The following is a 55,975-nucleotide window of genomic DNA, read 5'->3' on the forward strand; positions in this document are numbered from 1 at the left end:
AGTCGCTGCTCGATGCGTCAGACGCGGAGCTGGCGGCGGCCGAGGCAGCCGCCGCCACGGAGCTTGCTCGCGGGGTGGCGACGCTGCAGGATCCCGACGCACGCGCCGACCCCCGTGGCGCCGAGTTGGCGGCGTGGTCGCTGGTGCACGGATTTGCGACGCTGTGGCTCAACGACGCCGTCAACGATCAGATCAGGGCTACCGACCCAATGGAAACGGTGCGACGGATCGCGACGATGCTGTTCGCCGGGTGACGCGCTATTCGCCGGCCGGCTGGCTCGGCGCCTTCTTCGGCAAGAACGATGCCGGGATTATGGTGAATGCCACGAGCACGACGGCCAGCACGAACACCGCGGTATAGGCGTGCGCCAGGTGGTGCGACACGTGGCTGGCCAGGTCGGGGGCAAGCGGCTGTCGCGGGACGGCGGACGGATCCGGCAGGCTGTGCTTACCGGCGCCCGGGCGCGCCCCGCCCATCTCGTTCGCCGCCATCAGGGCCTCGTTGCGGTTGAACTGATTGGTCAGGATCACCGCCATGAGCGCGGCCCCAATCGACCCGCCAACCTGCTGATTCACGCTGATCAGCGTCGTCCCGCGGGCGACCTGATGCGGGGCCAGAGCCTGCATGAGTGCCGCGGAGAGCGGCGTGGTGGTGAGGCCGATGCCCAGCCCCATGATCGCCAGCCCCGTCACCAGGACCGGTGAATAGGCGGCCTGCCTGGCGACGCCGTAGGTGAAGACACCCAGCCCCACCGCCATGAGCGGCAGCCCGATCAGCACGATGTTGCCGGGCCCGCGCTTGTCCATGAAGGCTCCGCCGAGCGGCATGGTCAGCACCGCGCCGATCCCGATCGGCAGCATGTGCAGACCGGACTGCATCGGCGTCTCGTGGCCGACGATCTGGAAGAAACTCGGCACCAGCAGGCCGGTGCCGACCGAGGCGGCGCCGAACACCAGCAGCGTCACGTTGACTTGGGTGACCACCGGGTTCCGGAACAATCGCAGGTCGATCAGCGGGTGATCGGTGCGATACCAGGCGTGCAGGATGAACGCGGCGATCAGAACCAGGCCGAGGAGGGCTGGGACCAGCACGTAGCGGTCGGCGATCGTGTGTCGACCCGGGATCGAACACACCCCGCACAAGAAGATCGCAACGCCGGGCGACAGGAGCAGCGCGCCGGTGATGTCGAGCGCCTCCGACGGGGCCGAGCGATCCTTCGGGAACATGATCGCCGCGAGGGCGAAGGCCGTCAGCCCGATCGGCAGGTTGACCAGGAAGATCCACTTCCAGCCGTAGGCGCCGATCAGCCAGCCACCCAGGATGGGCCCGCCGATGGGGCCGAGCAGAATCGGGATTCCGCCCACCGCCATCAGGCGGCCGACCCGCTTCGGTCCCGCCTCGCGCGTCAGGATCACGAAGCTCAGCGGCAACAGCATGCCGCCGCCGATGCCCTGGACTATCCGAAACAGGATGAGTAACAGTATGTTTGGTGCGATCGCGCACAGTAGCGATCCCAGTGTGAAGATCAGCACCGAGCCCATGAACAGGCGTTTGGTGCCGAACCGATCCGCCGCCCATCCGGTAATCGGGATCACGGTGGCGAACGCGAGCATGTAGCCGGCGATCGTCCACGAGACGATGGCCTGGGTGGACCCGAACTGCGCGATGAAGGTGCGCTGCGCGACGGCGACGACGGTGCTGTCCAGCACCGCCATGATGCAGGCCAGGCCGCACACCCCGGCGATCCTGAACAGCGCGGCGTCCAGCTTCTCGGGGTATTCGTCGGTGCGCAGCGGCGATCCCGGGCCGGCGGGCGACGGGACACTGAAAGCTGCGGAGCGGGTCTTCTGCATGGCGCCGCTGAGCATATCCACAGGGTTGCCCCGGCAGAAGGTTTTTACCCGTATCCGCTTATTCGCACGCGTGTAATTTGCACCGCGGATATTGCGTCCTGCACTGTCGCTTAACCGACAAAGGGCCTGGTCGCGCGGTTATCGGGAGATTGTATTATTCGCCGGCCGTTTCGGATGCCGGCTTTTTCGGCAAAAACGACGCCGGAATGAAGGTGCACACCACCAGCACGACGGCGATCACAAATACCGCGGTATAGGCGTGCGAAAGATCGTGCACCACATTGCTCCAAAACCCGGGGGCAAGCGACTGCGCGGGTATCGCCGACGGATCGACCGGCACTCCGTTGGCCGCCGCCTTCTGGTGCAGGGCGGCGAGCTTGTTTGCTGCGACGATGTCGGGGCTCCGATTGAACTGGTTCGTCAGGATCACCGCCATCAGCGCGGTTCCCATCGAGCCGCCCACTTGGTGGCTGACGCTCATCAGCGTCGTTCCCCGGGCGATCTGATGGGGCGCCAGCGCCTGCACGGAGGCGACCGACAGCGGCATCATCGTGCAGCCCATGCCCAGGCCCATGATCGCCAGCCCGACCAGCAGGATGGGCAGGTAGTGGGCTTGGGTGGCCACCCCGAAGGCGAAGGCGCTGAGGCCGGCGGTGATCAGCGCGATCCCGACCAGCACGATCTTGCCCGGGCCCTGCCTGTCCACCAGCGGTCCGGTGAGCCGCATGGTCAGCATGGCGCCCAGCCCCTGGGGAATCATGTGCACGCCGGCCTGCATCGGCGTCTGGTGCAGCACCTGCTGGAAATAACTCGGGAGCAGCAGGCCCGCGCCGAAAAATGCGCCGGCGAACACCAGCATCGTCACGTTGGCGTGTGTGAGCACGGGGTTGCGGAAGAGCCGCAGGTCTATCAGCGGGTGGTCGGCGTGATGCCACGCGTGCGCGACGAAGCCCGCGATCAATGCCAGCCCGATCACCGCCGGTATCGCCACGTGGCGGTCGGCCACGGTGCCGCGGCCCGGGATGGAGGACACCGCGAACAAGAACATCGCCAGACCCGGCGAGAGCAGCAGCACGCCGACGGCGTCGAAGGTCTCCGACCGGGCCGGGTGATCCCGCGGGAAGATGACGGCGGCCAGCGCGATGGTGAGAAACCCGATCGGCACATTGATCAGAAAGATCCACCGCCAGCTCGAGGTGTCGATCAGCCAGCCGCCCAGGATCGGCCCGCCGATCGGGGCGAGCAGCATCGGGATGCTCAGGATCGACATCAGGCGCCCGAGCCGTCCCGGGCCCGCTTCGCGGGTCAAGATCATGAATCCCAACGGCAGCAGCATGCCACCGCCGATTCCCTGCACCACGCGAAAGACGATGAGCTGCACGATGTTTGCGGCAACCGCACACAGCAGCGAGCCCAGTATGAACGCCACCACGGAACCGATGAAGAGCCGTTTGGTGCCGAACCGGTCCGCCGCCCACCCGGTTATCGGGATCACGGTCGCCAGGGCGAGGGTGTAGCCGGTCATCGTCCAGGCCACGACGGCCTGTGAGGACGCGAATTGGTCGATGAAGGTGCGCTGCGCGACGCTGACGACCGTGACGTCCAGGATCGCCATCACGGTGGCCAAGATGCACACACCGGAGATCCGCAACAGCGCGGCATCGAGCTTGTCGGGATATTCCCGTTCCTCGACACCCGGCTGCCCGGTGGGGGCGTGGGGCAGCGGCGTTTTGGCCGCTGCGTACGAGGCCTCATCCATGGCGTTGCTTAGCATATCGAACTGATCACATCGGCTGACGCTCGCGGCGGATGTGGCCCGCCCAGGCCTGACAGCCGCCGAAATCAGTTATCGCGCTTGGGCGCGTGCATATACGCCTGCTGTCTGCGTGTCCTTCACCATTCCGACACTTGGGATCGGCAAACTGCTGGTGTGTCTGGAAAATTGATCGTCTCGGTCTCGGGGATCGGTGAACGCACCCTTCCCGACGTCGAGGCGTTCTGCGCGAAAATGGACGCCCGCAAGGTACCGGTGTCGTTGCTGGTGGCTCCCCGCCTGTCCGGTGACTACCGGCTCGACCGCGACCCACAAACCGTCGACTGGCTGACCACCCGTCGCGCCGGCGGCGACGCCATCGTGTTGCACGGCTACGACGACGCCGCCACCAAGAAGCGCCGCGGCGAATTCGCGATTCTGCGGGCGCACGAGGCAAATCTGCGATTGATGGCCGCCGACCGGGTGCTCGAGCACCTCGGGCTGCGTACCCGGCTATTCGCCGCGCCCGGCTGGGTGGTGTCACCCGGCGTTGTGAAAGCATTGCCGGACAACGGATTCCGCTTGCTGGCCGATCTGCATGGGATCACCGACCTGGTCCGCCACAACACCGTGCGCGCACGCGTCCTCGGCATCGGCGAAGGCTTCCTCACCGAGCCGTGGTGGTGCCGAATGGTGGTGCTGTCCGCCGAGCGGATCGCTCGCCGCGGCGGCATTGTGCGGGTTGCGGTGGCGGCTCGTCACCTGCGCAAGCCCGGGCCGCTCCAGGCCATGGTGGACGCGGTCGACCTGGCCTTGATGCACGCCTGCACACCCACCGTGTATCGCTGGGAGGCGGCCAAAGCGGTGCTCGACGCCGCCTGACGAAGCGACTGTCTGACCTGCTCGTCGGAGCACTACCCTGGTCCGACATGAGCGATTCTTCGGTTGCGGGGTTCGACGCTGATGCCATCGTCGTCGGGGCGGGCCTGGCCGGCCTGGTCGCCGCCTGCGAACTGGTGGATCGCGGCTTACGGGTACTCATCGTCGATCAGGAGAACAGCGCCAACCTGGGCGGGCAGGCCTTCTGGTCCTTCGGCGGCCTGTTCTTCGTCGACAGTCCCGAGCAGCGCCGGTTGGGTATCCGCGACAGCCATGAACTCGCGTTGCAGGACTGGCTCGGCTCGGCGGCCTTCGACCGTCCCGAGGACTACTGGCCACGCCAATGGGCGCACGCCTACGTCGATTTCGCCGCCGGGGAGAAACGCAGCTGGCTGCGCTCGCGCGGGCTCAAGCTCTTCCCGCTGGTGGGCTGGGCCGAGCGTGGCGGCTATGACGCACAGGGACACGGCAATTCGGTTCCCCGGTTCCACATCACCTGGGGCACCGGGCCCGCGCTGGTCGAGATCTTCGCCCGCCAACTGCGCGACCGCGCGTCGGTCCGGTTCGCGCACCGCCATCAGGTCGACGAGCTGATCGTCGAGGGCGAGGCGGTGACCGGCGTCCGGGGCACCGTGCTGGAGCCCTCGGCCACGCCAAGGGGCGTCGCGTCGTCGCGAGAACCGATAGGGCAGTTTGAATTTCGCGCCGACGCGGTGATCGTGACGAGCGGCGGCATCGGCGCCAATCATGAACTGGTGCGCAAGAATTGGCCGAAACGCATGGGCCGCGTTCCCGAGCAACTGCTGAGCGGGGTGCCGGCGCACGTCGACGGCCGGATGATCGCCATCTCGCAGCGGGCCGGCGCGCGGGTGATCAACCCCGACCGGATGTGGCACTACACCGAGGGCATCACCAACTACGACCCGATCTGGCCGCTGCACGGGATCCGGATCATTCCGGGTCCGTCTTCGCTCTGGCTGGATGCGAGCGGCAGGCGGCTGCCGGTCCCGCTCTACCCCGGTTTCGACACGCTGGGCACCTTGGAGCACATCACCAAATCCGGGTTCGACTACACCTGGTTTGTGTTGAACGCCAAGATCATTGAGAAAGAGTTCGCGCTGTCCGGCCAGGAGCAGAATCCCGACCTGACCGGACAGAGCGTCCGCGAGCTGCTGCGAAACCGGGCGCGTTCCGGGCCGCCGGGGCCGGTGCAGGCGTTTGTCGACCGCGGTGTGGACTTCGTCAGCGCGAACTCGTTGCGCGACCTGGTGACCGCGATGAACAAGCTGCCCGACGTGCAGCCGCTGGACTACGCCACGGTGGAGGCCGAGGTCACCGCCCGAGATCGGGAGGTGGCCAACAAGTTCAGCAAGGACGGGCAGATCACGGCGATCCACGCGGCGCGCAAGTATCTGGGCGACCGGCTGGGCCGGGTGGTGGCGCCGCATCGGCTGACCGATCCGAAGGCGGGACCGCTGATCGCGGTCAAGCTGCACATCCTGACCAGAAAAACGTTGGGCGGCATCGAAACCGACCTTGCCTCACGGGTGTTGAAGGACGACGGCACGCCACTGAGCGGTCTGTACGCCGCCGGCGAGGTGGCCGGGTTCGGCGGTGGCGGCGTGCATGGCTACCGCGCCCTGGAGGGCACCTTTCTGGGCGGCTGCATCTTCTCCGGCCGCGCCGCCGGTCGCGGCGCCGCCGACGACATCACCTAGCCGCGGACGGGGGCCAACCGGCCGCTAGAACGTGACGGCGTCTTCCTCGGGCAACACCTGGAAGTCGGTGCTGGTCATCTCCGTCAGGCGTCCGTAGTAGATGCCCCGCGCATCCGGGGCGATGATCCCCTGGTGAATGGGAACGGCGCGCTCCGGAGCCACGGCACGCAGGTAATCGACCGCCTCGGACACCTTCATCCACGGCGCGGCCGCCGGGGTGGCCAAGACGTCCACCGGCTCGCCGGGCACGAAGAGCGCGTCACCGGGATGCATCAGCCGGGCACGATGGCCGGCATCGCCCACCAGAAACGAAATGTTCTCTATCACAGGGATTTCCGGGTGAATGACCGCGTGTTTGCCGCCGACCGCGCGAACCGTCAGCTCACCGATGTGCAGCTCGTCGCCGACGTGGACCTCGCGGCAGGGCGCGCCCAGTTGCGCGGTGGTCTGCGGATCGGCGTAAAGCGCCGCATCCGGGTTACCCTCCAGCAATGCCGGCAGCCGTTTGGCGTCGACATGGTCGGGATGCTGATGGGTGATCAAGATGGCGGTCAAGCCGGTGATTCCCTCGAATCCGTGCGCGAAGGTACCGGGGTCAAAGAGCACGCGGGTGTGGTCGAACTCGGCAAGTAGGCACGAATGGCCGAAATGCGTCAGTTGCATATCTACGATTGTGCCTTGATGGACAAGCTGCCGATGCGCGTGATCCTGGCCACGATGCTGGTCGCCGGCAGTTTCGCAGTTGCTCTGATCGTCGTCGTTCCTGCGCACGCCGACCCGGAGACTTGCCCGGGACTGTGCGACCGGATCCCGAACACCGCGTGGATCGATCAGCACGCCGTCCCGCTGGACGGCGTGTACCACTGGCCCGCGCTGGCCGGCCAGGCCGCGCAGACCACCGGTTCGGCGCCCGGTCCGCGGTTCCGGTTCGAGGAGCTGTGCGCCGCGCCGGCGATTCCCCAGGATCCCCGCGACTCGGCCGTGGCGGCCCGCGCGACGGCGCAGCATCCGGACGGGCAATGGCAGCTGCAGGCCCAGGTCCTGCACTGGCGCGGTGACACCTCGCGCGGTGGCGCGATCGCGACCACGGCGTTCAGCAACGCCGTCGCCGCGCTGCGGGCCTGCCAGCAGCGTGCACCGCAGGAGTCTCCGTCGCTGACCACCGACGAATCGAATCGGATGGCCGCCGTGATCAGCGGCCCGGTGGTGATGCACATCTATCTGTTCGCCAACCCGGCCAGCAGCACGATCAGCGAGGTCGCGCTCTGGTCGACCGCCCCGCCGCAGACGGCCTGGCCGGCGATGGCGGACGATCCGGTGCTCAATGCCATGAGCGCACCCCTGTGCGAGGCCTACATAGCCTCGTGCCCGTGACCCCGAGCTGCGCTTTCGCCGGTAGAGTTGGCGCCGACAACGCCAACTGAGGAGGAGCGCCGGTGGCCCGGGTGATCGTGAGCGTGATGCCCAAAGCGGAGATTCTCGACCCGCAAGGACAAGCGATTGTGGGCGCGCTGGGTCGCCTCGGACATCCGGGAATCTCAGAAGTGCGGCAAGGCAAGCGGTTTGAGCTCGAAGTGGACGACAGCGTCGACGATTCGGCGCTCGCCGAGATCGCGGAATCGCTGTTGGCGAACACCGTGATCGAAGACTGGACGATCAGCCGGGAGACGCCGTGACGGCACGCATCGGGATCATCACCTTCCCCGGCACACTCGACGACGTGGACGCCGCCCGCGCCGCGCGGCGGGTCGGCGCCGAGGCGGTCAACCTGTGGCATGCCGACGCCGATCTGCGGAGTGTGGACGCCGTGGTGGTGCCCGGCGGCTTCTCCTACGGCGACTACCTGCGGGCCGGCGCGATCGCCAGGTTCGCCCCGGTCATGGCCGAGGTGGTGGAGGCCGCCCGGCGCGGCATGCCAGTGTTGGGCATCTGCAACGGTTTTCAGGTGCTCTGCGAGGCCGGACTGCTGCCCGGGGCGCTGACCCGCAACGTGGGCCTGCACTTCATCTGCCGCGACGTGTGGCTGCGGGTGGCCTCGACCTCGACGGCCTGGACGTCGCGCTTCGAGCCCGACGCCGATCTGCTGGTCCCGCTGAAGTCCGGCGAGGGACGCTACGTGGCACCGGCCGAGGTGATCGAGGAGCTCGAGGGCGAGGGGCGGGTGGTGTTCCGCTACCACGAGAACGCCAACGGGTCGTTGCACAACATTGCCGGGGTCAGTTCCGCCAACGGCCGCGTGGTGGGCCTGATGCCGCATCCCGAGCACGCCATCGAGGCACTGACCGGGCCTTCCGACGACGGCCTGGGCCTGTTCTATTCCGTGCTGGACGGCGTGCTCGCCGGCTGAGCGGAAACGCCTGCGGCATCGCGCAATTCGGCGAATGACGCGGCAATGGCATCCGTCGCCTCGTGCGGGTCGTTGAACGTCCGGTCGTCGGTGAGCACCGCGACGCCGAGTCGGTCCACGTAACTCCACACGGTGATGTTGACCGGCGCGCCCGGTGACAGCACGCCGGTTGAATAGATCTCGCTGACGGCCGCGCCGCCGAAGTGGCCGCGCTCGCGCGGCCCCACCACGCTGGACACCGCGACGTTCATCAGCTTGTTCGGCGCGTCACGCAGGCCCAGCCACCGAAATGCGGCGGGCGCGAATGCGGCCGGGAGGTAGGCCATCATTTTTCCGTACAGCTCCGGGCCGAGGACCTCGTGGTCTTCCTTGGCGATCTTGGTGGCCAGGGCGACCAGCCGGGCCCGCTCCATCGGGTCGCCGACATGGACCGGCAGCGAGATCATCAGACCGCTGATCTCGTTGCCGCTGATCCGGTCCGACTTGTCGGTGGCCGTCGGCACCGAGGCGATGATCGGGCGCTCGGCCGCGCCGTCGTAAGCCAGCAACAGCGTCCGCAGCCCGCCGGCCACCATCGCCAGCACCACATCGTTCACCGTGATGCCCAACGCCTTTGCCGTCGCTATGACCTCCCGCAGCGACAACGACGTGCTGGCGAACCAGCGCCGCGGCGAGACGAGATGGTTGAGGAACGTCGGCGGTGCGTCGAACGCGTCGGCCAGGTCGGGGTGATCCCCGCGCTCTCTGGACCGGCGGCGCACCCGCATCATCCCGACGGCCGCGTCCCTGAGCAGCCTGGGCAGTTCACCGATCTGCCGGACGTGGTCGCGCGCCGCCGCACGCAACAGGTCGGCATTGGACGTGCTGACGCCGGCCTCGTCGTTGTCGCGCTCTTCGGTGCGCCCGTCGCGCAGATCCATCGCGCGAGCCAGCAGGTTGACCGAGGCGACACCGTCGGCCAGCGCATGGTGAACCTTGCCGATCAAGGCGAATCGGCCACCGGCCAGCCCCTCGGCGAAATGGAACTCCCACAGCGGGCGACTACGGTCCAGGGGAGTGGACGCCACTTCGCCGATCACCTGATCGAGCTCGCGCCGGCCACCCGGCGCGGGCACCTGCACCCGCCGCAGGTGATAGTCCAGGTCGACGTCGCAGTTCTCCTGCCACATGGGGTGATGTAGATGCCAGGGAATGTCAACAAGCTTGTAGCGCAACGGTTCTAGTAGATGGAGTCGGCGACGCACATGGCGACGGAACTCCTCGAAACCGAATTCGCCGTCTGAGTCGGCGGGGTCGATGACGGCCACCTTCAGTGTGTGCGTGTGCAGGTTGGGCGTCTCGCTGTAGAGCAGCATCGCGTCCATACCGTTGAGTCTTTTCACACGCCACCTCCAGCGGCCCCGGACGCCGTCAGCCCAGGATCGGGAACCGGCGCTGGCCGGCGAGCCGCTGCAGCGCGGCTTCCATGACGCCGCGTATGTGGGCGTCGACCTCGTCGACGTCGGGGTCATTGCCGAATTCGGCGGTGATATCGATCGGCTCGAGCACCTCGGTGACGACCTTTGCCGGCAGGGGCACGTTGGGCGGGAAGATCACGCTCAGCCCGAAGGGGAATCCGACGCTGATCGGCAGGATGTCCATCCGCGCCTTGGTTAGCCCCAGCTTGCGGGCCAGCCAGTTGCCCCGGGTCAGGAACAGCTGCGTCTCCTGGGCGCCGATGGACACCGCCGGCACGATGGGCACCCCGGCTTCGATGGCGGTCCGCACGTAGCCGGTGCGGCCATTGAAGTCGATGGTGTTCGCGCTGAAGGTCGGCCGGTAGGAGTCGTAGTCGCCGCCGGGGAACACCAGCACCACCGCGCCGGAATGCAGGGCCGTGGCGGCGTTTTCGCGGCTGGCCTCGATGACGCCGAGGCGGCGCAGCCAGCCGTCCAACGGCCCCATGAACAGTCCGTAATGGGCCAATGTGTAGACCGGGCGGTCGTAGCCGAACCTGTTGTAGAAGGCGGGGGAGAAGATCAGCACGTCCGGGGTCAGCATGCCACCCGAGTGGTTGGAAACCACCAGGGCTCCGCCCGAGGACGGGACGTTGTCGATGTTTCGCACCTCGGCCCGGTAATACCGCTTGATGGGCGGTCCGAGCACTTTCGCCACCTGTTCGGTGAAGGCCGGATCCCATTTGGCAGTTTCGTGATTGTCCGCCGCGTCCACACCGTTGCCCTTCATGGCTCCCCGCCGTCCGTTCTGCTCTTTGCTAGTTGTTGCCGGTGTGACGCCCGTCTCAAACCTCAGCCCCCGGTTGACATATGTTACTCTCCATTAAAGAGAATGTCATAATCGTTTGCTGGAGGAAGCCGCGCAATTGGGGGAGCATGTCCGAAAAGGTTCTGGTTACTGGGGGTTTCGGGCTCGTCGGCTCGCAAACGGTACGCCGGTTGGTTGCCGACGGCTATCGCGTCGTCGCGACCGACCTGGGCACTGCCGCCCAGCGCAAAGCGGCGGGAGCGCTGCCGGCCGGCGCCGAGGCGCATTGGGCGGATCTGACCGATCCGGGCCAGGTTGATCGGCTACTGGCCGAGGTGTCGCCCACCGCCATTGTTCACCTGGCCGCGGTGATCCCGCCGGTCATCTACCGCCAGGCCGCGCTGGGGCGCCGCGTCAACGTCGACGCGACCGTCACGCTGCTACGCGCGGCGCAGTCGAGGCCCCGTCCGATGCGGTTCATTCAGGCGTCGAGCAACGCCGTGTACGGCGCGCGCAACCCGCACCGGCATCACGAGCTGTTGCGCCCGGACTCCCCGATGAAGCCGGCCGATCTGTACGGCGCACACAAGGCCGAAGCGGAACAGCACCTCCGATCTTCGGATCTCGAGTGGGTGATCTTGCGCCTGGCCGGGGTGATAAGCGTCGAACCGGACGCGATGCCGTTCAGTGCCGATGCGTTGTTCTTCGAAAGCGCCCTGCCAGCCGATGGCCGCATTCACACCGTCGACGTCCGCGATGTCGCGCGCGCGTTCGCCGCTGCGGTCACCGCCGACGTCGCCGGTGAGACGCTGCTGATCGCCGGTGACGAGTCGCACCTGCTTCGGCAGGGGGACGTCGGTAAGGCGCTGGCCGCCGCGCGCGGTCTGGTCGACGTTTTGCCCGTTGGCCGGCCTGGCGATCCGGACAGCGACGACGACTGGTTTGTCACGGACTGGATGGATACGGTTCGTGCCCAGCAGGCTCTTCAGTTCCAGCGCCACTCGTGGCCGGACATGGTCGCCGAGATGCGAGCCGCCGCCGGATGGCGGCGTTACCCGATGCGGCTGATCTCGCCGCTGGCGCGACGGTTCCTCAAAAGTCGTGCGGCCTATCGGGATACGCCCGGACGCTACGCGGACCCGTGGGGCGCGATCCGGACCAAGTTGGGTGAGCCGCGCCCGGATGCTCCGTGGAGTAGGTAGCCCGCCCGGACTTCAGCCGGCGTCGCGCAGCAACGGCCGTTCCGTGGAAGGCAATTCTGCAGTGGGGCCCAGCTCACCGAACAGCTCGGTGGCATCCGCGACGGTCCGGTCGACGAAGGAAGCGAAATCGTTGAAGGAGACGTCGTTTCGGATCCATTGCGACTTTCGGGCCGTCACGCCGATGCGCTGCGGGTCCGACGAACCGTGCACGATCGCGGTGACCTCGCGGTCGAGGCGGTTCCACCGGTCGCTGAAGTACGTCAGCCACGGGCGGTCGGCCGCCGGGAAATAGCATCCGGGAGTGACACGGATGATCAACACGTCGTCGTGCGCGGGCGAGATCTCGAAGTGAACGTGCAAGCGCCGCGGAGCGTTGGTGACGAAGAAGTATTCGCCGTCATGGTGGCCGCGAAAATATCGCCGCCCGCGGGTGCGCAGGTAACGTTCGACCAGGTTCGCGCACAGCTGCTCATTCGTCATGAGTTCGATGGTGCGCCCCGTGGCTTTGGGAATGCTTGGAGACGAGCGAAGCGGCACCGAAGAATCTGTTGAGAATCGGCTGAGTGAGCGCCGGCTGGCAGGGGTTTTGCCGCGGTCAGCAGGGCTCGCGCCGTTCCACGATGCCGGCGCCGGGGCTGGGCACGATGCGCGGCAGCGTGACCGAAAACCTGTACCTCTCGGGGCGGTAGTGGAATTCCACGACCTCGAGGGGCTTGTCGTCATGGCCGTAGCTGGTGCGTTCGAGCACCAGGACGGGAGACCCCAGCGGCAGGTTCAGAGCGCCGGCCACTTCCAGCGTTGCGCCGGCCGCATGGATCTCATAGTTGGCTCGGGAGATCGGTACTTCCAGCCGGCGCTCCCACATCGTGTAGGTGCTTTCCATCGCCTGCGCGGTCTGCTCGTCGGTTGCGGATTTCAGCAGTGGTTCTACGGCCGTGCCCAAGCCCGGTGGCAGGTAGGCGATCATCAGGGCGAGCGGCTGGTCGCCGTCGCGAAAACGCCGGTGCACGCACAGGACTTTGGGCAGGCCCAGTACTTCGGCAACCCGTTGCGGAGCGTCTTCGACGCGATGCGACAGGACGTCGACGTTCGGCGTGATGCCGGAGCCGGCCAGTACCTCGGTGATGGTGCGCACGCCGGGCCCGAGTTCTTGTTTGACCGGGTTGGCCACGAACGTGCCCAGGCCCTGCTTTCGGACCAGCCATCCCTGGCGCTCGAGTAGCCCGACCGCCGCGCGCACGGTCACCCGGCTCACGCGAGTGCGATCGATGAGCTCTCGCTCGGTGGGCAATCGCGCGCCGCGGGGCAGACGCTGTTTGACGATGGCCGCCTTGAGGGCTTCGGCGAGTTGGGTGCTGGCCGGCACGCTGCCACGGGATATCCGGAGGTCGGCGACGTCAAGGTCCAGCTGATCGGGAGCCACGAGATGTATTAAAACGTTCTATGCGCGGGGCGTAAAGCAATGCGTCCCCGTGCCGGCGGCCCGACGGCCGGATTAGTCTGGTAGCGAATGCTTTTCGCGCGTTTACAGACGGGTGGACCGTTTGCGCGGGTCAGGAGGACCGAAGGTGGCGTTCACCGTGGAACGGTTCGACCACATTGTCCTGAATTGTCGCGACGTCGAGGCCACCGCCGCGTGGTACGAGCGGGTGTTGGGCACGCGGCGCGAGACGTTCGGGCCGTCGCAGCGAACGGCGCTGTGCTTCGGGGATCAGAAGATCAATCTGCGACCGGTGGGCGCTCTCGCCGACGATCCCGACTGGTCCACCGGGGCAGTCGAGGCCGCCGGTTCCGCAGACCTGTGCTTCGTCACCCGCGCCAGTCCGGATGACGTTCGCGCCCACCTCGCCGCGTGTGGCGTGGACGTGATCTCCGGACCGGTCACCAAGATTGGGGCGCTGGGTGCGATGACCTCGCACTACTGCCGTGACATCGACGGCAACCTGATCGAGATCGCCGTCTACTGAGGGTCGGCCAGCGGATACAGGGCCGGAAGATTGATCACGATGGCCTCCTGGCTGCTGCGTGCGATCACCACCTCGGCGGTGGTGTCGGGGTCGGGGTTTTCCTCCCGGTGCGGCAGGAACGGCGGGATGAAGACGTAATCGCCGGGCGCGGCGGCGATGCGGACCTCTTCGGTGCCGTCATGGAAGACGAATTCCGGGTTGCCACTTCGCACATAGATGGCGGTCTCCGAGTCACCGTGATGGTGGTTGTCCGAAGCCGATCGCGGCGACGCGTGCGTCTCGCCCATCCAGATCTTCTCCGCGCCGACCGAGCTGCCGGACAGGGCGGCGAAGCGCCGTAGCCCCTCCGATTGTGCTGTGTCGGAGCTGATTTCCGACGCCTTGATGTGGCGTACCCGGTTGCGCGCGGCGGGCGCTGCCGCGTCGTCGAAGTCTGGATGGAATCCGTCTGTGGTGGCCATGGGTCAATTATCGCGGGATCCGAGGCGCTCGGCGAGCTCGCGCAGATCCCTGGCGACAATGTCGGGCTGCGGCAGGCCGTCCACCGGCAGCGGCGCGTTGCCGCGCCGGGTGATCAGAGCCCCACTGAATCCGACACTCTGCGCACCGATGGTGTCCCACACGTGTGCGGCGACCATCTTGCAGTCCGCGGGAGCCACCCCGAGCGTCTCGCACGCATATCGGTAGACGGCGGCCGAGGGCTTGAAGACGCCGCGGGCGTCGACGCTGAGTTGGTGTTCGAAGAAGCCCGCCAGCCCGGAATGCTGCAGTGCCGTCGGGCCGTCCGGATTGGGCGGGGAGTTGCTCAGGGTCACCAGCCGAAATCCGTTGTCACGCAGCGCGGCAAGCCCGTCGACGGCGTCCGGGTGTGCCGGCATGGTGAGCAGCGCGGTCTTCAGGCGGTCCGCGTCGTTCTCGGTGACGTTCACCTGGTGGATGTCACCCAGCATCCGCAGCACGCCCTGGGCGAGCACCGGAAACGTCACGTAGTTGCCGGCCAACGTGATGGACATCGAGTACATGACGAGCTGCGCGAACCATTCGCGCAGCATCCGCTCGTCACCGAACAGCTCGCCGAAAAGCGGTGCGATGGACTCGATGTCGAGCAACGTCTCGTTGACGTCGAAGACGAGGACGGACGGTGTTGCCATGGCTAGTGCTCGACATTCTTTCGTTGCGGAATATCCGGTCGGAGATACCCCACGAGGCACAACACAATCAACACCATTGCCGCCACCGGCCACCACAAGGCGACCAGCGCCGCCGTCACGAACACGCCTAGCGTGATGAACGACCTCATCTGCAGCAGCTTTCGCATCCGCGCTGACACGTCTTCGTGGGTGGGCCGATCGACCGCTTCCCAGCACAGGGCGAGGTAGGTGATGTTGACCAGGACGAAGACCGCGGCGTACAGCGACACCGGCGCCGCGGCCAGCCTGCTGTCGGCGATCCACTCGGTGGTGAACGGGATCAGCGACACCGAGAACAGGTGCGCAAAGTTCGACCACACCAACCGCGGCGTCGCGACCTGGGCGTAGTTCAACAGGTGATGGTGGTTGACCCAGACGATCGCGATGAACAGATAACTGACCACATAGCTCAGCCCGGTGGGCCACAGCGGCAACAGGGCGCGGAACCCGTGGGCGCTCGGCGGCCTGAGCTCCAGCACCAGGATCGTGATGAGCACGGCGAACACGCCGTCCGAGAACCCCCGCACCCGCTCAGGAGTGGTGTCTCCTTCCGCCACCGCTACCTCCCATCTGCCGCGATGCGCCTGAGCCATTTTCAGGCCGGCTTATAGTTCCGCTCCTGCACCACCCAAGCATTGCCGTCAGGATCGCGGAAGTCGGCAAAGCTCGCGTAGTCACCGCGATCCGGGTCGGTTCCTGGGAGGAACCTGCCGCTCCACCCGCCGTCGGTGTCCTTGTGGCGTATCTCGCTGACGGTTATGCCGTGACCGGTCAGCTCTGCGCGACAGGCCTCGATGTCGGAGACCACCAGGTATAGGCCCCGCACCGAGCCGCTCGGCGCATCGGTCATGCCCACACCGAATTGGATCGAGGTGCCCGAGCCCTCTGGCGTCAACTGGATGACCCGGAACTCGGGGGTGGGGGCGTAATCGACGTCGTGGGTGAAGCCAGCCTGGTCACGGTAGAACCGGAGCGAGCGATCGGGATCCGCGACGGGCAGGATGATAACTTCGACGGACGCCCTCACGAGGCGCTCCGGCTCTGCCCTAACACCTCGTCTGTGTCGAGCCCGCGGTCGACTCCGTGTGGAATGACAGTTTGGCCGGGCTCGAGCTGAAGTTGCTTGCCGTCAAGGCTCACATCGATTTTGTCGGGTTCGAAGGACACCAGATTGCGGACCCGTGCTACCTCCGTCCAAGCGTCGACGTAAGACCAGGCCGCGCGCTGGTGGCTGCCGATGTCATAGTAGGAGCAGATTCCCTTGTATGGGCAAAACGTCTGGATATCAATGAGTTTGAGCGCCGACTCGTTGATATCTTCGCGCGGAACGTACCATCTGGGCGCAAAGCCGGACTCATACAGCGCCAACGGGCGATGCGTGTCGACGATCACCTGGTCGCCGGCCCGGACAACGAGATGCCGTGCGGTAGAACGAATATCGATGCGATGGTAGGCATCGGCGGCGTGCCCGACAATCCGTTCTTCTTCTTCGTAGAAGGCATCCATGGCACGCCAGGCAAACGCGACCCGGCCACCAAGCACCGCCGCATGGGCGGGCAAGCCAGCGTGTTCCCAGGCGCTGTGGTTGGTCTCGCGTCCCGATGCCCTGACGGTGAACCACTGGGTGGCCCCGAGGTCGCGGTGCTGCGTCACCCGATCCTCGGCGAGCAACGTTCCCTCTTCAATATCACCGCGGGGGAAATAGGCGACCGGGTAGCGGCCTGGTTCGTGTAAGAGAATCACGTCGCCGCTGTCGGCGATCCACCGATCCGCGAAGCGCACCCGCATCCGGCGACGCAACGGTTCGGCGAACAACAGCCGCGGTGGCATCGGCTGTTCGGTGAGAAAGTGTCCGAGTGATCCCGTCGCCAGCGGGCCTTGTTGCCATGCCAAACCCATGTGGAGCCCGTCCTTTTCTGCAACTCGTTCGCGCAGTGGTGTTCAGGGCCCGGCATCACTCCATGACGACGACGAGCTTTCCTGCGGCTTCACCCGTCTCGGCGACACGGTGCGCTTCGCGGATGTCGTCGAAGGAGAAGACCCGCGCCGGTGTCGCGTGGAGCTTGCCATCGGCGATCTGCTGGGCGATTTCACCAAAAGGCACATCCGATACCGGGAATCCGGGATTGCCGAACACGGGGCTGGCAAAGAAGCTGAAGTTCACGCCGCTGGCCATTCGCGCGAGTGGGTTGAAGTCGCCGATGGGTGCCAGGCCCCCCAGCCATCCGGCGAGGCAGGCGGTGCCACCGCGGCGCAGCATGTCCAGGGAGTCGAGGATGGTGCTGTTACCGACAAGGTCGAGGACGGCGTCGATGCGGTTGGCTTCCGCGATGTGGGCGGCGAGGTCGCCGCGCTCCACCTCGACACGGGTCGCGCCCAGTTCTTTTAGCATGCCGAAGCGTTCACGGCTGCGGGCCGTGGCAACGACATTGGCGCCGGTGATCACCGCCATCTTCAGTGCGGCCTGACCCAATGCCGACGTCGCGCCGCGGATCACCAACGTTTGTCCCGCGGTCAAATTCAGGTTGCGGTACAGGCACGTCCACGCCGTCGCATAGGTTTCCGGCAGCGCCGCCAGCTGCGACCACGGCAGGTCGGATTCGATGGGCGCGACATTGGCCGCGCGGACGCGGGTGTATTCGGCGTAGCTCCCGTTGATGGTGCGCCCGAGACCGCCCATCAGCGCCGCGACCTTGGCCCCGACCGGGAACTCGCCGCCCGGGCACGAGTCGACGACGCCCACACATTCGATCCCGCTGACCTCGGCCGCCTCCGCCCATTCCCCGCGACGCATGTGGATCTCGGCGTGATTGATGCCGAAACCCTTGACCGCGATTACGACTTCGCCGTCTTTGGGCAGCGGCTTGGGGATGACGGTGTAGACCAGGCTGTCCAGACCGCCGAACTTCTCCAAGACGATCGCCCGCATGGTTGGCCCACCGGATTGCTCCCGTACGACCGCCGGCGCGGTTGGCAACTGAGGTGACTCGATTGTGGACATCGATGCCTCTTTCATAACCGTTGGCTGGCGACGACGCCGGCTGGCGACGGCCCATAATAATGGGCCAACTGACCCATTATTATGGGCGGCCAGATCCACCATGTCCAGCGAAAGGTCACTACTTCAGGCTTTGCGCTGATCGCGAGACGACGCGGATCGACCCTTAAGCGGGGGTTGGGCCGCGAAGGAGCGCACGTAGTCGACGGCAGCATTGACGGCGGCCCGCAACGGTTGCGGATCGCCGGTGACGTGGGTGAGCATCGCGCCGCCCTGATGTGCGGTGACCAGCGACACGGCCAGATGCCGCGGGTCGGCGTCGGGGCGCAGGTCGCCGCGATCGCGCATCGACTCGAGGCCGGCCCGAAACAGCTCAATCCATTGGTCGTATCCCGCGGCGAGGTCGTTGTGTATTTCGCGGTCGGCCTCGATCAGCTCGCCGGCCAAGGACCCATAGACACAACCTCCGATGCGGTACACGCTGTCGATGTCGCACACGCAGGCATCGGCCCATGCCTGCAGCGCTTCGAAGCTGTCGAGTTCGGCGAATTGCGGCCGAGTGTGGAAGGCCTGCACATCATTACGGCGCGCCTCGACGACGTGCCGGGTCAGGTCGCGCTTGTCGGTGAAGTAGTGCGAGATCTGGGATCCGCCCACCCCGGCCGTGCGCCGCACCTGGTCGACACTCGTGTTGGCGACGCCACGCTCGAACATCAGCCGGGCGGCCACCTCGATGATCCGCGCGCGCGTAGCCAGTCCCTTGCGGGTGAACCGCGATGCGGGCCGTTCAGTCACGTCGTCACCTCTGAGAGCCTCAGCTTGCTCGTCGCGCCGGCCGGCGCCCCCGCGACCGGCGCGGTGGACGGGGTACTCGTTCGGCGCTGTCGGTGGCGAACAGGCGCAGGTAGTTCACCGCGAAGCGGATCGCATCGGCGTGCGGCCACTCCTCTTGATAGGTGAACGTCAGCACGCCACCTCCTTGGTGCGCGGCGACGATCACCATGGCGAGCCGGCGCGGATCGGCATCGCGAACCAGCAGCCCGCCATCCTTCATTCGCTGAATTGCCCGCTCTAACAACTCGATCCACTGCCAGTAGCCGGTGGCCAGGGCGTCGCGCGTGGCGTCGTCGGACTTCGCCAGCTGGGCGGTGAGTGCGTGATAGGTGGGGGTCCCGAAATAGCCGATGCGGCGCAGGTAGCGCATGTTGAGATCGATCCACCGCTCGAAGTCGTCGAGCGAACCCAGGTCCCGAAGGGTGGGCTGGCGGTGAAAGTCCAAGACCACGCCGATCTGGCGCCGGATCACCGCGCGTATCAGCGCCGCCTTGTCGGCGAAATAGTGTGCAAGCTGTGAGCCGCTGACCGACGCCGCGCGGCGCACGTTGTCCATGTTCGACGCGGACAGACCCTCGGTGACGATCAGCTGGGCCGCCGCCTGCACGATCCGGTCGCGGGTGGCGCGCCCCTTGGCGGTCAACCGTTGTTCGTCGTGAACATCGGGATGGGCCATCGCGCCAGGCTAACCCGGGAGCGCCCCCATTTTTGGGATCTCCAGCCCATACATCAGGTCAGGCCGTGACTCGCTTGGCGAGGAAGCCACGGATGAGCTGGGCGACGTCGTCGCACGCGGACTCCAAGAGGAAGTGGCCGCCGTCGAGCAGGTGGATCTCGGCGTCCGGGAGGTCGTCGGCGAACGCCTCGGCGCCGGCCGGCCCGAAGATCTCGTCGCCACGGCCCCACACCGCGAGCAGCGGCACCCGGCTGGCGCGGAAGTATTCGTGCAGGCGCCGATACAGGGGAGCGTTGGTGGCGTAATCGCGAAACAGCTTGAGCTGCACCAGATCATTGCCGGGCCGGGAGAGCAACGCGTAGTCGTGATGCCAGGAGTCGGGATCGATCAGTGTCTCGTCGGCCACGCCGGTGACATACTGCCAGCGGGTGGCATCGAGCGTGAGAAACCGGCGCACCGGCGCCTCGGTGGCCGGCGTCTGCTCCTGTTGGTACGCCTGCACGACCTTCCAGAAGCTCTCGACGAATCCCGCGTCATAGCCATTGCCGTTCTGGCTGATGATCGCGGTAATGGCGGCCGGCTCGCGCAGCGCGAGCCGCCAGCCGATCGGTGCGCCGTAGTCCTGGACGTACATGGCGTACCGGTCGACGCCCAGGGTCCCCAGCAGACCCGCCGTCAGGTCGGTCAGCGCGTCGAAGGTGTAGTCGAACTCGTCGACCGGTGGAGCGTCGGACAGCCCGAAGCCGAGGTGATCCGGCGCGATGACGTGGTATTTGTCGGCGAGGGCCGGGATCAGGTGGCGGAACATGTACGAGCTGGTGGGAAACCCGTGCAGGAGAACCACCGCGGGAGCGGCGGGATCCCCGGCCTCCCGGTAGAAGATCCGATGGCCGTCGACGGTGGCGTAGCGATGATGAACCGCAGGCATGGCATTCCTCCTGACTCAATGCATTTCAGCATCGTGCGCCGCGGCGGCGTCCGATGGAGGTGCGCGGAACCCAGACCCCAGTTTTATGGGTTGTATGACCCAGTATGCACCAAACGGGCGGCTCGCGACAGCCCGTGAAGCCGATGTATTGCCGTGCGGACCGGCCTGCCATATTCTGGGCGAACCATCCCAGTTGGGGCTCGGTACGAATACAAGCTGGTTCGAGGTGACACAGTGGGCAGGCTTGTTTCGGTGAACGTGGGCATGCCCAAGAACGTCCAATGGCGGGACAAAACCGTCTACACCGGGATCTGGAAGGCCCCGATCGAGGGGCCAGCGATGGTGCGCCGGCTGAACGTCGACGGCGACGGCCAGGGGGACCTCGCCGGTCATGGTGGGGAGCAACGCGCCGTCATGGTGTACCAGACCGAGGCCTACGAGTTCTGGAAGGCCTACCTGGGTCGCGACGACCTGCAACCCGGACACTTCGGCGAGAACTTCACCGTTACCGGGCTCGCCGACGATGACGTCTGCATCGGGGATCGCTATCGGATCGGCGATGCCGAGTTCGAGGTCACCCAGCCACGTGTCACCTGTTTTCGGGTCGGCATCCGCCTCGACGAGCCCGACATGCCCAATCTGCTCGTCTCTCAACATCGCCCGGGCTTCTACCTCCGGGTGATCACCGAGGGCCATGTGCGGGCCGGCGACGACATCGTGCGCAGCCGCCGTGGCCGTCACGAACTCAGCGTCGCCGACGTCGACGCCCTGCTCTATCTGCCCGACCGCAGCGTCGAAACGCTGCGCAAGGCCATCGACGTTCCGGCGCTCAGCCCGGGCTGGCAGCAGTCTTTTCACGAGCTGCTGGCCGCACACGATGACGGGGGACCCGCGGTAGCGCCACCAATCGGGGTCGAACCGGGGCGGAAGGGCTTTCGTGATTTGCGGGTCACCCAAACACGTTGGGAGAGTGCCCAAGTTCTTTCGATCCGGCTCGACGCCGTTGACCGCAGTCCGCTGCCACCGGCGCTTCCCGGCCAGTACTTGACGGTCAAGGTCACCGGCGCCGGCGAGCCCGCGCCGCTGCGCAGCTACTCCCTGTCGGACGATTCCAACGCCGGCTATTACCGAATCAGTGTCAAGCGCGAGGACCACGGCGTGGTGAGCCGGTGGCTGCATGCCCACATCCAGCCGGGATCGGTGATAGCGGCGGCCGCCCCACGCGGCGACTTCTACCTCGCCGAAGACAGCGGTCCGGTTGTCCTGTTCTCCGCCGGAATCGGCGCGACGCCCGTCCTGGCAATGCTGCATGCGCTGTCGGTGGCCCGGAGTGGGCGTGACATCTGGTGGCTGCACACCACCCGCAACCGCGAAACCCAAGTCTTTGCAGCCGAAGTCGCGAAACTCATCGATTCGTTACCGCACGCCAGGCAGCAGGTCTTCTACACCGAAACGCAGGGTCGGCTGCGCCGAGAGTCCATCGCGAAATTGGGCCTGCCCGCCAGCGCCACCGTCTACCTTTGCGGTCCAACGCAGTTCATGGCGGACATGCGCGACGCTCTGACCGGCATGGGTTTCGACCCGGCCCGCATCCACAGCGAGTTGTTCGGTGCGCTACCCGCGATCAACCCGGGAGTTGTCGACACAGGCGAGCGCAGGCCACCCCACCCACCCGTCGGGCCACCGGGAACCGGGCCCGCGATCACCTTCACGCGCAGCGGATTAACCGTCGACTGGTCACCCGCATACCGGAGTATCCTCGATCTCGCCGAAGCCTGCGACGTGCCGACCCGATTCTCCTGTCGAAGCGGGGTGTGTCACGTGTGCGTGACCGGAATCGTTGCCGGGACGACCACTTACGTTCAGCAGCCGTTGGAGCCGCCCGGTGACGGGTCGGTCCTCATCTGCTCCGCTGCCCCCGAGACCGACGTGGTGCTCGATCTCTAGTCCTCAGGCGACGATTGCTTGCTGCCCTCCGGTTGCGTGCAAGATAGCGCCGTTGACATAACTGGCCTCCGGAGAGGCGAGAAAGACCACTGCACTGGCGATTTCACTCGCATCGGCCACCCGCTTCAGGGCGGTGATCGCCGCAATGGTGTCGAGGACACCCGGAAGTGCCGCGGCCCCGGGCGTGTCGGTCGGCCCCGCGGCCACCGCGTTCACCCGCACGCCCGCCTCGCCGAATTCATCGGCCCAGACACGCGTCAGCTGCTCTACGCCGGCTTTGGTGGCTCCGTAGATCCCCGCCCCGCGTGTTGCCACCGACGCGGCGAGGGTGCTCACGCTGACCACGGCGCCGTTGCCCCGAGCGGCCATGGCCGGCACCAACTGCTGCACCAGGATGTACGGCGCACGCAGGTTGACGTTGACGTGTTCGTCGAAGGTCGCGTCGTCGGTGTCCGCCGTGGGGCCGAACTCGTAGATGCCGGCGTTGTTGATCAGGATGTCCACCGGCCCCGCCTCGGCGGCCAACCGCCGGACATCGGCGGCGACGTTGAGGTCGGCCGCGACGAAACGCGCCTTGCCACCGGCATTTTCAATGTCTCGAACGGTTTTGGCGCCGCGTTCGGCATTGCGGCCCTGCACCACGACCTCGGCGCCGCGAGTTGCAAGCTGCAATGCGATTTCGCGGCCGATCCCCGATGTCGCGCCGGTCACCAATGCGGTCGAGCCGGCCAAAGTTGTTGCCATCGAAACCCTGCCTCCAAGAGAGAAGTTCGTTTTCTCTCCGGGTAAGCAGTGGCTCGCCGGTAATTATTCCTACGGGCTGAGCGGGACGGCCGCCTCCGCGGTGTAGCACAGGAAGGTGAGCGTCTCCTGGAGATACAGCTGCACGGTGTCCGCGTCATGGCTGGTGTACCCGATGGACACGTCGTGCCCGAGCTGCAGGTCGAAGTCGCCGCCGCGGGTGGTCAGCACGAAGGCACCGTCGATGGCCGGCGCCCAGATGATGTCTCCGGGGACCAGCCGGTCGATGTGCTCGAGGATCGGATAGCCGTGTTCGGTCGTCTCGCTGACCCGCGTGTAGACGTCGGCGGACAGCAGCACCGAGTAGGGGCCGTCGACACCGGCGAGCCGGAGTTCCGAGATCGCCTGGGTGATGACGTCGGGAATCTCGCGCGGATCCGCCGGCAGGGTCAGCGACTTGTTCGAGCTGGCGGAGCGGATGCCCTCGATGGATGCCGCGGCGTAGCCCTCGAAGATGGCCCGGTCTTCGACGAACGCCAGCTTCTTGGCGGCATCCTTGACCGGGTCCCAGTCGGAGTCGTTGGCGCCGCGCTCGACGTTGTCGATCTCGTAACGCGACAGGGTGAACGGAACCCGCAGTCGGACAAGGGGTTTGCTTTCCCGCAGGTGAGCCTCCACCCCGTCGGTGGGGGACGCCACGTTCGCCAGCCGGCCGGTGCTCACCGCGGCGGTCACCGGTCCGCCGGGCTCGCTGACGTCGACCACCCGGCGCCCGGCGATGTGGCGTTTGAAGGTGCGGGTCGCCTCCAATTCGATTTCGTCCCAGGCGGCTTCGGTGACCGGTGCCAGATCGCGGTAGAGGTTGTTCATGACGTGGTTCCTTTCAGGCTGCCGATCGAAAGTGAGCCGTTCTGTGCAACAGTCGTTTCCGCCGCCGGCGCTTCGGGCAGCGGCGGCGGATCGTCGAGAAAGTCGAGGGTGGGGGAGAAGAACAATCCGCCGGTGACGGCCGTGGAGAAGTCCAGGATGCGGTCGGTGTTGCCGGGCGGATCCCCGAGGAACATGTTGCGCAGCATCCGTTCGGTGACTTGCGGTGTGCGCGAATAGCCGATGAAGTACGTGCCGTATTCGCTCTTGCCGAGCTCGCCGAACGGCATGTTGTGCCGCACGATCTTCAGCTCGGTGCCGTCATCGTCGGTGATCACGTTGAGGGCGATGTGGGCGTTGGCCGGCTTGACGTCGTCGTCGAGCTCGATGTCGTCCAGCTTGGTGCGGCCGATCACGCGCTCCTGCTCGGTGACCGGGATCGCATTCCACGACGACATGTCGTGTACGTACTTCTGCACGTGCACATAGCAAGAGCCGGCGAAGTCGGGGTCCTCGTCGCCGACCGCGGTGGCGCTGGTGGCCAGTGCGCCGTCCGGGTTCTCGGTGCCGTCGACGAATCCGAGCAAGTCGCGGTTGTCGAAGTAGCGGAAACCGTGCACCTCGTCGACCACGGTGACCGCACCGGCCATCGATTTGAGGATCCGGTCGGCCAGCTCGAAGCAGACGTCCAAGCTCTCGGCCCTGATGTGAAACAACAGATCCCCCGGTGTGGCGGGCGCGGTGTGCCGCGGTCCGTTCAGCTCGGGAAACCGATGCAGTTCGGCGGGCCGCGGTCCGGAGAACAGGCGATCCCACGCGTCGGAGCCGATCGAGGCGATCGCCGACAACCGTTTCTGCGGTTCGCGGAAACCGATCGCGCGCACCAGCCCGGGAATGTCGGGCAGCGCGTCGTGCACCGCCGCCTCGCCGCCGTCGTCGACGGTCACCACCAGGAAGATCGCCGCAGGCGTCAACGGCGCGAGGACGGGCTGCGGCTGAACCGGAGGCACATGGGCGACCTTAGCAAGGAGCCGCGCAATCAGGCCCAGCGTGAACTGCGCCGTCACCGGCAGCCATGATGGTGAACATGTCGGCCAGCGCCGCAGGCCTCTGCGAATTCATCGACGCCTCCCCGTCGCCGTTCCATGTCTGCGCCACCGTGGCGGGCCGGCTGCTTGCCTCCGGGTACACCGAACTCCGCGAATCCGACCCGTGGCCCGCTCAACCGGGCCGCTACTTCACCGTTCGCGCCGGCTCGCTGGTCGCATGGAACAGCGTCGAGTCCAGCGGGCCGTTCCGGATTGTCGGCGCGCACACTGACAGTCCCAATCTGCGAGTCAAGCAGCATCCCGACCGGGCCGTCGCGGGCTGGCAGGTGGTCGCGCTGGAGCCGTACGGGGGAGCCTGGCTCAATTCGTGGCTGGACCGCGACCTCGGGATCAGCGGCAGGTTGTCGGTACGTGATGGCAGCGGTGTCGACCATCGACTGGTCCGGATCGACGACCCGATCCTGCGCGTGCCGCAGCTGGCCATCCATCTGGCCGAGGATCGCAAATCGCTGACGCTGGATCCGCAGCGACATGTCAACGCGGTGTGGGGCGTTGGCGACCAAGCGCGATCGTTCGTGGGCTATGTCGCCGAGCGGGCCGGGGTGGCGCCGGCCGACGTGCTGGCCGCGGATCTGATGACGCACGACCTGACTCCCGCCAGGGTGATCGGCGCCGACACCGACCTACTGAGCGCGCCCCGGCTGGACAACCAGGCGAGTTGCTATGCGGGGCTGGAGGCGCTGCTGGCCGTGGAGCGGGCCGGCGCCTATCTGCCCGTGGTGGTGCTTTTCGATCACGAGGAGGTTGGTTCGTCGTCGGATCACGGCGCGCAGTCCGACCTGCTGGGCACCGTGCTGGAGCGCATCGTGCTCGCCGCGGGCGGCAGCCGCGAGGACTACCTGCGGCGCCTGTCGGCCTCCTTGCTCGCCTCGGCCGATATGGCACACGCCACCCACCCCAACTACCCGGAGCGGCACGAGCCGGGTCATCCGATCGCGATCAACGCCGGGCCGGTGCTCAAGGTGCACCCGAATCTGCGCTACGCCACCGACGGCCGGACGGCGGCGGCCTTCGCGCTGGCGTGCGAGCGGGCCGGAGTTGGGCTGCAGCGCTACGAGCATCGTGCCGACCTGCCGTGCGGGTCGACGATCGGGCCGCTGGCCTCGGCCCGGACCGGCATTCCCACCGTCGACGTCGGCGCCGCGCAGCTGGCGATGCACTCCGCGCGCGAGCTGATGGGCGCGCATGACGTGGCCGCCTACTCGGCCGCGATGCGGGCTTTTCTAGCAGCCGAGTGACGGCCTAACGTCGGGCGGTATGGCGCTCAACGTGGAAATGGTCACCTTCGATTGTGGCGATCCGGCGACGTTGGCCGGATGGTGGGCCGCGCAGTTTGGCGGTACTACGCAAGAACTCCTTCCCGATGAATTCGTCGCGGTGACGCGGCCGGAAGGTCCCCGGCTCGGATTCCAGAAAGTGCCCGAACCGACTCCGGGCAAGAATCGCGTACACCTCGATTTCAGCGCGGCGGACGTCGACGCCGAAGTATCGCGGCTGACTGCGGCCGGGGCCACCAAGGTGGGCGGACGCAAAATCAGCGATGAGTTCCGCTGGGTGGTGCTGGCCGACCCGGAGGGCAACGTGTTCTGCGTCGCAGGTCAGTGATCGACCGATACGCCGTTCAGCAGTGCGTCGAGCAGACCGTCGAATCGTCGCGTGCTGCGATCGCCCGGATGCGTCAGCGCGTCGAAGAGCAGCGTTCCGATGAGGGCATCCGCCACGGCATCGAGGTCGGCGTCGGCGCGCAGTTCGCCGTCCGCAACGGCACGCCGTAGCCGGGTCATCAATCCCTCGAGCTGCGGCGCGCTGAGCTGTCGGTAGAGATCGGCGCCGTCGGCCGGGCGCGCGGCCGACGCGGCGACCAACGCCCTGACCAACGCGGCGTTCGGCGGCTCGGCTAAGAATTCCGCGTGCTCATCAAGCCAACGCTGCAGATCGGCGTGCACGTCCCCGGTCTCGGCGACGGGGAAGGACCCCGATCCTCCGTACGCTTCCAACACCGCCTCGGCGACCAACGGGGCTTTCGACGACCAGCGCCGGTAGAGGGTCTTCTTTCCGACGCCGGCCCGGGTGGCGACGCTTTCCATCGACAGCTCGGCGTAACTGCCGGTGGTGAGGAGTTCGCGGGTGGCCGTGAGGATCGTCTGATTCAGCCGGGTGTCCCGCGGCCGGCCCACCCGTTCGTCGGGCAGTGGCGGCGGGCGGTCGGATTGGGCTACCTTCATCCCGACAGTGTAGGAAACGATACGTGTCGTTTCTAGGAAGGGGCTCGCGGGTGAGCGCTATTTCGTTGTCGGTGCCCAGGACCTGGGACGACATCACCCCCGAATGGATGTCGGCGGCGCTGGCCGCGCACTTCCCGGGCGCGCAGGTCGACACGGTAGGCGTCGAACTTCGCGATGACGGCACCAACCGACGTGCCCGGTTGCGTGTCACCTACCGCGATGGCGCGGGTCCCGCGACCGTCTTCGTCAAGGCCGCCGATCCCGCGCACAAGGCCCTGATTCGCTTGACCAGCGGCATGTTCCACGAGCCGCGACTGTTCACCTGCGGAGTGGATTTGCCGCTCGAGCATCCCGCGGTCTACACCGCGCTGATCGACGAGGCCGACTACGACTTCGTTCTGGTGATGGAAGATCTGCGCGCCCGCGGCGCCGATCCCCGCGACGGCACGCGGCCGATGACCGTCGACGAGGTCGCCACCGGCGTGCGGGGCCTGGGCCGGATGCACGGCAAGTATTGGGGAGAGCGCGTGCGGCGCGAGCCCGCGCTGCAGTGGCTCGAACCCTTCGTCACCTGGGAGGGCATGCAGGCGGCACCATTGCCAGTCGCGCTGGAACGCCTCGGCGCCGACGCGCCGCGCGAGGTCATGTCGTTGACCATCGACGGGCTGATCGAGTCGATCTGGAAGCCCTACATCCGGACGCTGACGACCTCGCCGCAGACCCTGCTGCACGGCGATCCGCACATCGGCAACACCTATCTGCTGCCGAGCGGCGAGGTCGGGTTCCTCGACTGGCAGGTGGCCCGCCGGGGCAACTGGTCGCTGGATCTCGGCTACTTCCTGCAGGGCGCCCTGACCGTCGAGGATCGCCGGCGCAGCGAGCGCGCGCTACTCGAGGAGTATCGCGACGCGCTCGCCCTGCCGGTCGACGAGATGCCCAGCGCTGATGAGATCTGGTTGCGTTACCGGGCATCGGTGGCACACGGACTGACGCTGTGGCTGGTGACCGCCAGCGCCGGGGAGTGGCAGCGCACCGACGTCTCGGTCGCTCTGGCACAACGGTATTCGTTCGCCTACGCCGACCTCGAGGCGGCGGCCGCGCTGGCCGAGATCGCCTAGCGGTCTCAGCCCTGGTCGAGGAAGAGCGGGTCGTAGCGGATGACGTTCTCCACCACGATCCCGTTGCGGGTGCGCACGCGGTCGATGCCCCGGATCCGGAAAGGTCCGTCCGGGCCGGTGCCCCGACCGACGTAGTGCAAGAACACCAGTTCCTCACCTTCGGCGGCGGCGGGGACGGTAGCGCTGTCGATCACCTCGAGCCGCAAATCCGGTGCGGCCTCGAGCAATTCGGCGATTTTCGCCGTGTATGCCTCGATCCCCCGCACCGGCTCCGGATCGCCGGGCCAGTAGCCGACGATGTCCTCGGCGAGGATGTCGAAGCCGCGCGACATGGTCGGTGCGGCCCAGTATGCCGCGAAAACCTCGGCGCTGAACTTGGGCGCGGATTGGACGTCTGTCATGGTTCCTCCTTGGATCGGGCGCTCCGATCGAGCGCGTACAGCAAGCGTGTCGCCGCGTTGTGCGGCCCCGCAATTACCTCCGAGGTCATCGCCGTGAGTGCGCCGGCGTGGTTACCGTTGCCTGGTGGGCCATGCGGCGGTTGGTGAGTTGTTGCGCGAATGGCGGACGCGCCGACGGGTGAGTCAGCTCGATCTGTCGCTGAGTGTCGGTGTGTCGGCGCGGCATCTGAGCTTCATCGAGACGGGACGCTCGCGCCCCAGTCCGGAAATGGTGCTCACCCTGGCCGACGGCCTCGATATACCGCTGCGGGAACGCAACACGCTGCTCCTCGCCGCCGGTTTCGCGCCGCGCTACCAATCGCGCCCGTTGGAGGATGCCGCACTCTCCCCGGCTCGGGACGCGGTGCAGCGCCTGCTCGATGCGCACCATCCCTACCCGGGCATCGTCATCGACCGGTGCTGGAACATCGTGGGGACCAACGCGGCAGCCTCCGCACTGACCACCGGCCTACCCGAGAAGCTGCTGGGCCCGCCGGCCAACGTCTACCGGTTGTGCTTGCACCCCGACGGCCTGGCCGGGCGAACCCTGAATTTCCCGGACTGGGCCGGCTACCTGCTGCATCAGTTGCGGCGCACCATCGCGCTCACCGACGACCCAGAATTGGCGGCACTCGACGAGGAGGTACGCGACTACCCAGGGGTCGCGGCCGCGGCCGACGCGCGGCGCGCACCCCCGGATAGCGCGTCGTTGCTGATCCCGTTCGTCCTCGACGTCGGTGGGGGTCGACGGTTGTCGATGTTCACGACGCTCACCACGTTCGGGACCCCGCTCGACGTCACCCTCGCCGAACTGGCCGTCGAGTTGTTCTACCCCGCCGACACCGAAAGCGCAGACCTGCTTCGCGGCGGATAGGTACCGCCTGACTGAAGGGCGGCGAAAGCGCCTGCACGCCGCCCAGCCCTAGACTGTCTGGCGTGACTGTCTCCGGGACGAGTGCGCGCACCCAGGCCATCGACACCGTCGAGCACGCCGCCACCACTCCCGACGAACCGCAGCCCTTCGCCGAGCTGGGCCTCAAAGACGACGAATATCAGCGCATCCGCGAGATCCTCGGCCGTCGCCCCACCGACACCGAGCTGGCGATGTACTCGGTGATGTGGAGCGAGCACTGCTCCTACAAGTCGTCCAAGGTGCACCTGCGCTACTTCGGCGAGACCACCACCGACGAGATGCGCACCGGGATGCTGGCCGGCATCGGCGAGAACGCCGGCGTCGTCGACATCGGCGACGGCTGGGCGGTCACCTTCAAAGTCGAGTCGCACAACCACCCGTCCTACGTCGAGCCCTATCAGGGTGCGGCCACCGGAGTCGGCGGGATCGTCCGCGACATCATGGCGATGGGCGCGCGGCCGGTCGCGGTGATGGACCAGCTTCGGTTCGGCGCCGCGGACGCGCCGGATACGCGCCGCGTGGTCGACGGCGTGGTCCGCGGTATCGGCGGATACGGCAACTCGTTGGGCCTGCCCAACATCGGCGGCGAGACCGTCTTCGATGCGTGCTACGCCGGCAACCCGTTGGTGAACGCCATGTGCGTCGGTGTATTGCGCCAGGAGGACCTGCATCTGGCCTTCGCCTCCGGCACCGGCAACAAGATCATCCTGTTCGGTGCCCGCACCGGGCTGGACGGCATCGGCGGGGTGTCGGTGCTGGCGTCCGAAACCTTCGACAGCGCGGGTTCCCGCAAGAAGCTGCCTTCGGTTCAGGTCGGCGACCCGTTCATGGAGAAGGTGCTCATCGAGTGCTGCCTCGAGCTGTACGCCGGTCACCTGGTGGTCGGCATCCAGGACCTGGGTGGCGCCGGATTATCATGCGCCACTTCAGAATTGGCGTCCGCAGGCGACGGCGGGATGGCGATCCAGCTCGAGACCGTGCCGCTGCGCACCAACCAGATGACGCCCGCGGAGATCCTGTGCAGCGAGTCCCAGGAGCGGATGTGTGCCGTCGTCACCCCGGAAAACGTCGACGCCTTCATGGCGGTCTGCCGCAAGTGGGACGTGCTGGCCACAGTGATCGGCGAGGTCACCGACGGCGACCGGTTGCGGATCACCTGGCAGGGCCAGACGGTCGTCGACGTGCCGCCGCGCACCGTCGCCCACGAAGGCCCGGTTTACCAGCGCCCGGTAGCCCGTCCCGACACGCAGGACGCGCTGAACGCCGACAGCTCGAGGCGGCTGCCACGGCCGGCCACCGGTGACGAACTGCGCGCGACTTTGCTTGCGCTGCTGGGCAGTCCGCACCTGTGCAGCCGGGCATTCATCACCGAGCAGTACGACCGCTACGTGCGCGGCAACACCGTGCTGGCCGAGCACCCCGACGGCGGCGTGCTGCGCGTCGACGAAACCACCGGCCGCGGCATCGCCCTGTCGACCGACGCGTCCGGCCGCTACACGAAGCTGGATCCCTACACCGGCGCCCAGCTCGCCCTCGCCGAGGCCTACCGCAACGTCGCCGTCACCGGGGCGGCCCCGGTCGCGGTGACCAACTGCCTGAATTTCGGTTCGCCCGAAGACCCCGGAGTGATGTGGCAGTTCTCGCAGGCGGTACGCGGCCTGGCGGACGGCTGTGTGGCCCTGGGCATTCCGGTGACGGGCGGCAACGTCAGCTTCTACAACCAGACCGGATCGACGGCGATCCTGCCCACCCCGGTGGTAGGGGTGCTCGGCGTCATCGACGACGTCGGCCGGCGCATCCCCACCGGTCTGGGCACCGAGCCCGGGGAAACCCTGATGCTGCTTGGGGATACGGCCGACGAGTTCGACGGTTCGACCTGGGCGCAAGTGACCGCCGACCATCTCGGCGGGCTGCCGCCCAAGGTCGACCTGGCGCGCGAGAAGCTGCTGGGCGAGGTGCTGCGTTCGGCGTCGCGCGACGGCCTGGTGTCCGCGGCGCACGACCTGTCCGAAGGCGGCCTCGCGCAGGCCATCGTCGAAGCCGCCCTGGCCGGCGAAACCGGTTGTCGCATCGTGCTTCCCGAGGATGCCGACCCGTTCGTGACGTTGTTCTCCGAGTCGGCGGGCCGCGTGTTGGTGGCGGTGCCGCGCACCGAGGAGAGCCGGTTCCGTTCGATGTGCGAGGCGCGGGGACTGCCGGCGATGCGCATCGGCGTGGTCGACCAGGCGTCCGACGCGGTGGAGGTCCAGGGACTGTTCACGGTCTCGCTGGCCGAACTGCGCGAGACCTTCGAGGCGGTGCTGCCGCGGCTCTTCGGATGAGTGCCCGCGGCGAAACCTGATGTCTGACAGGCATTTCCGTCGGACCTTCGCGTTGTCCCTGGCCGCCGCCCTGGTCGGCTGGAGCTTCATCAGTCCCCGGTTGCCGGCCTCGTGGCGAGCGGTGCTGCAAGCCGGCGTGGTCGGCCTGCTGGTGTCGATAACGCGTGCGCCCCTGGGCCTGGGTCCGCCCCGGCTACGGGCCGGCCTGCGGCTGGGGTCGCTGGCCGCGGTCCCGACTGCTTGCGCGGTCGCGGCGACAACCCTGCTGCCTCCGGTGCGCCGATCGATGGCCGGCCGCGAGCCACCGGCGACGGCGCCGGACTGGCTGCTGCTGCGGATACCGGTGGCCACCGTGTGGTCGGAGGAGTCCGCCTTTCGCGGGGCGCTGGCCGCCGCCGGCTCCGCCGCTTTCGGGCCACACGGCGGACGGTTGTTGCAGGCCAGCGCTTTTGGTCTGTCGCACATCACCGATGCGCGCGCGGCGGGTGAGCCGGTGGCCGCAACCGTGCTGGTCACCGGGATCGCGGGCTGGCTCTTTGGTTGGCTGGCCGACCGGTCGGGCAGCCTGGCCGCACCCATGCTCGCGCACCTGGCCATCAACGAAGCCGGGGCGATCGCCGTGCTGGCCGTGCAGGCGTCGAACCGCTGACCCGTCGTCACGGATTGATGGTGTAGTCACCCAGTTGGCGGCCCCACACGAAATCGACCGCGAGTGGCGAGCCGACTTCGAAGTGGTTGTAGGGAGCCATGCTTGCGCCGGCGTCCATCACCAGGAACGGGGCGGGCCACAATTCTCGGGTGATCTTCTGCCAACAGCCGGCTCGTCCGCCGGGGCCGCCCCTGGCGTTGGTGCGTGGCAGGTTCTCCGGCCAGATGTACGGGTTGGGGGCCCCGGCGATGGCGCCCGAGGCGTGGGCGCCCAGCGAGTAGCCGTTATCGCCCAGCGCGTTGTGGATTCTCGGTGCGACCTCATCGAAATTATGGATGGTGCAATAGATTTCGGGGCTGTACTCGTCGAGCAGTTGACTGCTGGGAACCAGGTCGGCGGCGCCGCGGACGAAGAATGGTCCGCTGCGCCCGAAGACGTCGGCGCCGGCGTCGCCCAATCCGGCGGCCGCCAGCAGGGCGGCATCGAGGTCGCGTTGCTGGGCGTTGAGGGTGCGCGCGGTGGTCACCACGTGATCGAGCGCGTCCCACAGGTCGGGGGAGGCGCGCGCGTAGGTATCGCCCAGGGCCGCAAACCGCTGAACGTCGGTGCGCAGGGCCGGCATCCGGGGGTTCAGGTCGTCGAGGATGGCGTTACCGTTGACCAGCGAGGCGCCGAATTTTTCGCCCAGTGCCGTCAGCGACTGGGCGGCCGCGCTGAGCGTGAGGTTCACCTTGACCGGATCGATTTTCTCCGCGATCGAGGTGAGCGTCTCGAAGAGGGTGTTGAACTCGGTTGTCACCGACGTCGCATCGATCACGATCGAGGGCGTGATCGATTGCGCCGCAGGGTTCGTCGGTGCGCTCAGCGCCACATATTTGTTGCCGAACACCGTCGTTGCCTTGACGGCGGCCGCCACGTTGGCCGGGATCCGCTTGACGTATTTCGGGGTGATGTCCAGGACCACCCTGGCGGCCGGCTTGCCGTCATGCGTCGTCTCCGAGATGCTCGACACCCGGCCGATCTGTACCCCGTTGTAGGTGACCTTGGAGCCGGGATCCATCACCAGGCCCGCCCGCGGGGCCACCATCGTCAGCTTCGTGTTTTGCGTGAGATCGCCCCGAAATTGCAGATAGAGAAGCGACCCGATCAACCCCGTGACCACGATCGTCACCAGACCGGCGACCTTGTACGGCGGCCGCGCCCGTGAGCGACGGGGCTCCATGATTTTGAGACCCTAGGGCATGGCCCCCCGCGACAAAGCCGATCCGGCGAAGACCCGGCAGGCCGTGTTGGCCGTCGCGGACTGGCTCCTCGACGAATCCCGTCCGGTGCCCGACCGGCAGGAATTGGCGACGGCCGTGCGGCTGACCGCCCGCACCCTGGCCGCCGTGGCGCCCGGGCGAAGCGTGGAGCTGCGCATCCCGCCGTTCGTCGCCGTGCAGTGCATCGCCGGGCCCACACACACCCGGGGCACGCCGCCCAATGTGGTGGAGACCGACCCGCGGACCTGGCTGTTGCTGGCCACCGGAAAATCGTCGTTCGCCGAGGCGCAGAGCACAGGTGTACTGCGGCTTTCCGGCTCGCGAGCCGGTGAGATTGGACACTGGCTGCCCCTGTTCGATGTGGGCTGAACATAACCCTGAACTGCAGGTTTAGGGAATTTCACCGGCAATTCGCCGGTCAACACGCCCGGCGGATTCGTCGGCGCGGCCACGGTGCCCGTAGACTCCGTTACGTCACCAACCGTTCCCCGGGGAGCTGCCTAATCGTGACCGTTCAAGAGCCCGAAGAGGATTTCAGCGCACCCCGTGAAGAATGCGGTGTATTCGGGGTCTGGGCCCCGGGCGAGGACGTCGCCAAACTCACCTATTACGGCTTGTACGCACTGCAGCATCGCGGCCAGGAAGCCGCCGGCATCGCCGTCGCCGATGGATCCCAGGTGCTGGTCTTCAAAGACCTCGGCCTGGTCAGCCAGGTATTCGATGAACAGACGCTGGGCGCCATGCCGGGCCACGTCGCCATCGGCCACTGCCGCTACTCGACCACCGGCGACACCACCTGGGAAAACGCGCAGCCGGTGTTCCGCAACACCGCAGCCGGCACCGGGGTTGCGTTGGGACACAACGGGAACCTGGTCAACACCGCCGAGCTCGCCGCCCGCGCCCGCGACGAGGGGCTGATCGCCAAGCGCGCCCCGGCGCCGGCGACCACGGACTCGGACATCCTGGGCGCGCTGCTGGCCCACGGCGCGGCGGACGCCACCCTGGAGCAGGCGGCGCTGGAGCTGCTGCCGACCGTGCGCGGGGCGTTCTGCCTGACCTTCATGGACGAGAACACCCTGTATGCGTGCCGCGATCCGCATGGGGTGCGGCCACTTTCGCTCGGACGGCTGGATCGCGGCTGGGTGGTGGCCTCTGAAACGGCCGCGCTCGACATCGTCGGCGCCTCGTTCGTGCGTGACATCGAACCGGGCGAACTGCTGGCCATCGACGCCGACGGCGTCCGCTCCACGCGCTTCGCCAACCCCACCCCCAAGGGCTGCATCTTCGAGTACGTCTACCTGGCGCGACCGGACAGCACGATCGCCGGCCGGTCCGTCCACGCGACCCGGGTGGAGATCGGTCGCCGGTTGGCCCGGGAGCGTCCCGTCGACGCCGACCTGGTGATCGGCGTGCCCGAGTCGGGCACGCCCGCCGCGGTCGGATACGCGCAGGAGTCGGGCATCCCCTACGGCCAGGGCCTGATGAAGAACGCCTACGTCGGGCGCACTTTCATCCAGCCGTCACAGACCATCCGCCAACTCGGTATCCGGCTGAAGCTCAACCCGCTTCGCGAGGTCATCCGCGGTAAGCGGCTCATCGTCGTCGACGACTCGATTGTGCGCGGAAACACCCAGCGTGCCCTGCTGCGGATGCTGCGCGAGGCCGGCGCCGTCGAAGTGCACGTCCGGATCGCGTCGCCCCCGGTCAAATGGCCCTGCTTCTACGGCATCGACTTCCCGTCGCCGGCCGAACTGATCGCCAACGCGGTCGAAGACAAGAAGGAGATGCTCGAAGCGGTGCGGCACGCCATCGGCGCCGACTCGCTGGGCTACATCTCGCTGCGCGGCCTGGTCGCGGCCTCCGAACAGCCGGCCTCCCGGCTGTGCACCGCGTGCTTCGACGGCCAGTATCCGATCGAACTGCCCGGGGAATCCGCGTTGGGCAAGAACGTCATCGAGCACATGCTCGCCAATGCCGCGCGCGGCTCCGGCCTCGACGATCTCGCGGCCGACGAAGTGCCCGTCGTGCACTGAGGGGACTCGGTTGCACACCTTCACCGACGTTTGATACCGGCCGTCAGCGCCGCCCGGTAGCCTTTATCGCGATGACGGATCCCGGAAAGAGCCCCGGACGCCACCACGGCAGTCAGGGCATCACCTACGCGTCGGCCGGGGTGGACATTGAAGCCGGCGATCGCGCCGTCGAACTGTTCAAGCCGCTGGCCACAAAAGCCACGCGACCCGAGGTTCGGGGCGGCCTGGGCGGATTCGCCGGCCTGTTCGCGCTACGCGGCGACTACCGCGAGCCGCTGCTCGCGGCGTCCACCGATGGCGTCGGCACCAAGCTGGCGGTCGCCCAGGCGATGGACAAGCACGACACCGTCGGGCTGGACCTGGTCGCGATGGTGGTCGACGACCTGGTGGTGTGCGGCGCCGAACCGCTGTTCCTGCAGGACTACATCGCGGTGGGCCGCACGGTGCCGGAACGGTTGAGCGCCATCGTCAGTGGCATCGCCGAGGGATGTGTGCGGGCCGGCTGCGCGCTGCTGGGCGGCGAGACGGCCGAACATCCCGGTCTGATGGAACCGGACCACTACGACATCTCGGCCACCGGCATCGGTGTCGTCGAGGCTGACGATGTGCTCGGGCCCGACCGGGTCAAACCCGGTGACGTCATCATCGCGATGGGCTCGTCCGGCCTGCACTCCAACGGATATTCGCTGGCGCGCACCGTGCTGCTCGAGATCGACCGGATGAACCTCGAGGGTTATGTGGAGGAATTCGGCCGCACCCTGGGTGAAGAGCTGCTCGAACCCACCCGCATCTATGCCAAGGACTGCCTGGCGCTCACGGCCGAAACCCACGTCCGCACCTTCTGCCACGTCACCGGCGGCGGGCTGGCCGGCAACCTGCAACGCGTCATCCCGCACGGGCTGGTCGCCGAGATGGACCGCGGCACCTGGACGCCTGCTCCGGTGTTCGCCATGATCGCCCAGCGCGGCCGGGTGACGCGCGAGGAGATGGAGAAGACGTTCAACATGGGCGTCGGCATGATCGCCATGGTGGCTCCCGAAGACACCGATCGCGCTCTGGCCATCCTGACCGCCCGGCACTTGGACTGCTGGGTGCTGGGCACCGTCGGCAAAGGCGGAAAAGAGGGCCCGCGGGCCAAGATGGTCGGTCAGCACCCGAGATTCTAGGGAGCTCGTACCCGATACAACTAACGCGGCGCCGGTGCACTACGCATCGGCGCCCGGGCGTTGGCTCTACCGCCGCCAGCTGTCCTGGTCGTCCCAGGATTCGTCGGATCCGTCGCTGCCCAGTCCGTTGGACTCGTCCGAACCCGTTCCGGACAGCTCTTGCTGAAGCCGCTCGAAGTCGGTCTGCGGAGAACTGTATTTGAGTTCTCGAGCAACCTTGGTCTGCTTTGCCTTAGCCCGGCCGCGGCCCATGGGGGAACCCCCTCGCGCAATAACGGAGCGGCCTAACGAGTAGGCGGCTCCGATCTCCTGGTGTCGTATTGTCCTGCCAACAGTTTACCGTGCCCCGCCACCGGGCGTTGGCGCCCCCTGCTTGCTGTGGCGGACGTTACCGTTCATTATCCCGCACCGCCCCGTAACCGTTCAACAGCTAACCGCCCGGCGCCGATCTGCTCGGTTTCAGGCAGGGAATCGGCATCGATCACCGCAGCCACCGAGGCCTCCGCTCCGGTCGCCAATTCCGTGTCGGCGGGCAGCCCGCGCTTCAGCAGTGCCAGCGCTATGGGGCCGAGATCCACGTGGTCGACCACGGTGCCGAGCCGGCCGACCGTGCGCCCGCCCGCCAGCACCGGATCCGCGGTCGACGGCCGGTCCACCGACCCGTCGAGGTGCAGCAGCACCAGCATCCGGGGTGGCCTGCCCAGGTTGTGCACCCGTGCGACCGTCTCCTGCCCGCGGTAACAGCCCTTGTCCAGGTGGACGGCCCCTGCGCCGGGGCCACCGATCCATCCCACCTCGTGCGGAATCGTGCGCTCATCGGTGTCGACCCCGAGGCGGGGCCGCACCGCCGCGACGCGATGGGCTTCGTAGGCCCACACCCCACTGGATCGCACCCCGGCCTCCGTCAGGCGATTTCGCCAATCGCCGACCGCGGCGCGCGGAACCAGCAGGTCCAGCTCGATCTGACCGGCCGGGGTGCCCGGCATCCGCCGCACGAACCCGTCGCCGACGGCAACCGCAGTCAGCTCGGCCGGCAGCGCGTCCACCCCGAGCGCGTCGAGAACGGCCTGGTCAGCCAGCTTCGGCCCGAGCAGCGACAGCACGGCCAGATCGGCACCGGCCGGGGTGACCTCCGACCAGAACACCATCTTGCGCAGGTATTGCAGCAGCGGCTCGGCCCGCCACGGCTCGGTGTCCAGGTAGGTGGTGGCGGCCAGCTCGGTCTGGATCCAGTGATCCTCGACGCGGCCCTGGCCGTCGAGGCTGAGGTTCTGCGTGCTGGCGCCGTCGGGCAGGTCGCTGACGAATTGCGTCGAAATGCTGTGCAACCAGGTCTGCCGGTCGTTTCCGGTCAGGGTGAGCACGCCGCGGTGCGAGCGGTCGACCAGTATCGCCTCGGTGTCGGTCGCACGCTGCTCGCCGAGCGGGTCGCCGTAATGCCAGATCGCTCCGGCGTCGGGTCCGGTCTCGGGTGCGGGAACAGCGCGGGTCACGAGTCAACTCTACGGATCGGCCGGCGCTTGCGGCCCTGCGTGGCCGCGCTTGCGGTCGCGGGCCTGGGGTCATTGGATAGGCTTCTCCACCATGGCCGGCCCAACGGGTGTGATCGTCACGCTGGACGGCGAAATACATTCGCCCGACGCGCCCCTGCTGCACGCCGACGACCTGGCTGCGGTCCGCGGCGACGGTGTCTTCGAGACGCTGTTGGTCCGCGACGGCAGGGCCTGTCTGATCGAGTCGCATCTGCAGCGGCTGACCCAGTCGGCCGCGTTGACCGATCTGCCCGGGCCGGATCTGCCGCGGTGGCGAAGCGCGATCGAGGTAGCCACCCGGCGGTGGTGCGCGGGCAGCGCCGACGAGGGCGCGATGCGGTTGATCTACAGCCGCGGGCGCGAGGGCGGTTCGGTGCCGACGGCGTTCGTCATGGTCAACGCCGTTCCCGAACGGGTGACGGCGGTCCGGCGGGGCGGGCTGGCGGCGATCACGCTCGACCGCGGGCTGCCCGCCACTGGTGTCGATGCGATGCCGTGGCTGCTGGCCGGCGCCAAGACCCTGTCCTACGCGGTCAATATGGCGGCCCTGCGCCATGCCGCCCGTCAGGACGCCGGTGACGTCATCTTCGTCAGCACGGACGGCTACATCCTGGAAGGCCCACGCTCGACAGTGGTGATCGCCACCGCCTCCGAGACACCATGCCTGCTGACACCGCCGCCGTGGTATCCGATCCTGCGCGGCACCACTCAGCAGGCCCTGTTCGAGGTGGCCAGGGACAAGGGCTATGACTGCGACTACCGGGCGCTGCGCGTCGCGGATCTGGATGCCGCCCAAGGTGTTTGGCTGATCTCCAGCATGACCTTGGCCGCCCGCGTGCACACCCTCGATGGCCGCCCGCTGCAGCCGTCACCGATGGCGACGGACTTCGCCGAACTGATCGACGCCGCCGTCGTCAGCGATCGCTGAGCGCTGAATTCTGTTGTCGGCTGGCCGATCCGCCGGTACGGTCGGTCGTACACAAGGAAGGAGGTGGTCCGCGAAATTGATAGCTTCATGGACATGTGAGGTGGCTGCGCGCTAGCAGCACCTGCTCGGAAGAGCTGGCGTCACAAGTGCGCTAGCGAATTCCCCGCAGTCACCCGGCCCCCGAGCTTCCGGTTTTTGTCCAACCAGGAACACGGCTCGGGGGCCGCTCCATGTCTGGAGGTCGTTACTAGCCGGCGAAGCGGGACAGCCGTGCCGAGAGATGCGGCACCAGACCGCCGTCGGCGTCCACCCGCTCTTCGACGTAGGCGAGGTCGCCGCCTTCGACGATGCCGTAGAGGCGTTTTGCACCGCCGACCAGCATGCCCGACCTGCTGCGGGCCAGCGCGTCGGTGACGAGCTCCCACGACGACTGGGTCAGCGGGCGGCCGTAGAACAGTTCGACGTAGCCCGCCGAATTGGCCAGCAGCAGTTCGATCGCGTGCGATTCGCCGGGGTCGTCGGGATCCGTGACAAAGCGCCAGAAACCGGTCTCGCGCAGGCCGCGTTCTTGGTAGTCGCCCGTCTCGCTGAGCCGCCAGGAGCGGGCTTCCCAGTTCAGGTAGTCGCCGCCGTCGTGCGAAACCACGATCTGCTGGCCGAACCGGTAGTCGCCGTCGTTCCCACGGCCTTCGCCTTCGCCGCGCCACACACCGACCAGCGGCAGCAGCGCCAGCAGGTCATCGCTCAGGTTGGCGCCTTCGCGCAGGTTCGCGGTGTCGGCGGGCAGGGGCAGGTCATCGTAGGACGGGATGTTGCGGCCGGCGGTCAGCTTGGCGCGCTCAGCGGCGGCGGCCACCGCCCGGTCGCCGGATCCGGCGGAACTCAGCGGTTCTTCGGGACTCACGACTCGTCAGTGATGAGCCGATAGAGGGTGTACAGGGCGAACCATGAAATCACCACGACCGCCACAACCAGCATGATCTCGAAGAACAGCACCACGGGGACAAGTCTATTCGTCCCGCGGCGTCCCCGTCGGGGGCGGCCGGCGGGTCAGGCGATCTTGACGTCGACCTCGTGGATGCCCGCACCGGACGGCGCCACCACGGCGTCGCCGTTGCCGGCCTTCGACAGGGCACGCAGGGTCCAGGATCCCGGCGCGGCGAAGAACCGGAAGTCACCGGTGGCCGACGCCACCACCTCGGCGGTGAACTCGTCCGAGGAGTCCAGCAAGCGGACGAACGCGCCCCCCACTGCCTGGCCCTCGCCATCCACGACGCGACCGGTGATCACCGTTTCCTTCTCCAGGTCGACGCTGGCGGGCAACGTCAGTCCTTGTTTCGGTGCAGAGCACATATCAGCTTCCCAACTCGATCGGGGCACCCACCAGGGAGCCGTATTCCGTCCAACTGCCGTCGTAGTTCTTCACATTCCGATGCCCGAGCAATTCATAAAGAACAAACCAGGTGTGCGACGACCGCTCGCCGATGCGGCAGTAGGCGATCGTTTCCTTTTCGCCGTCGAGGCCGGCGCCGGCGTAGAGCTTGGCCAGCTCCTCGTCGGACTTGAAGGTGCCGTCCTCGTTCGCGGCCTTGCTCCACGGCACGTTGATGGCGCCGGGGATGTGGCCGGGCCGCTGGCTTTGCTCTTGCGGCAGGTGCGCGGGCGCCAGGATCTTGCCGGAGAACTCGTCGGGGGAGCGCACGTCGACCAGGTTCTTGACGTTGATGGCGGCGATGACGTCGTCGCGGAAAGCCCGGATGCTGTTGTCCGGTGCGGCGGCGGTGTACGACGTCGCCGGCCGGCTGACGGTGTCGCTGGACAGCGCGCGGCCGTCGAGCTCCCATTTCTTGCGGCCACCGTCGAGCAGCTTCACCTTGTCGTGGCCGTACAGCTTGAAGTACCAGTAGGCGTAGGCGGCGAACCAGTTGTTGTTGCCGCCGTAGAGGATCACGGTGTCGTCATTCGAAATGCCCCGCTCGCTGAGCAGCTTGGAGAACTGCTGAGCGTCGACGAAGTCGCGTTTGACCGGGTCCTGCAAGTCGGAGCGCCAGTCCAGCTTGATCGCGCCGGGGATGTGGCCGGCGTCGTAAGCGCTGGTGTCTTCGTCGACTTCGACGAAGACGACGCCTGCGGCGTCGAGATTGCTCTCAGCCCAGTCGGTGGAGACCAGGACGTCGGAGCGTGCCATGGAGTGGATCCTTTCAATCGCTTTTGTTACAGCAGGTCAGGTAGGACGCGCAGGGCGTCGGAAGCGGGCCACCAGCGGGTAGAGCTGGCAGCCCAGGCAGATGCCGAAGGCCGCATTGAGAAACGCGGCCGCGAGGGCGGCCGCGGTGGCGATGACGCCGAATAGGACGGCGCCGGTGGCGAATCCGGCGGTGCCGAGCACCGCGAAGATCAGGCCGACTAGTTGGGCGAACTTCAGCGGTGGAGTCGGTTCGCGATCCTGCACCGGGCCCAGCCGCGGCGCGACGACGGTGGCGAAGATGCGGCCGTACGGGTGCTTGCGCGGCCCCGCGGCCGCGCCGACGGCGAAGATGACGGCTTGGACGGCCAGGATCACCGCGGCGGCCGGCGGACTTGCCGCGGACACGGCCAGCGCGAGCACCAAGACTGCGGTGGTGACCCAAGCTGCGAATCGTGGTCCGCGCACGTCGACCAGGTCGGGCTGCGTGGTGGTGTTGCTGCTTGGCAAGGTACTACTCCTCGATACCTCTGTTGCTGACGGAAACGACGAATGGAGACGTGCCACGGTCTGGAACCCGGGCCGCTCCGAGTGCTACGCGGAAGCGCGGCTACTCAGCAGCAACAGCAACAACAACAGCCCGCAGTGCGGCACAGTTCAACTGCGCGACGCTGGGTGAGCATGGGCTCGAGGCGGGCTAACACGTCGGTCAGCTTACCCAATGACACGGTGGTCAGGCCAACAGCGGTTTCAGGGCGGACCGCAGGTCGGCGCTGCTGGGCACTCCGGACGTGCGGTATCGCTGCCGGCCGTCGACGTCGAAGATCAACGTGGTGGGCAGGGACAGGACCGAATACCGGCGTGCGGTCTCCGGATTGGCGTCCAGGTCGACCTCGACGTGTGCCACGTCGACCAGGTCGTCGCAGACCTGCTCGACGACCCGGCGGACCCGATCACACGGCCCGCACCACGGGGCGCTGAAATGCACCACGGTCGGCCCGCTGCGGGACAGCCCCAGCGCCGCGATGTCGGCGTCGGTGTCCCGATCCGGCTTCGTGTCGATTTCCCGGATGCGTCCGGAGCGCCGGGTCAGCAACCACCCGGCCAGAGCTGCCGCGGCGAGCACCGCGACGATCACGACGATGACGGTCATGACTGCTTAAACCCATCGAGGGTCACGGTTACTCCATGGGTGATGCCCTCGATGATGACGTCGGATCCCCGAGCGCCCTCGGTGGTCGGCGCGACACCGAAAGGCAGGCGCTGATTGGGCAGCCTTCCGCTGAACGCGCGCAGCACAGCGTCCTGCTTGTCCGCCGGCACGGTCTGGTTGGCGGTATCCGAGCCGGTGAGCACGCCGGTCGGGGTGAACACCAGCGTCGCCGGGTCATCGGGGGCGATGGACAGGTCGACCGAGACGCTGACCCGGCGATCGAAGCCCGCCGATTTGGGTGTGCCCGTGAACACCAGCCCGTGACTACCCGAGATGCCCGATGCGGTCACGCCGCCGGTGGAGGTGTTGGTTTCCTTGGGCGGCGCCTCCACCATCAGGTCGCTGATGCCCATGAACCGGCCCAGGTGCGTCGAGTCGACGATGATGCGGCTCTCCAGCTTGCCCACCGCGAGCTTCGCGTCCGGGCTGATCAGCCACGACGCCCGGGCGAGGTCCACCGAGTACATCGTGGCCTCCAGGGTGGCCCTGCCGGTCATCGCGTGGTCGACGGCGTTGGCCTTGATCTCCACCTGGCTGTAGTTGCCGCGCATCGCCTGCGGAATGAAGGGAAATGCCACGATGGCCACGAACGGGTCGGTGCCCAGCTTGGCCGCTTTACGGACGCTGGACGACAGCCGGTATTCGGCGTAGATGCTGGTCCCGTAGTCGAAACCGATCGCGCCCAGGGCGACCACCGCAACCAGGATCGCCGTCACGGTCACAGCAATCAGCAACTTGCGCACCCGCACATTGTGGCGTAACACCAAAGGGCCGGTCGCCGCCGGATCGGTAGTGGTGGGGCTCACACCGGCTCGTCTGCCACGCGAAACAGCCAGGTGACACGTTATCGTTAGATGACCTGGTAACTAACGCTTAATGGCGTTGTGAAATTGGGAGATGCCGTTCCCCCGAGCTGGAGGGGCTAGTTGGAGCTACTACTGCTGACCTCGGAGCTTCATCCCGACCCGGTCCTGCCGTCGTTGTCCCTGCTTCCGCATGCCGTACGGACGGCGCCGCCAGAACCTTCTTCGTTGCTCGAGGCCGGGACCGCGGACGCGGTGCTCGTCGACGCGCGCACCGATCTGTCGTCGGCGCGCGGACTGTGCCGCCTGTTGAGCACCGCCGGCCGGTCGGTCCCGGTGCTGGCCGTGGTGAGCGAGGGCGGGCTGGTGGCCGTCAGCTCGGACTGGGGCCTGGACGAGATCCTGCTGCCCACCACCGGGCCGGCCGAGGTCGACGCGCGGCTACGGCTGGTGATTGGCCGTCGCGGCGGGCTCGCGGACCAGGAGAGCGCCGGCAAGGTCAGCCTGGGCGAGTTGGTGATCGACGAAGGCACCTACACCGCCCGGCTGCGGGGCCGCCCGCTGGATCTCACCTACAAAGAATTCGAACTGCTCAAGTACCTGGCTCAGCATGCCGGGCGGGTGTTCACCCGCGCGCAGCTGCTGCATGAGGTCTGGGGATACGACTTCTTCGGTGGCACCCGCACCGTGGACGTGCACGTGCGCCGGCTGCGGGCCAAACTCGGTCCCGAGTACGAGGCCTTGATCGGCACCGTCCGCAACGTCGGTTACAAGGCCGTCCGCCCGGCGCGGGGCCGCACACCGGTCGCCGAGCCCGACGAACCCGACGAGGCCGACGCCGAATCCGAATCCGAATCGCAGGACGTCCAAGACCCGTTGGTCGATCCGTTGCACACGCAGTGACGGCGCCCGACTGGCGCCGGACGCTGACCGTCGAAGAGCAGCGGGGCGTACGCGAACTCGTCAGTGCGGCAACCGAATCCGATGGAGTCGCGCCCGTTGGCGAGCAGGTGCTGCGCGAACTCGGCCACGACCGCACCGAGCATCTGCTGATCACGAATCCCGCCCCGGCCGGCGACGCGATCGTCGGTTACCTCAACCTGAGCCCGCCACGCGAAGGGGAGACCGGGATGGCCGAACTCGTGGTGCACCCGCAGGCGCGCCGCCGCGGCATCGGGTCCACGCTGGCACGCGCGGCGCTGGCCAAAACCGGTGCGGGAAACCGGTTCTGGGCGCACGGCACGCTCGAGCCGGCCCGAGCGACCGCGTCGGCGCTGGGACTGGCGCCCGTGCGGGAACTGATGCAGATGCGACGCTCGCTGCGCGATCTACCCGAGACCGTGCCGTCGGTGCCCGGGGTCATGATCCGCACTTATGCGGGCAGCGCCGACGACGCCGAGCTGCTGCGGGTCAACAATGCCGCGTTTGCCTACCATCCCGAACAGGGCGGCTGGACGGACGTCGAGCTGGCGGAGCGCCGCAACGAACCGTGGTTCGACCCGGCGGGGCTGTTCCTGGCGTTCGACGACTCCGGCAGCGACCAGCCCGGCACGCTGCTGGGTTTCCACTGGACGAAGGTGCACCTCGATCGGCCCGGGCTGGGCGAGGTATACGTCCTGGGCGTCGACCCGTCGGCGCAGGGCCGCGGGTTGGGGCAGGCGCTGACCGCCGTCGGCATCGACTGGCTGGCGCGACGCCTGGCCGACGCCCCCGACCCCACCGTGATGCTCTACGTGGAGTCGGACAATGTCGCCGCGGTGCGCACCTACCAGCGCCTGGGCTTCATCACCTACAGCGTCGACACCGCATACGCGGTCGTACCCGCGGCCAACTGAGCGCGGGTACGAGCGGCACCTACCCAGATCGTTAATCTGGTTCTGGCCACCGACGTTGCTGTGGGCCGCGTCGGCGCATATTTTCGCCGTCGCTTGGCAACCTCACATCAGAGATGGCCAGCGGCGCCTAAATGCGTCCGGGGACGCGTCAGGAAAGCGAGATCGGTGAGGCTCGACAGGCAGGGCAGGGCGCTGGCCACCATGGCGTTGGCGACGGCGCTCGGTGCCGGAGCACTGACCGGCTGCGGCAGCGACGAAAACCCCCGCGGGGTCAGTGCGCCCAGCTCCGGCGTCACCGGAACGGCGGGGTGCGGCGGCAAGGACAAGCTGACCGCGGAGGGCTCGACCGCTCAACAGAACGCCGTCACGGTGTTCAACCAGGTCTGGGGCCAGTACTGCCCGGGCAAGGGCCTGGCCTACAACCCGACCGGATCGGGTGCCGGCCGTGAGCAGTTCATCGCCGGACATGTCGATTTCGCAGGCGCGGACTCTCCCTTGGTCGCCGACCAGATCGGGCCCGCCGCCAAACGCTGCGACGGGAACCCGGCGTGGGACCTGCCGCTGGTCTTCGGCCCCATCGGGATCGTCTACAACCTGCCCGGAAATCCCGCCCTGGTGATCAACAGTGACGCGCTGGCCAAGATCTTCACCGGCAGGATCACCAGCTGGAACGACCCGATCCTGGCCGCCCTGAATCCGGGCACGGCGCTGCCCGACACCAAGATCACCCCGATCTACCGGTCCGACTCGTCGGGAACCACCGACAACGTCCAGAAGTATCTGACCGCGGCCGCGCCGCAGAGCTGGTCCAAAGGGGTCGGCACGGAATTTCAGGGCGGCGTCGGCGAGGGCGCCGCGAAGTCTGCCGGCGTCATCCAGGCGGTACGGGCCACCCCGGGCTCCATCGGATACGTCGAGAAGGGCTTCGCCGACCAGGCCGGCGTGCCCTACGCCAAAATCGCCACCCGCGGCGGCGTGATTCCGCTGACCAACGACACGGCCGGGAACGCCGTGAACGCGGCCCGATTCCTGGCCGAGGGCGACGACCTGGTGCTCGACCTCAATGCCATGTATGGCTCCGAGGAACCGGGTGTCTACCCGTTGCTGCTGGTCACCTACGAGATCGTGTGCTCAAAGGGCTACGACGCGCAGACCGCCGCGGCCGTCAAATCGTTTCTCTCCATATCCGCCACGAGCGCGCAGGGCGAACTCGCGAGGGCCGGCTACACCCCGCTGCCCGATAAGGTCAGGGAACGACTGATCACGGCCATCAATGCGATGCAGTAAAGCAATTGAATCTGGTTTCAAGGAGCGACAGCAGACCTGTGACGGGATCACAGTGACAACGCCAAACCCCATCCACGCGGGTTCGGGTGCGGTTGTCGCCGCACCGTATCCGGAAAAGCAGGCCACGCCCACCAGCCCCTGGGGAGAGGGGCGGCCCCATGTGGCGGACCGGGTCTTCCGCTGGCTCGCGCAGTCGTCGGGCTTGGTCATCATCGTGGTCATCGCCGCGATCGCCGCGTTTCTGCTCGGACGCGCGATACCGGCGCTGCACCGCAATCGGGAGAACTTCTTCAGCTACGGCGGTGTGTGGGTCACCACGGACACCTCCGCGATGCACTTCGGCATCGCCAGCCTCGTCCCGGTCACCGTGGTCGTGTCGCTGTTCGCGTTGATCCTGGCCATGCCGGTCGCGCTGGGCGTGGCCATCTTCATCACCCAGTACGCGCCGCGGCGGGTCGCCACCCCGCTGGCATATTCGGTCGACCTGCTGGCCGCGGTGCCCTCGATCATCTACGGAGCGTGGGGCCTGTACGTGCTGGCGCCGCAGCTGCGGCCCGTCGCCGTCTGGCTCAACCGTTCCCTGGGCTGGTGTTTTCTGTTCGCCAGCGGCAACGCGTCGCCCGCCGGTGGGGGCACCATCTTCACCGGCGGCATCGTCCTGGCGGTGATGATTCTGCCGATCATCACCGCGGTCACGCGCGAGGTGTTCGTCCAGACACCGCAGGACCAGATCGAGGCCATGTTGGCGCTCGGTGCCACCCGCTGGGAAGTGGTCAAGACGGTCACGCTGCCGTTCGGCCGGTCGGGCTACGTCAGCGGCTCGATGCTGGGGCTGGGCCGCGCCCTGGGGGAGACGGTGGCGCTGTTGATCATCCTGCGGGGCACCCAGTCGGCGTTCGGCTGGTCACTGTTCGACGGCGGCTCCACCTTCGCGACCAAGATCGCCGGCGCCGCGGCCGAATTCGACGACCGGTACAAGGCCGGCGCGTACATCGCGGCCGGGCTGACGCTGTTCGTGCTGACCTTCGTGGTCGACGCCTTCGCGCGGGGCGCCGTCGCCGGAGCCGGGCGAAAGGGCGCCCGATGACCTCGATGCTGGACCGCCCACTCAAGCCGCGGACGTTCTCGCCGGTCAGCTGGCGCCGACGTATCACGAATTACGTTGCGACCCTGCTGGTTTCGCTGTCGCTGCTGGTCGCGGTGACCCCACTGGTGATGGTGCTGTGGTCGGTGGTCGCCAAGGGCTTCAAGGCGGTGGCGTCGACCACGTGGTGGTCGCACTCGCAAGCGGGGATGACGGCATTCGTGACCGGGGGAGGCGCCTACCACGCCCTGATCGGCACCCTGTTGCAGGGATTGTTATGCGCCCTGATATCCGTCCCACTCGGCCTGATGGTCGCGATCTATCTGGTCGAGTACGGCGGCGGCACCGCGCTGGGCAGATTGGCCTCGTTCATGGTGGACATCCTCAGCGGTGTGCCGTCAATCGTTGCGGCGCTGTTCATCTATGCGCTGTGCGTGGCAACACTGGGACTCCCCCGATCGGAGTTCGCGGTGTCGCTGGCGCTGGTCCTGCTGATGCTCCCGGTGATCGTGCGGGCAACTGAGGAGATGCTGCGGATCGTCCCGGTGGACCTTCGCGAGGCCAGTTACGCGCTGGGCATCACCAAGTGGAAAACCATTGCCCGGGTGGTCATCCCCACCGGGCTGTCCGGCATCGTCACCGGGATACTGCTGGCTATGGCCCGGGTGATGGGGGAGACGGCGCCGCTGCTGATCCTCGTCGGTTACGCACAATCGATGAACTTCGATATCTTCAGCGGATTCATGGGGACGCTGCCCGGCATGATGTTCAACCAGACGACGGCGGGCGCGAGCCTCAACCCCATCCCCACGGATCGGTTGTGGGGTGCCGCATTAACCCTCATCCTGGTGATCGCCACAATCAACGTCGCGGCCCGGGTGATAGCGAAATTTCTGGGCGTCAGAAAGTCATAGGCAGGAGCAGTAAGTGGCCAAACGGTTGGACCTCAAGGGCGTCAACATCTATTACGGATCGTTTCACGCGGTCGCGGATGTGACGCTATCGGTTCTGCCCCGCAGCGTGACGGCGTTCATCGGCCCGTCGGGTTGCGGCAAGACGACGGTGTTGCGCACGCTCAACCGGATGCACGAGGTGGTGCCCGGCGGACGGGTCGATGGCAGCGTGCTTCTCGACGACGAAGACATCTACGGTGCCGGCGTCGACCCGGTCGGCGTGCGCCGGGCCATCGGGATGGTGTTCCAGCGGCCGAACCCGTTCCCCGCCATGTCAATTCGCGACAATGTCGTCGCCGGCCTGAAGCTGCAGGGTGTGCGCAACCGCAAGATGCTCGACGAGACGGCCGAGTATTCGCTGCGCGGGGCGAACCTGTGGGACGAGGTCAAGAACCGGTTGGACCGGCCCGGCGGCGGACTGTCCGGCGGGCAGCAGCAGCGCCTCTGCATCGCGCGGGCCATCGCCGTGCAGCCCGATGTGCTGCTGATGGACGAGCCGTGTTCGGCGCTGGACCCGATCTCGACGATGGCCATCGAAGAGCTGATCAGCGAACTGAAGCAGGACTACACCATCGTCATCGTCACGCACAACATGCAGCAGGCGGCCCGGGTCAGCGACTATACGGCGTTCTTCAACCTGGAGGCCGTCGGAAAGCCAGGGCGGCTGATCGAAGTCGACGACACCGAGAAGATCTTCTCCAACCCGAGTCAGAAGGCGACCGAGGACTACATTTCCGGCCGCTTCGGCTAGCCGGGCGCCGCAGTGTCGCTTACTGCGAGGCGGATTTCGCTTCTTCCTCGGGCAGTCTGCCCGTCGCCTGGAAGATGACCCGCCGGGCCACCTCCACGGCGTGGTCGGCGAAGCGCTCGTAGAACCGGCCGAGCAACGTCACGTCGACCGCCGCCGCAACGCCGTGCTTCCATTCCCGGTCCATCAGCACTGAGAACAAATGCCGGTGCAGATCGTCCATGGCGTCGTCTTCTTCGCGGATCCTGGCGGCCTTCTCCGGGTCGCGCGACAACACCACCTCTTGGGCGCTGTTGCCCAATTCGACTGCGATGCTCCCCATTTCGGCGAAATAGCCGTTGACCTCTTCAGGCAACGCGTGCTGGGGATGGCGCCGACGGGCGATCTTGGCGACGTGCAGCGCCAGCGCGCCCATCCGGTCGATGTCTGCCACCATCTGGATGGCACTCACAATGGCTCGCAGATCGCCGGCCACCGGTGCCTGTAAAGCCAATAGCACGAAGGCGCTTTCTTCAGCCTGCGCACTCAGCTCGGCGATGGCTTCATGATCGGAGATGACTTGTTCGGCCAGCACCAAGTCGGCCTGCAGCAGAGCCTGGGTGGCCCGCTCCATGGCGATTCCTGCCAAGCCGCACATCTCGCCGAGGCGCTCGGACAACTCCGAGAGTTGTTCGTGGTAGGCGGTCCGCATAGCACCAAGCCTACGGTCTCGCCGCCCGAAACGGACAGCGGAGCGCCGTCAAAAAGCGGTTACTCGCAGGTGGTGTCGGCCGCATTGGTGACGGTCAGGTCCTCGGGCAGCTTGGCCGGCGCATTGCTTGAACCGCGCTCGATTTGCAGGCTCATCGACGATCCGCTGGGCTGCGGGCTGGCGACCGACTTGAAGTCGGGGCCTAGGACCACCTGCACGACCTGCCCGTAGCCGGAAACCCGCTGGACTTTCGCGTTGGCGAACGAGGATGCGACGGTGGCGGCGGCCTCTTCGTTGCCGGGCGAGAACAGCACGGTCGTCGCGTTCACCGAGCTCGGATAGTCGTCGGGCGACATCACGTTGAAGCCGTCCTGCTTGAGCTGGGTGGTGGCGGTGGCAGCCAGGCCGGTTTGCGTGGTCGCGTTGGAAACCCGCACCGTCACGCCGGTGGGCGAGGTGGTGGTGATCTGCTCGTGTTGCGCCTCGGGCGCCGGTGCGGGCGTCTTCTTGGTGGTCGGCGCCTTCGACGGGCCCTTCGTCGGAGCCGTGCTCAGATTCTGGGCGTTCTGGTCGTTCTCCTCGGGCAGCGGCTCGTCGTTGATGACCGCGTCGAACAGCGCTCGCACGTCGGCCATCCGCGGCGGCTCGTCACCGTTCTGGTCCGTCACACCGGTCGGCACGGTCACGAATGTGACGTGCCCGGCCGCCATGCCTTGCAACGACTGACCGAGTTGGATCAGGTCCTTGGACCGCACGTTGTCGACGACGGTGTCGCTGATGAACATGTTGACGACGTTGTTGAGCTTGTTGGGGTCGAGCAGCGTGTCCTCGGAGATCAACGACCGCAGCAGCGACGACAAGAACAGCTGCTGGCGCTTGATCCGGCCGTAATCACCATTGACCTCGGTGGTGACCTGGCGCGCCCGCACGTAATTCAAAGCGGTGGAGCCGTCGAGGACCTGGCGTCCACCGTGTTCGAGGACCGTGCCCAACTCGTAGTCGTGCAGCGGCGTGCTCGAGCAGACCTCGACGCCACCGAGGGCGTCGACCATCTTCGCGAAGCCGGAGAAGTCGACGGCGATGAAGCGGTTGATGTTCAAGCCGGACAGCTTCTGGATTTCCTTCACCAGGCATTTCGGGCCGCCGAAGGCGAACGCCGAGTTCAGTTTGGTCTCGGTGTAGACCATCTTCGGGCCGTAGGTCTTGGTCTTCGGGTCGTAGAGGGGCCCGTACTTGCCGGTTTCGGGGTTCCACGCTTCGCACTGCATCGGGGTGATCGCCAGGTCGCGGGGGAACGACACCGCCACCACGCGCTTACGGTTGGCCGGAATATTGACCAGCATGACCGTGTCCGAGCGTTCTCCGTCGGCGTCGTCGGTGGTTCCGGCGCCCATGTTGCCGTTGTCGCCCGACCGGGAGTCAAGGCCGACGATCAAGAAGTCCTCGTCGCCGTACTGCCCGCCCGGGTCACGGATATCGCTGGAGTCCTGGTCCAGCGCGCTGATCGTGTTCAGCCGGGCGTTTTTCGACGAACTCCACTGCCACGCCCCACCGGTCATGGCCAGGGCCAGCACCGCAGCCAGGGCGGCCGTCGACCGCGCGGCCACCAGCAGCGGTCGGCGCCGGCGTCCCGGTTCCTCGGCGCCGGCGTCGGGGGCCAGGTCCTCTGGGTCGTCGTCGTTCGGATAGTCGGCGGCCTCGAGGGCGCGAAGCTCGGCGACGGCGTCCATGGAGTAGGCCAGGTCGTCGATGACCTGCGTTTTCTGCAGCTCGATCGGCAGGCCCGGCTCGGCGCCGAACGGCTCGACCTCCGGATCCTCGGCAGCGGCACGATGGTGGACGGGGCGGCCGGGCGCGCCGATTTTGGCGATCAGATCGGCGACGCTGACGCCACCGCCGGTGTGGGATCCGCCCTGTTCGGGTTCTTCCTCGCGCGGCACGACGGGCTCGCTCGGGGCGTCGGGCTGCCAGCGGTGCAGGTTGTCGTCGGCGGGAGGCTCGAAGAATCGCTCCCAGGGAGCGGCGCCCAACGGCGCCGGGACCGCCGCGATCGGGCGGGCGTGCGCCCCGCCCGGGCCGCGCCGACCATTACGAGTGGCGTCGCTCTCGGCGTCACTCATGTCGTACCGGCCTCCGAAGCTCTGATGCAGACGTCAGCGTGTCCGTGCGTAGTGTCAGCGCAGCCCCGCATTGCGAGCGCTCCCGCTGGTGCCAACCACTTTTGTTGCCCTGGTGCAGCGGCACGGAACCCATCCGCCACCCAAACGCATGCAACAAAGCCCACATCGTACTGAGTTATTGGTCCAGACGCGATCTCGAGTTGTCGGCTCAGCCGCCGGAGTGCATGACGTCGGCGCCGGCCGGCACCGTGCAGTCGTCCGGGTCGGTCAGCCAACCTTCCGGCAGCACCACCCGTGCCGGTGAACCCTGCCGGCCGCGCGGGCCCGTCGCCTCATCCGGGAATTGCACGGTGCCATCCAGCCGGTCGAGCAGACAGTCCAGCTCGTCGAGCGTCTTGACCATCGCCAGGGCCCGGCGCAGCTCGGAGCCGGCCGGAAAGCCGTGCAGGTACCAGCCGATGTGCTTGCGGATGTCGCGCATGCCCTTCTCCTCGCCGAAGTGCGCGGCAAGCAGCTGCCCGTGCCGTCGAACGATATCGGCGACCTCGCCCAGCGTGGGCGGCTCGGGTGGCGGGCTGCCCGTGAACGCGGCCGACAGCTCGGCGAAAAGCCAGGGCCGGCCCAGGCAGCCGCGGCCGATGACGACGCCGTCGCAGCCCGTCGTGGCCATCATGGTCAGCGCATCACTGGCGTCATAGATGTCGCCGTTGCCGAGCACCGGGATCGTCCGCACCTGCTGCTTGAGCCGGGCGATCTCCTCCCAGTCGGCGGTGCCGGAGTAGCGCTGCGCCGCCGTGCGGGCATGCAGCGCGACCGCGGCGGCCCCTTCGGTTTCGGCGATGCGGCCTGCATCGAGGTGCGTGTGGTGTTCGTCGTCGATGCCGATGCGGAACTTGACGGTCACCGGTATCCGGGTGCCCTCGGTGCCGCGCACCGCCGCGGCGACGATCTGACCGAACAGCCGCCGCTTGTACGGCAGCGCCGACCCGCCGCCGCGCTTGGTCACCTTGGGCACCGGGCAGCCGAAATTCATGTCGATGTGATCGGCCAGGCCTTCGTCGGCGATCATCTTGGCGGCCACGTAGGTGGTCGCGGGGTCGACGGTGTAGAGCTGCAGCGAGCGCGGCGACTCGTCGGCGGCGAACGTCGTCATATGCATGGTGGCCGGATGACGCTCGACAAGCGCACGCGCCGTTACCATCTCGCAGACATAGAGCCCGCTGACGGTGCCGACCTTGGCTTGCTCGAGCTCACGGCACAGCGTCCGGAATGCGACGTTCGTTACGCCCGCCATCGGTGCCAGAACCACCGGGCTGGCGAGCGCGATGGAACCGATGCGCACCGCTTGGTTACCGCCGGCTCATCGTCAGCGTGCCCGAGGTCCGGTGCAGCTCGGCTGCGGTGACCTTCTTGCCGGTGCGGGCTTCGCGGTCGAGCTGGCGCTGCTTCGAGATCTCGAACTTCTCGCAGGTTTGCTCGAGTTCCTTGATCAGCAGCGCGAGGTCGTCGCGCATGGCGGCCGCCTCACCGGTGAAGTCCTCACGCTCGAAGATGCGCCATTTCTTCAGCACCGGCATGACCACGTCGTCGAGGTGGATGCGCGGGTCGTACACGCCGCCCACGGCGATGACGACGGCCTTGCGCCGGAACTCGGGCACCTGGTAGCCCGGCATCTGGAAGTTGCGCAGCACCTTGTGCAGCGACCTCATCGCCTGATTGGGCGCGGCCGCGAAACCGGCGTCGCTGACGTCGCGGTAGAAGATCATGTGCAGGTTCTCGTCGGCGGAGATCTTGGCCAGCAGCTGGTCGGCGATCGGCTCGTTGCAGGCCTTACCGGTGTTGCGGTGCGAAATCCGGGTCGCCAGCTCCTGGAACGTGACATAGATGACGGAGTCGAACAGGCTCTCGGCGAACAGATCGGCCCGAATCTGCTGGTTCTGGCCCGGGCTGAAGCCCCGGTTCACCACTTCGATGCGCAGCTTCTCCAGCTCGACCGGGTCGACCGCGCGGGTCACCACCAGGTAATCGCGCAGCGCGATACCGTGCCGGTTCTCCTCGGCGGTCCACCGGTTGACCCACTGGCCCCAGGCGCCGTCCATGCCGAAGTTCATCGCGATCTCGCGGTGATATGAGGGCAAGTTGTCTTCGGTCATCAGGTTCTGCACCATCGCCACCTGGGCGACGTCAGACAGCTGGGACTGACCGGGCTCCCAGTCCTGCCCACCGAGTGCGTAGTAGTTCTTGCCGTCCGACCACGGGATGTAGTCGTGCGGGTTCCAGTTCTTGTGCATGCTCTCGTGCCGATTCAGGTACGTCTCGACGAATGGCTCGAGCTCGTGCAGGAGCTGTAAGTCGGTCAGCGCGGCTGACATACGGCCTCCAGTTATCTGTGTCGATGGGTAGCAGTCAATATATCTGTGTACTTCAGTAGCATCAAGTTCCGGTCCGGCGCGGCATGTGACGGTTTGATGCCGGTTTCGAGTTGCCGCGGTTTACAGGTCTAGTTGTACGGCTTGCCGATGCGGCGCAATTGAAAACGCGTTATTGCGACTTGCCGAGCTCGCCGGCCGGGACGTAGGGCGCGGCCGTGATGTACAGCATGTTGATGCAATAGTCGATGAATTGCTTGCGGGTGGCGCCGAGCTGTCCGTGCAGGTAGGCGGTGAACAGGCTGGACAGCCCGCCGATCAGGCTGGTGGCGATCATCTTCTGCAGCACGGCGTCCCCGATGCGGGACAGCTTGCGTTGCAGCAGGTCGATGAAGTTGGGCATCCACTCGGCGCCGGAGCGGGTCAGAATCGGCTCCACGGTCGGCGCCAGCAACAGCACGCGTCCGCCGACCGGGTCGTCGACCATCAACTCGACGAATCGCTCGACCGCTTCGCGCGGGGTCGTCGCCGACGTCAGGGTGTTCATCGCGCGCGTGCAGACGTCGTCGTAGACCGCGCGCACGAATTCGTCACGGTCGGCGAAGCTTTCGTAGAAGTAGCGCTCGGTCAGCGCGGCCTCACGGCAGACCGCGCGCACGGTCAGCGCCGGCCCCTCCGGACTGCCGAGTAGCTGCACGCCGGCGCTGATGAGGTTGTCCCGGCGAAGCGCGAGGCGACTCTCCAAGGGGACGCCGGTCCAGCGTCCCCGTCGTTGACCCGTCTGCACATCGCTCCTAAGCTCTAAAGTGACAACGGTTGTAGTCAAAAATTCCAACGATACCTACA

61 protein-coding genes (1 of these 61 cut by a window edge) are annotated in these 55,975 nt (G+C 67.1%); 25 read left to right on the forward strand and 36 right to left on the reverse strand.

All coding sequences use genetic code 11. From position 1 onward, the window contains the following. Positions 1 to 254: the final stretch of a TetR/AcrR family transcriptional regulator gene (locus A5760_RS15700; protein ID WP_064882325.1), read on the forward strand. Its footprint begins 310 nt before the window's first position; only the last 254 of its 564 coding nucleotides appear in the window; its start codon lies beyond the left edge, outside the window; it ends in the stop codon at positions 252 to 254. Between the two features lie 4 nt (positions 255 to 258). Here the strand turns inward: A5760_RS15700 and A5760_RS15705 are convergent, their stop codons facing one another. Both A5760_RS15705 and A5760_RS15710 read right to left on the reverse strand, forming a co-directional pair. After that, complete coding sequence (locus A5760_RS15705) at positions 259 to 1,869, reverse strand: DHA2 family efflux MFS transporter permease subunit (RefSeq protein ID WP_064882326.1); 1,611 nt, start codon at positions 1,867 to 1,869, stop codon at positions 259 to 261. Between the two features lie 139 nt (positions 1,870 to 2,008). Further along, positions 2,009 to 3,628 carry a DHA2 family efflux MFS transporter permease subunit gene (locus A5760_RS15710; protein WP_231122645.1) on the reverse strand — a complete coding sequence of 540 codons (1,620 nt, stop codon included), beginning with the start codon at positions 3,626 to 3,628 and terminating at the stop codon, positions 2,009 to 2,011. 156 nt (positions 3,629 to 3,784) lie between these two features. Here A5760_RS15710 and A5760_RS15715 point away from each other — a divergent pair, with 156 nt between their 5' ends. Then, positions 3,785 to 4,489 carry a DUF2334 domain-containing protein gene (locus tag A5760_RS15715; protein ID WP_064882330.1) on the forward strand — a complete coding sequence of 235 codons (705 nt, stop codon included), beginning with the start codon at positions 3,785 to 3,787 and terminating at the stop codon, positions 4,487 to 4,489. Between the two features lie 47 nt (positions 4,490 to 4,536). Next, positions 4,537 to 6,204 (forward strand): FAD-binding dehydrogenase, encoded by a 1,668-nt coding sequence (locus tag A5760_RS15720; protein ID WP_064882332.1) that lies wholly within the window; start codon positions 4,537 to 4,539, stop codon positions 6,202 to 6,204. A gap of 24 nt (positions 6,205 to 6,228) precedes the next feature. On the opposite strand, the gene A5760_RS15725 is transcribed toward A5760_RS15720, so the two are convergent. Further along, entirely contained in the window at positions 6,229 to 6,867 is a 639-nt protein-coding gene (locus A5760_RS15725; protein WP_064882334.1) for an MBL fold metallo-hydrolase, read from the reverse strand. Here A5760_RS15725 and A5760_RS15730 point away from each other — a divergent pair. The 3 genes from A5760_RS15730 to purQ all read left to right on the forward strand — a co-directional run bounded on the left by A5760_RS15730 (position 6,844) and on the right by purQ (position 8,551). Then, positions 6,844 to 7,578 carry an ATPase gene (locus A5760_RS15730; protein ID WP_196772100.1) on the forward strand — a complete coding sequence of 245 codons (735 nt, stop codon included), beginning with the start codon at positions 6,844 to 6,846 and terminating at the stop codon, positions 7,576 to 7,578. The genes A5760_RS15725 and A5760_RS15730 overlap by 24 nt on opposite strands. A gap of 62 nt (positions 7,579 to 7,640) precedes the next feature. After that, the gene (purS, locus tag A5760_RS15735; RefSeq protein WP_064882339.1) at positions 7,641 to 7,880 is read left to right on the forward strand and encodes a phosphoribosylformylglycinamidine synthase subunit PurS; all 240 of its coding nucleotides are present in this window, start codon (positions 7,641 to 7,643) and stop codon (positions 7,878 to 7,880) included. Continuing rightward, the gene (gene purQ / locus A5760_RS15740; protein WP_064882341.1) at positions 7,877 to 8,551 is read left to right on the forward strand and encodes a phosphoribosylformylglycinamidine synthase subunit PurQ; all 675 of its coding nucleotides are present in this window, start codon (positions 7,877 to 7,879) and stop codon (positions 8,549 to 8,551) included. Before purS ends, purQ begins: the two co-directional genes overlap by 4 nt. Here the strand turns inward: purQ and A5760_RS15745 are convergent. Both A5760_RS15745 and A5760_RS15750 read right to left on the reverse strand, forming a co-directional pair. Further along, complete coding sequence (locus A5760_RS15745; protein ID WP_196772101.1) at positions 8,518 to 9,933, reverse strand: wax ester/triacylglycerol synthase family O-acyltransferase; 1,416 nt, start codon at positions 9,931 to 9,933, stop codon at positions 8,518 to 8,520. The genes purQ and A5760_RS15745 overlap by 34 nt on opposite strands. 28 nt (positions 9,934 to 9,961) lie before the next feature. Further along, the gene (locus A5760_RS15750) at positions 9,962 to 10,777 is read right to left on the reverse strand and encodes a lysophospholipid acyltransferase family protein (RefSeq protein WP_064882346.1); all 816 of its coding nucleotides are present in this window, start codon (positions 10,775 to 10,777) and stop codon (positions 9,962 to 9,964) included. 146 nt (positions 10,778 to 10,923) lie between these two features. Here A5760_RS15750 and A5760_RS15755 point away from each other — a divergent pair, with 146 nt between their 5' ends. Next, positions 10,924 to 11,997, forward strand: a complete 1,074-nt coding sequence (locus A5760_RS15755) for an NAD-dependent epimerase/dehydratase family protein (protein WP_064882348.1) — start codon at positions 10,924 to 10,926, stop codon at positions 11,995 to 11,997. A 12-nt stretch (positions 11,998 to 12,009) separates the two neighbouring features. On the opposite strand, the gene A5760_RS15760 is transcribed toward A5760_RS15755, so the two are convergent. After that, entirely contained in the window at positions 12,010 to 12,477 is a 468-nt protein-coding gene (locus A5760_RS15760) for a hypothetical protein (protein WP_064882350.1), read from the reverse strand. Between the two features lie 115 nt (positions 12,478 to 12,592). Continuing rightward, complete coding sequence (locus A5760_RS15765) at positions 12,593 to 13,420, reverse strand: GntR family transcriptional regulator (RefSeq protein WP_064882352.1); 828 nt, start codon at positions 13,418 to 13,420, stop codon at positions 12,593 to 12,595. A 145-nt stretch (positions 13,421 to 13,565) separates the two neighbouring features. On the opposite strand from A5760_RS15765, the gene A5760_RS15770 reads away from it, so the two are divergent. Further along, positions 13,566 to 13,964 (forward strand): VOC family protein, encoded by a 399-nt coding sequence (locus A5760_RS15770; protein ID WP_064882354.1) that lies wholly within the window; start codon positions 13,566 to 13,568, stop codon positions 13,962 to 13,964. On the opposite strand, the gene A5760_RS15775 is transcribed toward A5760_RS15770, so the two are convergent. The 9 genes from A5760_RS15775 to A5760_RS15815 form a co-directional block, all read right to left on the reverse strand. After that, the gene (locus A5760_RS15775) at positions 13,958 to 14,425 is read right to left on the reverse strand and encodes a cupin domain-containing protein (protein ID WP_064882356.1); all 468 of its coding nucleotides are present in this window, start codon (positions 14,423 to 14,425) and stop codon (positions 13,958 to 13,960) included. The genes A5760_RS15770 and A5760_RS15775 overlap by 7 nt on opposite strands. 3 nt (positions 14,426 to 14,428) lie before the next feature. Next, on the reverse strand, positions 14,429 to 15,115 hold the full coding sequence (locus A5760_RS15780) for a haloacid dehalogenase type II (RefSeq protein ID WP_064882357.1): 687 nt from the start codon (positions 15,113 to 15,115) through the stop codon (positions 14,429 to 14,431). A 2-nt stretch (positions 15,116 to 15,117) separates the two neighbouring features. Continuing rightward, positions 15,118 to 15,711, reverse strand: a complete 594-nt coding sequence (locus A5760_RS15785) for a TMEM175 family protein (RefSeq protein ID WP_231122646.1) — start codon at positions 15,709 to 15,711, stop codon at positions 15,118 to 15,120. A gap of 38 nt (positions 15,712 to 15,749) precedes the next feature. Beyond that, complete coding sequence (locus A5760_RS15790) at positions 15,750 to 16,181, reverse strand: VOC family protein (RefSeq protein WP_064882358.1); 432 nt, start codon at positions 16,179 to 16,181, stop codon at positions 15,750 to 15,752. Then, positions 16,178 to 17,053: a DUF427 domain-containing protein gene (locus A5760_RS15795; protein WP_064882359.1), complete on the reverse strand. Its 876-nt coding sequence runs from the start codon at positions 17,051 to 17,053 to the stop codon at positions 16,178 to 16,180. The genes A5760_RS15790 and A5760_RS15795 overlap by 4 nt, the downstream gene beginning before the upstream one ends. 55 nt (positions 17,054 to 17,108) lie before the next feature. Continuing rightward, positions 17,109 to 18,155, reverse strand: a complete 1,047-nt coding sequence (locus A5760_RS15800) for a zinc-binding dehydrogenase (protein ID WP_064882802.1) — start codon at positions 18,153 to 18,155, stop codon at positions 17,109 to 17,111. A 123-nt stretch (positions 18,156 to 18,278) separates the two neighbouring features. Beyond that, positions 18,279 to 18,947 (reverse strand): TetR/AcrR family transcriptional regulator, encoded by a 669-nt coding sequence (locus tag A5760_RS15805; protein WP_064882360.1) that lies wholly within the window; start codon positions 18,945 to 18,947, stop codon positions 18,279 to 18,281. A 19-nt stretch (positions 18,948 to 18,966) separates the two neighbouring features. Continuing rightward, positions 18,967 to 19,662 (reverse strand): TetR/AcrR family transcriptional regulator, encoded by a 696-nt coding sequence (locus tag A5760_RS15810; RefSeq protein ID WP_064882361.1) that lies wholly within the window; start codon positions 19,660 to 19,662, stop codon positions 18,967 to 18,969. A 58-nt stretch (positions 19,663 to 19,720) separates the two neighbouring features. After that, positions 19,721 to 20,590: an alpha/beta fold hydrolase gene (locus A5760_RS15815; protein ID WP_064882362.1), complete on the reverse strand. Its 870-nt coding sequence runs from the start codon at positions 20,588 to 20,590 to the stop codon at positions 19,721 to 19,723. Positions 20,591 to 20,824: 234 nt separating this feature from the next. Here A5760_RS15815 and A5760_RS15820 point away from each other — a divergent pair, with 234 nt between their 5' ends. After that, entirely contained in the window at positions 20,825 to 22,537 is a 1,713-nt protein-coding gene (locus A5760_RS15820) for an MOSC and FAD-binding oxidoreductase domain-containing protein (RefSeq protein ID WP_064882363.1), read from the forward strand. Between the two features lie 3 nt (positions 22,538 to 22,540). On the opposite strand, the gene A5760_RS15825 is transcribed toward A5760_RS15820, so the two are convergent. The 3 genes from A5760_RS15825 to A5760_RS15835 all read right to left on the reverse strand — a co-directional run bounded on the left by A5760_RS15825 (position 22,541) and on the right by A5760_RS15835 (position 25,155). Continuing rightward, entirely contained in the window at positions 22,541 to 23,281 is a 741-nt protein-coding gene (locus A5760_RS15825) for an SDR family NAD(P)-dependent oxidoreductase (protein WP_064882364.1), read from the reverse strand. Between the two features lie 69 nt (positions 23,282 to 23,350). Beyond that, entirely contained in the window at positions 23,351 to 24,148 is a 798-nt protein-coding gene (locus tag A5760_RS15830; RefSeq protein ID WP_064882365.1) for a family 1 encapsulin nanocompartment shell protein, read from the reverse strand. Then, entirely contained in the window at positions 24,145 to 25,155 is a 1,011-nt protein-coding gene (locus A5760_RS15835) for a Dyp-type peroxidase (protein ID WP_064882804.1), read from the reverse strand. The genes A5760_RS15830 and A5760_RS15835 overlap by 4 nt, the downstream gene beginning before the upstream one ends. Before the next feature lie 77 nt (positions 25,156 to 25,232). Between A5760_RS15835 and A5760_RS15840 the strand changes: the two genes are divergently transcribed. Further along, on the forward strand, positions 25,233 to 26,492 hold the full coding sequence (locus A5760_RS15840; RefSeq protein WP_064882806.1) for a M18 family aminopeptidase: 1,260 nt from the start codon (positions 25,233 to 25,235) through the stop codon (positions 26,490 to 26,492). Between the two features lie 19 nt (positions 26,493 to 26,511). Then, positions 26,512 to 26,859 carry a VOC family protein gene (locus A5760_RS15845; RefSeq protein WP_064882366.1) on the forward strand — a complete coding sequence of 116 codons (348 nt, stop codon included), beginning with the start codon at positions 26,512 to 26,514 and terminating at the stop codon, positions 26,857 to 26,859. On the opposite strand, the gene A5760_RS15850 is transcribed toward A5760_RS15845, so the two are convergent. Then, the gene (locus tag A5760_RS15850; protein ID WP_064882808.1) at positions 26,853 to 27,446 is read right to left on the reverse strand and encodes a TetR/AcrR family transcriptional regulator; all 594 of its coding nucleotides are present in this window, start codon (positions 27,444 to 27,446) and stop codon (positions 26,853 to 26,855) included. The genes A5760_RS15845 and A5760_RS15850 overlap by 7 nt on opposite strands. A gap of 83 nt (positions 27,447 to 27,529) precedes the next feature. Between A5760_RS15850 and A5760_RS15855 the strand changes: the two genes are divergently transcribed. Continuing rightward, entirely contained in the window at positions 27,530 to 28,597 is a 1,068-nt protein-coding gene (locus tag A5760_RS15855; RefSeq protein WP_064882367.1) for a phosphotransferase, read from the forward strand. A gap of 5 nt (positions 28,598 to 28,602) precedes the next feature. Here A5760_RS15855 and A5760_RS15860 read toward each other — a convergent pair whose 3' ends face one another. Continuing rightward, complete coding sequence (locus A5760_RS15860) at positions 28,603 to 28,998, reverse strand: nuclear transport factor 2 family protein (protein ID WP_064882368.1); 396 nt, start codon at positions 28,996 to 28,998, stop codon at positions 28,603 to 28,605. A gap of 124 nt (positions 28,999 to 29,122) precedes the next feature. Here A5760_RS15860 and A5760_RS15865 point away from each other — a divergent pair, with 124 nt between their 5' ends. The 3 genes from A5760_RS15865 to A5760_RS15875 all read left to right on the forward strand — a co-directional run bounded on the left by A5760_RS15865 (position 29,123) and on the right by A5760_RS15875 (position 32,920). Then, positions 29,123 to 29,911: a helix-turn-helix domain-containing protein gene (locus tag A5760_RS15865; RefSeq protein WP_064882369.1), complete on the forward strand. Its 789-nt coding sequence runs from the start codon at positions 29,123 to 29,125 to the stop codon at positions 29,909 to 29,911. A 62-nt stretch (positions 29,912 to 29,973) separates the two neighbouring features. Then, positions 29,974 to 32,271 carry a phosphoribosylformylglycinamidine synthase subunit PurL gene (gene purL / locus A5760_RS15870; protein ID WP_064882370.1) on the forward strand — a complete coding sequence of 766 codons (2,298 nt, stop codon included), beginning with the start codon at positions 29,974 to 29,976 and terminating at the stop codon, positions 32,269 to 32,271. A gap of 19 nt (positions 32,272 to 32,290) precedes the next feature. Further along, complete coding sequence (locus tag A5760_RS15875; protein ID WP_064882371.1) at positions 32,291 to 32,920, forward strand: CPBP family intramembrane glutamic endopeptidase; 630 nt, start codon at positions 32,291 to 32,293, stop codon at positions 32,918 to 32,920. Between the two features lie 7 nt (positions 32,921 to 32,927). On the opposite strand, the gene A5760_RS15880 is transcribed toward A5760_RS15875, so the two are convergent. Next, on the reverse strand, positions 32,928 to 34,142 hold the full coding sequence (locus A5760_RS15880) for an MCE family protein (RefSeq protein WP_064882372.1): 1,215 nt from the start codon (positions 34,140 to 34,142) through the stop codon (positions 32,928 to 32,930). Between the two features lie 19 nt (positions 34,143 to 34,161). Between A5760_RS15880 and A5760_RS15885 the strand changes: the two genes are divergently transcribed. The 3 genes from A5760_RS15885 to purM all read left to right on the forward strand — a co-directional run bounded on the left by A5760_RS15885 (position 34,162) and on the right by purM (position 37,381). Then, complete coding sequence (locus A5760_RS15885) at positions 34,162 to 34,551, forward strand: sterol carrier family protein (RefSeq protein WP_064882373.1); 390 nt, start codon at positions 34,162 to 34,164, stop codon at positions 34,549 to 34,551. Between the two features lie 137 nt (positions 34,552 to 34,688). Then, positions 34,689 to 36,215, forward strand: a complete 1,527-nt coding sequence (purF, locus tag A5760_RS15890) for an amidophosphoribosyltransferase (RefSeq protein WP_064882374.1) — start codon at positions 34,689 to 34,691, stop codon at positions 36,213 to 36,215. A gap of 71 nt (positions 36,216 to 36,286) precedes the next feature. Continuing rightward, positions 36,287 to 37,381: a phosphoribosylformylglycinamidine cyclo-ligase gene (gene purM, locus A5760_RS15895; RefSeq protein ID WP_064882375.1), complete on the forward strand. Its 1,095-nt coding sequence runs from the start codon at positions 36,287 to 36,289 to the stop codon at positions 37,379 to 37,381. 66 nt (positions 37,382 to 37,447) lie between these two features. Here the strand turns inward: purM and A5760_RS15900 are convergent, their stop codons facing one another. Further along, the gene (locus A5760_RS15900; RefSeq protein WP_064882376.1) at positions 37,448 to 37,633 is read right to left on the reverse strand and encodes a DUF3073 domain-containing protein; all 186 of its coding nucleotides are present in this window, start codon (positions 37,631 to 37,633) and stop codon (positions 37,448 to 37,450) included. Between the two features lie 146 nt (positions 37,634 to 37,779). Beyond that, complete coding sequence (locus A5760_RS15905; protein WP_064882377.1) at positions 37,780 to 38,874, reverse strand: YgfZ/GcvT domain-containing protein; 1,095 nt, start codon at positions 38,872 to 38,874, stop codon at positions 37,780 to 37,782. Positions 38,875 to 38,983: 109 nt separating this feature from the next. On the opposite strand from A5760_RS15905, the gene A5760_RS15910 reads away from it, so the two are divergent. Beyond that, positions 38,984 to 39,841, forward strand: a complete 858-nt coding sequence (locus A5760_RS15910) for an aminodeoxychorismate lyase (protein WP_082279485.1) — start codon at positions 38,984 to 38,986, stop codon at positions 39,839 to 39,841. A 247-nt stretch (positions 39,842 to 40,088) separates the two neighbouring features. Here the strand turns inward: A5760_RS15910 and A5760_RS15915 are convergent, their stop codons facing one another. From A5760_RS15915 to lmeA, 7 genes are all read right to left on the reverse strand, one after another. Further along, complete coding sequence (locus A5760_RS15915) at positions 40,089 to 40,745, reverse strand: FABP family protein (RefSeq protein WP_064882379.1); 657 nt, start codon at positions 40,743 to 40,745, stop codon at positions 40,089 to 40,091. Between the two features lie 146 nt (positions 40,746 to 40,891). Continuing rightward, entirely contained in the window at positions 40,892 to 41,194 is a 303-nt protein-coding gene (locus A5760_RS15920) for a DUF1416 domain-containing protein (RefSeq protein WP_007777644.1), read from the reverse strand. Position 41,195: 1 nt separating this feature from the next. Further along, a complete protein-coding gene (locus tag A5760_RS15925) occupies positions 41,196 to 42,029 on the reverse strand; it encodes a sulfurtransferase (RefSeq protein ID WP_064882380.1) in 834 nt (277 codons plus the stop codon). Between the two features lie 36 nt (positions 42,030 to 42,065). Beyond that, a complete protein-coding gene (locus A5760_RS15930; protein ID WP_064882381.1) occupies positions 42,066 to 42,536 on the reverse strand; it encodes a DUF4395 domain-containing protein in 471 nt (156 codons plus the stop codon). 104 nt (positions 42,537 to 42,640) lie between these two features. After that, complete coding sequence (locus tag A5760_RS27790) at positions 42,641 to 42,754, reverse strand: putative leader peptide (RefSeq protein WP_364298402.1); 114 nt, start codon at positions 42,752 to 42,754, stop codon at positions 42,641 to 42,643. Between the two features lie 5 nt (positions 42,755 to 42,759). After that, positions 42,760 to 43,179 carry a thioredoxin family protein gene (locus A5760_RS15935; RefSeq protein ID WP_064882382.1) on the reverse strand — a complete coding sequence of 140 codons (420 nt, stop codon included), beginning with the start codon at positions 43,177 to 43,179 and terminating at the stop codon, positions 42,760 to 42,762. Then, positions 43,176 to 43,988 carry a mannan chain length control protein LmeA gene (gene lmeA / locus A5760_RS15940; protein ID WP_064882383.1) on the reverse strand — a complete coding sequence of 271 codons (813 nt, stop codon included), beginning with the start codon at positions 43,986 to 43,988 and terminating at the stop codon, positions 43,176 to 43,178. Before lmeA ends, A5760_RS15935 begins: the two co-directional genes overlap by 4 nt. A 177-nt stretch (positions 43,989 to 44,165) precedes the next feature. Between lmeA and A5760_RS15945 the strand changes: the two genes are divergently transcribed. The 6 genes from A5760_RS15945 (at position 44,166) to pstB (ending at position 49,952) form a co-directional block, all read left to right on the forward strand. Next, on the forward strand, positions 44,166 to 44,945 hold the full coding sequence (locus A5760_RS15945) for a winged helix-turn-helix transcriptional regulator (RefSeq protein WP_064882384.1): 780 nt from the start codon (positions 44,166 to 44,168) through the stop codon (positions 44,943 to 44,945). Then, a complete protein-coding gene (mshD, locus tag A5760_RS15950; RefSeq protein ID WP_064882385.1) occupies positions 44,942 to 45,877 on the forward strand; it encodes a mycothiol synthase in 936 nt (311 codons plus the stop codon). Before A5760_RS15945 ends, mshD begins: the two co-directional genes overlap by 4 nt. A gap of 165 nt (positions 45,878 to 46,042) precedes the next feature. Beyond that, positions 46,043 to 47,164, forward strand: coding sequence for a phosphate ABC transporter substrate-binding protein PstS (pstS, locus tag A5760_RS15955; protein ID WP_064882386.1), 1,122 nt, complete (start codon positions 46,043 to 46,045; stop codon positions 47,162 to 47,164). Further along, on the forward strand, positions 47,151 to 48,251 hold the full coding sequence (pstC, locus tag A5760_RS15960) for a phosphate ABC transporter permease subunit PstC (protein WP_419538249.1): 1,101 nt from the start codon (positions 47,151 to 47,153) through the stop codon (positions 48,249 to 48,251). Before pstS ends, pstC begins: the two co-directional genes overlap by 14 nt. Next, positions 48,248 to 49,162 (forward strand): phosphate ABC transporter permease PstA, encoded by a 915-nt coding sequence (pstA, locus tag A5760_RS15965; protein WP_064882387.1) that lies wholly within the window; start codon positions 48,248 to 48,250, stop codon positions 49,160 to 49,162. Before pstC ends, pstA begins: the two co-directional genes overlap by 4 nt. Before the next feature lie 13 nt (positions 49,163 to 49,175). After that, the gene (pstB, locus tag A5760_RS15970; RefSeq protein ID WP_064882388.1) at positions 49,176 to 49,952 is read left to right on the forward strand and encodes a phosphate ABC transporter ATP-binding protein PstB; all 777 of its coding nucleotides are present in this window, start codon (positions 49,176 to 49,178) and stop codon (positions 49,950 to 49,952) included. 19 nt (positions 49,953 to 49,971) lie between these two features. On the opposite strand, the gene phoU is transcribed toward pstB, so the two are convergent. From phoU to A5760_RS15995, 5 genes are all read right to left on the reverse strand, one after another. Then, complete coding sequence (phoU, locus tag A5760_RS15975) at positions 49,972 to 50,640, reverse strand: phosphate signaling complex protein PhoU (protein ID WP_064882389.1); 669 nt, start codon at positions 50,638 to 50,640, stop codon at positions 49,972 to 49,974. Between the two features lie 59 nt (positions 50,641 to 50,699). Further along, a complete protein-coding gene (locus A5760_RS15980; RefSeq protein WP_196772114.1) occupies positions 50,700 to 52,670 on the reverse strand; it encodes an LCP family protein in 1,971 nt (656 codons plus the stop codon). A 298-nt stretch (positions 52,671 to 52,968) separates the two neighbouring features. Further along, positions 52,969 to 54,102, reverse strand: coding sequence for a tRNA dihydrouridine synthase DusB (gene dusB / locus A5760_RS15985; RefSeq protein ID WP_064882393.1), 1,134 nt, complete (start codon positions 54,100 to 54,102; stop codon positions 52,969 to 52,971). Positions 54,103 to 54,109: 7 nt separating this feature from the next. Further along, entirely contained in the window at positions 54,110 to 55,132 is a 1,023-nt protein-coding gene (locus A5760_RS15990; protein WP_064882395.1) for an acyl-ACP desaturase, read from the reverse strand. 169 nt (positions 55,133 to 55,301) lie between these two features. Further along, a complete protein-coding gene (locus tag A5760_RS15995) occupies positions 55,302 to 55,916 on the reverse strand; it encodes a TetR/AcrR family transcriptional regulator (RefSeq protein WP_155764350.1) in 615 nt (204 codons plus the stop codon). Positions 55,917 to 55,975 lie beyond the last annotated feature (59 nt).

It is taken from the genome of Mycobacterium colombiense, assembly GCF_001665835.1.
GTDB classification, from domain to species: domain Bacteria; phylum Actinomycetota; class Actinomycetes; order Mycobacteriales; family Mycobacteriaceae; genus Mycobacterium; species Mycobacterium colombiense_A.

What these genes read in the sequence shown, in the direction of transcription:
- A5760_RS15705 (WP_064882326.1), bottom strand. Translation starts at nt 1,869, where the DNA reads ATGCTCAGCGGCGCCATGCAGAAGACCCGCTCCGCAGCTTTCAGTGTC.
- A5760_RS15710 (WP_231122645.1), bottom strand. Translation starts at nt 3,628, where the DNA reads ATGCTAAGCAACGCCATGGATGAGGCCTCGTACGCAGCGGCCAAAACG.
- A5760_RS15720 (WP_064882332.1), top strand. Translation starts at nt 4,537, where the DNA reads ATGAGCGATTCTTCGGTTGCGGGGTTCGACGCTGATGCCATCGTCGTC.
- A5760_RS15730 (WP_196772100.1), top strand. Translation starts at nt 6,844, where the DNA reads ATGGCCGAAATGCGTCAGTTGCATATCTACGATTGTGCCTTGATGGAC.
- A5760_RS15725 (WP_064882334.1), bottom strand. Translation starts at nt 6,867, where the DNA reads ATGCAACTGACGCATTTCGGCCATTCGTGCCTACTTGCCGAGTTCGAC.
- A5760_RS15750 (WP_064882346.1), bottom strand. Translation starts at nt 10,777, where the DNA reads ATGAAGGGCAACGGTGTGGACGCGGCGGACAATCACGAAACTGCCAAA.
- A5760_RS15755 (WP_064882348.1), top strand. Translation starts at nt 10,924, where the DNA reads ATGTCCGAAAAGGTTCTGGTTACTGGGGGTTTCGGGCTCGTCGGCTCG.
- A5760_RS15760 (WP_064882350.1), bottom strand. Translation starts at nt 12,477, where the DNA reads ATGACGAATGAGCAGCTGTGCGCGAACCTGGTCGAACGTTACCTGCGC.
- A5760_RS15775 (WP_064882356.1), bottom strand. Translation starts at nt 14,425, where the DNA reads ATGGCCACCACAGACGGATTCCATCCAGACTTCGACGACGCGGCAGCG.
- A5760_RS15780 (WP_064882357.1), bottom strand. Translation starts at nt 15,115, where the DNA reads ATGGCAACACCGTCCGTCCTCGTCTTCGACGTCAACGAGACGTTGCTC.
- A5760_RS15795 (WP_064882359.1), bottom strand. Translation starts at nt 17,053, where the DNA reads ATGGGTTTGGCATGGCAACAAGGCCCGCTGGCGACGGGATCACTCGGA.
- A5760_RS15800 (WP_064882802.1), bottom strand. Translation starts at nt 18,155, where the DNA reads ATGTCCACAATCGAGTCACCTCAGTTGCCAACCGCGCCGGCGGTCGTA.
- A5760_RS15810 (WP_064882361.1), bottom strand. Translation starts at nt 19,662, where the DNA reads ATGGCCCATCCCGATGTTCACGACGAACAACGGTTGACCGCCAAGGGG.
- A5760_RS15815 (WP_064882362.1), bottom strand. Translation starts at nt 20,590, where the DNA reads ATGCCTGCGGTTCATCATCGCTACGCCACCGTCGACGGCCATCGGATC.
- A5760_RS15825 (WP_064882364.1), bottom strand. Translation starts at nt 23,281, where the DNA reads ATGGCAACAACTTTGGCCGGCTCGACCGCATTGGTGACCGGCGCGACA.
- A5760_RS15830 (WP_064882365.1), bottom strand. Translation starts at nt 24,148, where the DNA reads ATGAACAACCTCTACCGCGATCTGGCACCGGTCACCGAAGCCGCCTGG.
- A5760_RS15840 (WP_064882806.1), top strand. Translation starts at nt 25,233, where the DNA reads ATGTCGGCCAGCGCCGCAGGCCTCTGCGAATTCATCGACGCCTCCCCG.
- A5760_RS15845 (WP_064882366.1), top strand. Translation starts at nt 26,512, where the DNA reads ATGGCGCTCAACGTGGAAATGGTCACCTTCGATTGTGGCGATCCGGCG.
- A5760_RS15860 (WP_064882368.1), bottom strand. Translation starts at nt 28,998, where the DNA reads ATGACAGACGTCCAATCCGCGCCCAAGTTCAGCGCCGAGGTTTTCGCG.
- A5760_RS15875 (WP_064882371.1), top strand. Translation starts at nt 32,291, where the DNA reads ATGTCTGACAGGCATTTCCGTCGGACCTTCGCGTTGTCCCTGGCCGCC.
- A5760_RS15880 (WP_064882372.1), bottom strand. Translation starts at nt 34,142, where the DNA reads ATGGAGCCCCGTCGCTCACGGGCGCGGCCGCCGTACAAGGTCGCCGGT.
- A5760_RS15885 (WP_064882373.1), top strand. Translation starts at nt 34,162, where the DNA reads ATGGCCCCCCGCGACAAAGCCGATCCGGCGAAGACCCGGCAGGCCGTG.
- purM (WP_064882375.1), top strand. Translation starts at nt 36,287, where the DNA reads ATGACGGATCCCGGAAAGAGCCCCGGACGCCACCACGGCAGTCAGGGC.
- A5760_RS15900 (WP_064882376.1), bottom strand. Translation starts at nt 37,633, where the DNA reads ATGGGCCGCGGCCGGGCTAAGGCAAAGCAGACCAAGGTTGCTCGAGAA.
- A5760_RS15920 (WP_007777644.1), bottom strand. Translation starts at nt 41,194, where the DNA reads ATGTGCTCTGCACCGAAACAAGGACTGACGTTGCCCGCCAGCGTCGAC.
- A5760_RS15925 (WP_064882380.1), bottom strand. Translation starts at nt 42,029, where the DNA reads ATGGCACGCTCCGACGTCCTGGTCTCCACCGACTGGGCTGAGAGCAAT.
- A5760_RS15935 (WP_064882382.1), bottom strand. Translation starts at nt 43,179, where the DNA reads ATGACCGTCATCGTCGTGATCGTCGCGGTGCTCGCCGCGGCAGCTCTG.
- pstC (WP_419538249.1), top strand. Translation starts at nt 47,151, where the DNA reads ATGCGATGCAGTAAAGCAATTGAATCTGGTTTCAAGGAGCGACAGCAG.
- pstA (WP_064882387.1), top strand. Translation starts at nt 48,248, where the DNA reads ATGACCTCGATGCTGGACCGCCCACTCAAGCCGCGGACGTTCTCGCCG.
- phoU (WP_064882389.1), bottom strand. Translation starts at nt 50,640, where the DNA reads ATGCGGACCGCCTACCACGAACAACTCTCGGAGTTGTCCGAGCGCCTC.
- A5760_RS15990 (WP_064882395.1), bottom strand. Translation starts at nt 55,132, where the DNA reads ATGTCAGCCGCGCTGACCGACTTACAGCTCCTGCACGAGCTCGAGCCA.